The sequence below is a fragment of the Pararhodobacter aggregans genome (assembly GCF_003075525.1).
GTDB classification, from domain to species: Bacteria; Pseudomonadota; Alphaproteobacteria; order Rhodobacterales; family Rhodobacteraceae; genus Pararhodobacter; species Pararhodobacter aggregans.
The window spans coordinates 445,539-500,693 of sequence record NZ_QDDR01000002.1 but is presented as its reverse complement, the minus strand read 5'-3'; the positions used below and the strand labels follow the sequence as shown (position 1 = coordinate 500,693).

At 68.4% G+C, this 55,155-nt stretch carries 57 protein-coding genes (1 of these 57 cut by a window edge); 38 read left to right on the top strand and 19 right to left on the bottom strand.

Features of this window, described 5'->3' with window-relative positions:
- From DDE23_RS06510 to DDE23_RS06500, 3 genes are all read left to right on the top strand, one after another.
- Positions 1-2,269: the 3' portion of a molybdopterin-dependent oxidoreductase gene (locus DDE23_RS06510; RefSeq protein WP_107750842.1), read on the top strand. The gene continues 524 nt to the left of window position 1, outside the view; 2,269 of the gene's 2,793 nt are visible here — the last part of the coding sequence; its start codon lies off the left edge, out of view; it ends in the stop codon at positions 2,267-2,269.
- 63 nt (positions 2,270-2,332) lie between these two features.
- Entirely contained in the window at positions 2,333-3,082 is a 750-nt protein-coding gene (locus tag DDE23_RS06505; protein WP_107750413.1) for a 4Fe-4S dicluster domain-containing protein, read from the top strand.
- Entirely contained in the window at positions 3,082-3,954 is an 873-nt protein-coding gene (locus DDE23_RS06500; protein ID WP_107750414.1) for a dimethyl sulfoxide reductase anchor subunit family protein, read from the top strand. Before DDE23_RS06505 ends, DDE23_RS06500 begins: the two co-directional genes overlap by 1 nt.
- Before the next feature lie 181 nt (positions 3,955-4,135).
- Here DDE23_RS06500 and DDE23_RS06495 read toward each other — a convergent pair whose 3' ends face one another.
- The 6 genes from DDE23_RS06495 to DDE23_RS06470 form a co-directional block, all read right to left on the bottom strand.
- On the bottom strand, positions 4,136-4,645 hold the full coding sequence (locus DDE23_RS06495) for a holin family protein (protein ID WP_420330159.1): 510 nt from the start codon (positions 4,643-4,645) through the stop codon (positions 4,136-4,138).
- A complete protein-coding gene (locus DDE23_RS06490) occupies positions 4,636-5,247 on the bottom strand; it encodes a holin-associated N-acetylmuramidase (protein WP_107750415.1) in 612 nt (203 codons plus the stop codon). Before DDE23_RS06490 ends, DDE23_RS06495 begins: the two co-directional genes overlap by 10 nt.
- Before the next feature lie 77 nt (positions 5,248-5,324).
- Positions 5,325-5,816 (bottom strand): cytochrome c maturation protein CcmE, encoded by a 492-nt coding sequence (gene ccmE, locus DDE23_RS06485; RefSeq protein WP_107750844.1) that lies wholly within the window; start codon positions 5,814-5,816, stop codon positions 5,325-5,327.
- 81 nt (positions 5,817-5,897) lie between these two features.
- Complete coding sequence (locus DDE23_RS06480; protein WP_107750416.1) at positions 5,898-6,710, bottom strand: glutamate racemase; 813 nt, start codon at positions 6,708-6,710, stop codon at positions 5,898-5,900.
- A gap of 8 nt (positions 6,711-6,718) precedes the next feature.
- The gene (locus tag DDE23_RS06475) at positions 6,719-7,642 is read right to left on the bottom strand and encodes a lysophospholipid acyltransferase family protein (RefSeq protein WP_107750417.1); all 924 of its coding nucleotides are present in this window, start codon (positions 7,640-7,642) and stop codon (positions 6,719-6,721) included.
- A 62-nt stretch (positions 7,643-7,704) separates the two neighbouring features.
- Positions 7,705-11,118 (bottom strand): indolepyruvate ferredoxin oxidoreductase family protein, encoded by a 3,414-nt coding sequence (locus DDE23_RS06470; RefSeq protein ID WP_107750418.1) that lies wholly within the window; start codon positions 11,116-11,118, stop codon positions 7,705-7,707.
- Between the two features lie 168 nt (positions 11,119-11,286).
- On the opposite strand from DDE23_RS06470, the gene DDE23_RS06465 reads away from it, so the two are divergent.
- Positions 11,287-12,192 (top strand): LysR family transcriptional regulator, encoded by a 906-nt coding sequence (locus tag DDE23_RS06465; protein ID WP_107750845.1) that lies wholly within the window; start codon positions 11,287-11,289, stop codon positions 12,190-12,192.
- A gap of 104 nt (positions 12,193-12,296) precedes the next feature.
- Here DDE23_RS06465 and DDE23_RS06460 read toward each other — a convergent pair whose 3' ends face one another.
- Genes DDE23_RS06460 through DDE23_RS06450 form a run of 3 tightly spaced genes read right to left on the bottom strand, consistent with a single transcriptional unit; the run spans position 12,297 to position 14,343 of the window.
- Positions 12,297-13,610: an RNA polymerase sigma factor gene (locus DDE23_RS06460; RefSeq protein ID WP_107750419.1), complete on the bottom strand. Its 1,314-nt coding sequence runs from the start codon at positions 13,608-13,610 to the stop codon at positions 12,297-12,299.
- 1 nt (position 13,611) lies between these two features.
- Positions 13,612-13,980 (bottom strand): YciI family protein, encoded by a 369-nt coding sequence (locus tag DDE23_RS06455; protein WP_107750420.1) that lies wholly within the window; start codon positions 13,978-13,980, stop codon positions 13,612-13,614.
- 21 nt (positions 13,981-14,001) lie between these two features.
- Complete coding sequence (locus DDE23_RS06450) at positions 14,002-14,343, bottom strand: YciI family protein (protein ID WP_107750421.1); 342 nt, start codon at positions 14,341-14,343, stop codon at positions 14,002-14,004.
- 223 nt (positions 14,344-14,566) lie between these two features.
- On the opposite strand from DDE23_RS06450, the gene purL reads away from it, so the two are divergent.
- From purL to DDE23_RS06420, 7 genes are all read left to right on the top strand, one after another.
- On the top strand, positions 14,567-16,726 hold the full coding sequence (gene purL / locus DDE23_RS06445) for a phosphoribosylformylglycinamidine synthase subunit PurL (RefSeq protein WP_107750422.1): 2,160 nt from the start codon (positions 14,567-14,569) through the stop codon (positions 16,724-16,726).
- Between the two features lie 202 nt (positions 16,727-16,928).
- Positions 16,929-17,444: a hypothetical protein gene (locus DDE23_RS06440; RefSeq protein WP_107750423.1), complete on the top strand. Its 516-nt coding sequence runs from the start codon at positions 16,929-16,931 to the stop codon at positions 17,442-17,444.
- A 55-nt stretch (positions 17,445-17,499) separates the two neighbouring features.
- Positions 17,500-17,742 carry a BolA/IbaG family iron-sulfur metabolism protein gene (locus DDE23_RS06435; RefSeq protein WP_107750424.1) on the top strand — a complete coding sequence of 81 codons (243 nt, stop codon included), beginning with the start codon at positions 17,500-17,502 and terminating at the stop codon, positions 17,740-17,742.
- Positions 17,739-17,885, top strand: a complete 147-nt coding sequence (locus tag DDE23_RS25020; RefSeq protein WP_157957982.1) for a hypothetical protein — start codon at positions 17,739-17,741, stop codon at positions 17,883-17,885. Before DDE23_RS06435 ends, DDE23_RS25020 begins: the two co-directional genes overlap by 4 nt.
- Before the next feature lie 44 nt (positions 17,886-17,929).
- Complete coding sequence (gene grxD, locus DDE23_RS06430; RefSeq protein WP_107750425.1) at positions 17,930-18,292, top strand: Grx4 family monothiol glutaredoxin; 363 nt, start codon at positions 17,930-17,932, stop codon at positions 18,290-18,292.
- A 182-nt stretch (positions 18,293-18,474) separates the two neighbouring features.
- Positions 18,475-19,131 carry a hypothetical protein gene (locus tag DDE23_RS06425; protein ID WP_107750426.1) on the top strand — a complete coding sequence of 219 codons (657 nt, stop codon included), beginning with the start codon at positions 18,475-18,477 and terminating at the stop codon, positions 19,129-19,131.
- Between the two features lie 28 nt (positions 19,132-19,159).
- Positions 19,160-19,864 carry a hypothetical protein gene (locus tag DDE23_RS06420; RefSeq protein ID WP_107750427.1) on the top strand — a complete coding sequence of 235 codons (705 nt, stop codon included), beginning with the start codon at positions 19,160-19,162 and terminating at the stop codon, positions 19,862-19,864.
- Between the two features lie 4 nt (positions 19,865-19,868).
- On the opposite strand, the gene DDE23_RS06415 is transcribed toward DDE23_RS06420, so the two are convergent.
- Both DDE23_RS06415 and DDE23_RS06410 read right to left on the bottom strand, forming a co-directional pair.
- Complete coding sequence (locus tag DDE23_RS06415) at positions 19,869-20,240, bottom strand: cell division protein ZapA (RefSeq protein WP_107750428.1); 372 nt, start codon at positions 20,238-20,240, stop codon at positions 19,869-19,871.
- A gap of 13 nt (positions 20,241-20,253) precedes the next feature.
- Entirely contained in the window at positions 20,254-20,784 is a 531-nt protein-coding gene (locus DDE23_RS06410; RefSeq protein WP_107750429.1) for a hypothetical protein, read from the bottom strand.
- A gap of 196 nt (positions 20,785-20,980) precedes the next feature.
- Here DDE23_RS06410 and tkt point away from each other — a divergent pair, with 196 nt between their 5' ends.
- Together tkt and DDE23_RS06400 are read left to right on the top strand one after the other, a co-directional pair.
- On the top strand, positions 20,981-22,993 hold the full coding sequence (gene tkt / locus DDE23_RS06405) for a transketolase (RefSeq protein WP_107750430.1): 2,013 nt from the start codon (positions 20,981-20,983) through the stop codon (positions 22,991-22,993).
- Positions 22,994-23,160: 167 nt separating this feature from the next.
- The gene (locus DDE23_RS06400; protein WP_107750431.1) at positions 23,161-23,616 is read left to right on the top strand and encodes a GNAT family N-acetyltransferase; all 456 of its coding nucleotides are present in this window, start codon (positions 23,161-23,163) and stop codon (positions 23,614-23,616) included.
- Between the two features lie 47 nt (positions 23,617-23,663).
- Here the strand turns inward: DDE23_RS06400 and DDE23_RS06395 are convergent, their stop codons facing one another.
- Complete coding sequence (locus DDE23_RS06395) at positions 23,664-24,899, bottom strand: aminopeptidase (RefSeq protein ID WP_107750432.1); 1,236 nt, start codon at positions 24,897-24,899, stop codon at positions 23,664-23,666.
- A 105-nt stretch (positions 24,900-25,004) separates the two neighbouring features.
- On the opposite strand from DDE23_RS06395, the gene DDE23_RS06390 reads away from it, so the two are divergent.
- On the top strand, positions 25,005-25,886 hold the full coding sequence (locus tag DDE23_RS06390; RefSeq protein WP_107750433.1) for a TIGR01459 family HAD-type hydrolase: 882 nt from the start codon (positions 25,005-25,007) through the stop codon (positions 25,884-25,886).
- 67 nt (positions 25,887-25,953) lie between these two features.
- Positions 25,954-26,520, top strand: coding sequence for an NADPH-dependent FMN reductase (locus DDE23_RS06385; RefSeq protein WP_107750434.1), 567 nt, complete (start codon positions 25,954-25,956; stop codon positions 26,518-26,520).
- Here the strand turns inward: DDE23_RS06385 and DDE23_RS06380 are convergent.
- Positions 26,517-27,713 carry an MFS transporter gene (locus tag DDE23_RS06380; protein WP_157957981.1) on the bottom strand — a complete coding sequence of 399 codons (1,197 nt, stop codon included), beginning with the start codon at positions 27,711-27,713 and terminating at the stop codon, positions 26,517-26,519. The genes DDE23_RS06385 and DDE23_RS06380 overlap by 4 nt on opposite strands.
- 236 nt (positions 27,714-27,949) lie before the next feature.
- Here DDE23_RS06380 and DDE23_RS06375 point away from each other — a divergent pair, with 236 nt between their 5' ends.
- Genes DDE23_RS06375 through DDE23_RS06355 form a run of 5 tightly spaced genes read left to right on the top strand, consistent with a single transcriptional unit; the run spans position 27,950 to position 31,555 of the window.
- Positions 27,950-28,408: a MaoC family dehydratase gene (locus DDE23_RS06375; protein WP_107750436.1), complete on the top strand. Its 459-nt coding sequence runs from the start codon at positions 27,950-27,952 to the stop codon at positions 28,406-28,408.
- 36 nt (positions 28,409-28,444) lie between these two features.
- On the top strand, positions 28,445-29,371 hold the full coding sequence (locus DDE23_RS06370; RefSeq protein WP_107750437.1) for a bifunctional riboflavin kinase/FAD synthetase: 927 nt from the start codon (positions 28,445-28,447) through the stop codon (positions 29,369-29,371).
- Positions 29,372-29,421: 50 nt separating this feature from the next.
- Entirely contained in the window at positions 29,422-30,003 is a 582-nt protein-coding gene (locus tag DDE23_RS06365; protein ID WP_107750438.1) for a GNAT family N-acetyltransferase, read from the top strand.
- A 38-nt stretch (positions 30,004-30,041) separates the two neighbouring features.
- Entirely contained in the window at positions 30,042-30,503 is a 462-nt protein-coding gene (locus DDE23_RS06360) for a YcgN family cysteine cluster protein (RefSeq protein WP_107750439.1), read from the top strand.
- A complete protein-coding gene (locus tag DDE23_RS06355) occupies positions 30,503-31,555 on the top strand; it encodes a threonine aldolase family protein (RefSeq protein WP_107750440.1) in 1,053 nt (350 codons plus the stop codon). The genes DDE23_RS06360 and DDE23_RS06355 overlap by 1 nt, the downstream gene beginning before the upstream one ends.
- Here DDE23_RS06355 and DDE23_RS06350 read toward each other — a convergent pair.
- Complete coding sequence (locus DDE23_RS06350; protein WP_238149914.1) at positions 31,552-31,836, bottom strand: DUF1294 domain-containing protein; 285 nt, start codon at positions 31,834-31,836, stop codon at positions 31,552-31,554. The two genes, DDE23_RS06355 and DDE23_RS06350, sit on opposite strands and share 4 nt — an antisense overlap.
- Before the next feature lie 275 nt (positions 31,837-32,111).
- Between DDE23_RS06350 and gap (DDE23_RS06345) the strand changes: the two genes are divergently transcribed.
- The 5 genes from gap (DDE23_RS06345) to DDE23_RS06325 all read left to right on the top strand — a co-directional run bounded on the left by gap (DDE23_RS06345) (position 32,112) and on the right by DDE23_RS06325 (position 37,823).
- The gene (gene gap / locus DDE23_RS06345) at positions 32,112-33,113 is read left to right on the top strand and encodes a type I glyceraldehyde-3-phosphate dehydrogenase (protein WP_107750442.1); all 1,002 of its coding nucleotides are present in this window, start codon (positions 32,112-32,114) and stop codon (positions 33,111-33,113) included.
- Between the two features lie 187 nt (positions 33,114-33,300).
- Entirely contained in the window at positions 33,301-33,555 is a 255-nt protein-coding gene (locus DDE23_RS06340) for a PepSY domain-containing protein (protein WP_107750443.1), read from the top strand.
- A 3-nt stretch (positions 33,556-33,558) separates the two neighbouring features.
- Positions 33,559-34,104, top strand: a complete 546-nt coding sequence (locus DDE23_RS06335) for a cytochrome b/b6 domain-containing protein (RefSeq protein ID WP_107750444.1) — start codon at positions 33,559-33,561, stop codon at positions 34,102-34,104.
- 128 nt (positions 34,105-34,232) lie between these two features.
- A complete protein-coding gene (gap, locus tag DDE23_RS06330; RefSeq protein WP_107750445.1) occupies positions 34,233-35,237 on the top strand; it encodes a type I glyceraldehyde-3-phosphate dehydrogenase in 1,005 nt (334 codons plus the stop codon).
- Positions 35,238-35,318: 81 nt separating this feature from the next.
- Entirely contained in the window at positions 35,319-37,823 is a 2,505-nt protein-coding gene (locus DDE23_RS06325; protein ID WP_107750446.1) for a cation:proton antiporter, read from the top strand.
- Here DDE23_RS06325 and coaD read toward each other — a convergent pair.
- On the bottom strand, positions 37,820-38,326 hold the full coding sequence (gene coaD / locus DDE23_RS06320) for a pantetheine-phosphate adenylyltransferase (RefSeq protein WP_107750447.1): 507 nt from the start codon (positions 38,324-38,326) through the stop codon (positions 37,820-37,822). The two genes, DDE23_RS06325 and coaD, sit on opposite strands and share 4 nt — an antisense overlap.
- 190 nt (positions 38,327-38,516) lie before the next feature.
- On the opposite strand from coaD, the gene DDE23_RS06315 reads away from it, so the two are divergent.
- Positions 38,517-39,524, top strand: coding sequence for a hypothetical protein (locus DDE23_RS06315; protein WP_133239526.1), 1,008 nt, complete (start codon positions 38,517-38,519; stop codon positions 39,522-39,524).
- 4 nt (positions 39,525-39,528) lie between these two features.
- Here the strand turns inward: DDE23_RS06315 and DDE23_RS06310 are convergent, their stop codons facing one another.
- Positions 39,529-39,960: a CBS domain-containing protein gene (locus DDE23_RS06310; RefSeq protein WP_107750449.1), complete on the bottom strand. Its 432-nt coding sequence runs from the start codon at positions 39,958-39,960 to the stop codon at positions 39,529-39,531.
- A gap of 204 nt (positions 39,961-40,164) precedes the next feature.
- On the opposite strand from DDE23_RS06310, the gene DDE23_RS06305 reads away from it, so the two are divergent.
- The gene (locus tag DDE23_RS06305) at positions 40,165-40,800 is read left to right on the top strand and encodes a hypothetical protein (protein WP_133239525.1); all 636 of its coding nucleotides are present in this window, start codon (positions 40,165-40,167) and stop codon (positions 40,798-40,800) included.
- A 12-nt stretch (positions 40,801-40,812) separates the two neighbouring features.
- Complete coding sequence (locus DDE23_RS06300) at positions 40,813-41,481, top strand: hypothetical protein (protein WP_107750451.1); 669 nt, start codon at positions 40,813-40,815, stop codon at positions 41,479-41,481.
- Here the strand turns inward: DDE23_RS06300 and DDE23_RS06295 are convergent.
- Positions 41,463-42,365, bottom strand: coding sequence for a LysR family transcriptional regulator (locus tag DDE23_RS06295; protein WP_107750452.1), 903 nt, complete (start codon positions 42,363-42,365; stop codon positions 41,463-41,465). The genes DDE23_RS06300 and DDE23_RS06295 overlap by 19 nt on opposite strands.
- 97 nt (positions 42,366-42,462) lie before the next feature.
- Between DDE23_RS06295 and DDE23_RS06290 the strand changes: the two genes are divergently transcribed.
- From DDE23_RS06290 to DDE23_RS06250, 9 genes are all read left to right on the top strand, one after another.
- Positions 42,463-43,962, top strand: coding sequence for a CoA-acylating methylmalonate-semialdehyde dehydrogenase (locus DDE23_RS06290; RefSeq protein ID WP_107750453.1), 1,500 nt, complete (start codon positions 42,463-42,465; stop codon positions 43,960-43,962).
- Between the two features lie 170 nt (positions 43,963-44,132).
- Positions 44,133-44,465, top strand: coding sequence for a cupredoxin domain-containing protein (locus tag DDE23_RS06285; RefSeq protein WP_107750454.1), 333 nt, complete (start codon positions 44,133-44,135; stop codon positions 44,463-44,465).
- Between the two features lie 80 nt (positions 44,466-44,545).
- Entirely contained in the window at positions 44,546-44,968 is a 423-nt protein-coding gene (locus tag DDE23_RS06280; protein ID WP_107750455.1) for a hypothetical protein, read from the top strand.
- Positions 44,969-45,209: 241 nt separating this feature from the next.
- The gene (locus tag DDE23_RS06275; RefSeq protein ID WP_107750456.1) at positions 45,210-46,355 is read left to right on the top strand and encodes an acyl-CoA dehydrogenase family protein; all 1,146 of its coding nucleotides are present in this window, start codon (positions 45,210-45,212) and stop codon (positions 46,353-46,355) included.
- Complete coding sequence (locus DDE23_RS06270; RefSeq protein WP_107750457.1) at positions 46,355-47,377, top strand: enoyl-CoA hydratase/isomerase family protein; 1,023 nt, start codon at positions 46,355-46,357, stop codon at positions 47,375-47,377. Before DDE23_RS06275 ends, DDE23_RS06270 begins: the two co-directional genes overlap by 1 nt.
- A 12-nt stretch (positions 47,378-47,389) precedes the next feature.
- Positions 47,390-48,037 carry a glutathione S-transferase family protein gene (locus DDE23_RS06265; protein WP_107750458.1) on the top strand — a complete coding sequence of 216 codons (648 nt, stop codon included), beginning with the start codon at positions 47,390-47,392 and terminating at the stop codon, positions 48,035-48,037.
- Entirely contained in the window at positions 48,034-48,903 is an 870-nt protein-coding gene (gene mmsB / locus DDE23_RS06260; protein ID WP_107750459.1) for a 3-hydroxyisobutyrate dehydrogenase, read from the top strand. The genes DDE23_RS06265 and mmsB overlap by 4 nt, the downstream gene beginning before the upstream one ends.
- On the top strand, positions 48,903-49,547 hold the full coding sequence (locus DDE23_RS06255) for a Crp/Fnr family transcriptional regulator (protein WP_107750460.1): 645 nt from the start codon (positions 48,903-48,905) through the stop codon (positions 49,545-49,547). Before mmsB ends, DDE23_RS06255 begins: the two co-directional genes overlap by 1 nt.
- A 98-nt stretch (positions 49,548-49,645) precedes the next feature.
- On the top strand, positions 49,646-49,852 hold the full coding sequence (locus DDE23_RS06250) for a YgaP family membrane protein (RefSeq protein WP_107750461.1): 207 nt from the start codon (positions 49,646-49,648) through the stop codon (positions 49,850-49,852).
- A gap of 101 nt (positions 49,853-49,953) precedes the next feature.
- On the opposite strand, the gene DDE23_RS06245 is transcribed toward DDE23_RS06250, so the two are convergent.
- Both DDE23_RS06245 and DDE23_RS06240 read right to left on the bottom strand, forming a co-directional pair.
- A complete protein-coding gene (locus DDE23_RS06245; RefSeq protein WP_107750462.1) occupies positions 49,954-51,798 on the bottom strand; it encodes an ABCB family ABC transporter ATP-binding protein/permease in 1,845 nt (614 codons plus the stop codon).
- Between the two features lie 135 nt (positions 51,799-51,933).
- The gene (locus tag DDE23_RS06240; RefSeq protein ID WP_107750463.1) at positions 51,934-54,378 is read right to left on the bottom strand and encodes a LysM peptidoglycan-binding domain-containing protein; all 2,445 of its coding nucleotides are present in this window, start codon (positions 54,376-54,378) and stop codon (positions 51,934-51,936) included.
- Positions 54,379-54,485: 107 nt separating this feature from the next.
- Here DDE23_RS06240 and DDE23_RS06235 point away from each other — a divergent pair, with 107 nt between their 5' ends.
- A complete protein-coding gene (locus DDE23_RS06235) occupies positions 54,486-55,046 on the top strand; it encodes an LOG family protein (RefSeq protein ID WP_107750464.1) in 561 nt (186 codons plus the stop codon).
- The last annotated feature ends 109 nt before the right edge of the window (positions 55,047-55,155 follow it).

The following is a 55,155-nucleotide window of genomic DNA, read 5'->3' as shown; positions in this document are numbered from 1 at the left end:
GCTCTTCATGCTGTTCGGCGTGGCCGAGGATCACGATTCGAACCCGATCAAGATGGGCATCGGCAAGCTGAAGGCGCGGGGCGGCCGGATGATCGCCGTCAACCCGATCCGCACCGGCTATAACGCCGTGGCCGACGATTGGCTGGCGATCACGCCGGGGACCGACGGCCTGTTGATCCTCGCCCTGATCCATGAACTCTTCCGGCTGGGCAGGATCGACCTCGATTACCTCATGGCCTACACCAACGCGCCCTTCCTCGTGCAGGGCGCGGGCGAGGAGGCCGGGCTTTTCCTGCGCGACGCCAAGGGCACGCCCCTGGTGCTGGACCGCCGCACGGGCGAGCCCGCGCCCTGGGACGCGCCCGGCGTCCAGCCCGACCCTGCCGCCGACTGGCAGGGCCACAAGACCGTGTTGCGCCTCATGGCCGAACGCTACCTTTCGCCCGAGCATGCGCCGGATGCCGTGGCCGAGCGCTGCGGCATCCCCGCCCCCCGCATCCGCGCCGTCGCCGCCGAACTCGCCCGAGTCGCGTTTGAGGAGGAGATCACCCTCAACCAGCCCTGGACCGATTTCCGCGGCCAGCGGCACGAGGTGATGAAGGGCCGCCCCGTGACCTTCCACGCCATGCGCGGAATCTCGGCCCATTCCAACGGCTTCCAGACCTGCCGCGCGCTGCATGTGCTGCAGATCCTGCTGGGCTCGGTCGAGGTTCCCGGCGGCTACCGTTTCAAACCGCCCTACCCCAAGCCGGTCGAGGCCCATCCCCGCCCCCACGCCGGCGTCACCCCCGGCCAGCCCCTCGACGGGCCGCATCTGGGCTATCCGCTCGGCCCCGAACACCTGCTGCTGAACGAGGACGGCAGCGCCAGACGCATCGACAAGGCCTTCACCTGGGAGAACCCGCTCTCGGCCCACGGGCTGATGCACATGCTGATCTCGAACGCCCATGCGGGCGCCCCCTACCGGATCGACACGCTGTTCCTCTACATGGCCAACATGGCCTGGAACTCGTCGATGAACACGTCCGAGGCGATGCGGATGCTGACCGACACCGACGCCTCGGGCGCCTATGTCATCCCGCATATCATTTACGCCGACAGCTATTCCTCGGAAATGGTCGCCTTCGCCGATCTGGTGCTGCCAGACACGACCTATCTGGAGCGCCACGATTGCATCTCGCTGCTGGATCGCCCGATCGGCGAGCCGGATGCCATGAACGACGCGATCCGCTGGCCGGTGGTCGCGCCTGACCGGGACGTGCGCGGCTTCCAGTCGGTGCTCCTGGACCTCGGCGCCCGGATGCGCCTGCCCGGCATGGTGAAGGAAGACGGCACGCCCAGATACCGCGACTACGCCGATTACATGGTGAACCACGAACGCCGCCCCGGCGTCGGCCCGCTGGCCGGCTGGCGCGGGGAGGGCGAAGGCTCGGGCCGCGGCGCCCCCAACCCCGACCAGCTCGACCGCTATATCCGGAACGGCGGGTTCTACAGCGACCACCTGCCCCAGAACGCCCGCTTCTTCAAACCCTGGAACGCCGCCTATCAGGACTGGGCCGTCGCCCGCGGCCTTTACGACAAACCCGCGCCCTATCTCTTCGCGCTCTACAGCGAGCCGCTCGCCCGCTTCCAGCGCGCGGCCCGGGGCCTTGGCCCCCACCAGCCCCCCGACCATCTGCGCCCGCAACTGCAACACGCGATGGACCCGCTGCCCGTCTGGTATCCGCCCCTCGGCGACAGCCTCAGCGACCCCGCCGAGTACCCCCTCCACGCGCTCACCCAGCGCCCGGCGGCGATGTATCATTCCTGGGGCTCGCAGAACCCCTGGCTGAGGCAGATCCACGGCATGAACCCGCTCTATGTGCCGAAGAAACTCTGGGAGGAACACGGCTTTCAGGACGGCGACTGGGCCTTTCTCATCTCGCCCCAGGGCCGGATCCGCATCCCCGTCGCCCGCATGGACGCGCTGAACGAGCGTACCGTCTGGACCTGGAACGCCATCGGCAAACGCCGCGGCGCCTGGGCGCTCGATGAAAACGCCCCCGAGGCGGAAAAAGGCTTCCTTCTCAACCACCTGATCCCCGAACTTCTGCCCGATCCCGCAGGCCGCCGGCGCCCCAACGCCGACCCTGTCACCGGCCAGGCCGCCTGGTTCGACCTGCGCGTGCGCCTGGAAAAGGCCCCGCCCGGCGCCCCCTCCGAGCCCGCGCACGAGGCCCAGATCTCGCCCGTCCCCAAAGCCCCCAAGACCCTGGCAAGGCACAGCTGACATGCCCCTTCATTCTGCTCCAAATACGCCCTTGCCCGGCCGCTCCGCGCGGAACGCCCGCCCATGACCGCCCTGCCCCCGCCCTCCCTGAAGAAACTCGGCCTGGTCATCGACCTCGACACCTGCGTCGGCTGCCATGCCTGCGTCATCGCCTGCAAGGGCTGGAACACCGAGAATTACGGCGCCCCCCTCTCGGACCTCGACCCCTACGGCGCGGAACCCGAAGGCACCTTCCTCAACCGCGTCCACAGCTACGAGGTCACGCCCGAATCCGGCGCCCCGGTCACTGTGCATTTCCCCAAATCCTGCCTGCATTGCGAGGATGCGCCCTGCGTCCCCGTCTGCCCGACCGGCGCCAGCTACAAGCGGGCCGAGGACGGGATCGTGCTGGTCAACGAGGATGCCTGCATCGGCTGCGGCCTCTGCGCCTGGGCCTGCCCCTATGGCGCGCGCGAACTCGACGCGCTGGTGGGGGTGATGAAGAAATGCACCCTCTGCGTCGACCGGATCTATAACGAGGCGCTGCCCGAGCGCGACCGCGAACCCGCCTGCGTGCGGACCTGCCCCTCGGGCGCGCGGCATTTCGGCGATCTGGGCGACCCCGAAAGCGCGGTTTCGCGGCTGGTCGCGGAACGGGGCGGCATTGACCTGATGCCTGACCTCAAGGCGCGACCGGTCAACAAATACCTGCCCCCCCGCCCGCGCGACCGGCTGCAGGAGGCCCCGCCCGACCTCGCCCAGCTGTGCGAGCCCGGGACCGAAGGGCTGACCGGGTTCCTCGGCTGGGTCGACCGGACGCTATCGAGGTTCTGATGCATCCCGCGCCGTCCATCATCGCCTTTACCGCTCTCTCCGGCCTTGGCCTGGGGCTGCTGACCTATCTCGGCTTCGGCGCCGTGACGCCGCGGGGCTGGTCGGCCTTCCTCTGGTTCGGCCTTGGCTACGGGCTGACGCTGACCGGGCTCGCTGCCTCGGCCCTGCATCTGGGCCGTCCCGAACGGGCGCTCAGGGCCTTCAGCCAATGGCGCACCAGCTGGCTCTCGCGCGAGGCGGTGCTGGCGGCGCTGGCGTTGCTGGTGCTGGCGCCCCATGCCGCAGGGCTGGTGTTCTGGGGCCGGGCGGTGCCTTTGGCGGGGATGGCGGGCGCTGTGCTTTGCCTGGCCACGATCCTCGCCACCTCGATGATCTATGCCCAGCTTCGTACCGTACCGCGCTGGAATCACTGGACAACGCCCGCGGTTTTCCTGACCGCGGCGTTGGCCGGTGGCGCGATCCTGACCGCCCGGGTCGAGCTGGCCGAGCTGGCGCTGCCCTGGCTGGCGCTGACGCTGGCGCTGCACTGGATCCTCGGCGACCGACAATTCGCCCGGTCGGGCCAGAGCCCCGAAACCGCGACCGGCCTCGGCCCGCTCGGCCGGGTCCGCCAGCTGGAGCCGCCGCATACCGGCCCGAATTACCTGCTGCGCGAAATGGCCTATGTCGTCGGCCGCCGCCACCGGATGAAGCTGCGGGTCATCGCCATGATCCTCGCCTGCCTGATCCCGGCGCTGCTGCTGGGGCTCTGGCCCGGCTGGCCCGGGCTGATCCCGGCCGCGTTCAGCCATCTGGGCGGCATGCTGGCCGCGCGCTGGTTGTTCTTTGCCGAGGCCGAGCACGTGATGGGGCTTTACTACGGGCGCCGCTGAGCGGTTGCGCGCGGGTGAACCCGGGCGCCGAAGGAAGGGGGGCCGTCTGCCCCCCTCTGCCCTGCGGGCTGGTCCGGCCCTGCGCTTGCGCTCCGGGCGTTCGGGCCTGACGACGCGCCACGGGCGCCTCGTCCGGGCGGCCCTCACCCCCGAGGATATTTAGGGAACGAAGATGCAGGCCTCACTGGCCGCGGCGGCCTTCTTCCAGCCAGGCGTCCAGGGCCGGGTTGCGGGTGGCGGCGGGCGGGGCCTCGGGCAGCGGGGCGGCGACGGGTTCCGGCGGGCGCAGAGCGCGGCGGTAATGCGTCTCGCGCGCGCCGAAATAGAAGGCGACCACCGCGCCCAGCAGCCACCACAGCGGTTCGGGCACCGTGGCGAGCCCCTGCATGCGCAGCGAAAAGCCCGCGGGATCGACCATCGCATAGGCAAAGAGCGCGGGCGTCGCCAGCGCCAGCAGCGGCCGGGGCAGCCGGTTCAAGCCATTGACGAAACCGTCGAACCAGCCTTGCCGGGCCAGCTGGAATTCCGCCGCATAGGCCTGTTGCGCCGCGGTGAAGGCATCGTGCGAGAGTTCCATCTGCCGTGTGGCATTGGGGCGGAAGACCTCGGCCAGATCAGTGCCGACGCGGCCGATCTCGGCCGCACCGCCGCGCAGGAACAGGGCGCGGGCCAGTGTTGCGATCAGCCCCAAGCGGCGGTCCTTTCCCGGTGCTCGGCCTCGCTCAGGTGATAGCGGGGCGCGATGAATTCCTCGGCCCTGAGGATCCAGCCGCCCTTCCCGCCATCCCGCCGCCTTGCGTATTTGCGCGAGGCCGGGCGGCGGTCGCCCAGGGCGTAGTAATAATCCCGCCGCGCGATGCCGTAAGCATCGGCCAGATGGCCGGGCGCGGCCCGATAGGCGGCCTGCGCGGCGCGGATCGTCTGCGGCCCGATCACCCCGTCGACACTGAGGTCATGGCCCATCTCGCCCAGCAGCCGCTGGAGGATCCTTACCGCATTGCCGCCCGCGTTCACATACATGTCGAAGACCGAGGGTTGCAGCGCCTCGGGCAGCGCGGCGATGCCGGGGCGGCGGTAATAATGCTCAAGAAAGATCGCCACCGCCTGCGCCCGGGTCAGCGCCCGGACATCGGCCTCGCTCACCTGCCCGTCGCCGGTCAGGTCCAGCCCCAGCCGCCGCATCGTGCCGATGGTCACGCCGAAATTGGTCGCCCCGCCCGGGTCGTCGGGGTCGTTGACGAAGCCGCCCTCGCGGGCGACGATCTCTTCGGCAAGGCTTTGCACGTCGCGCATCGCGCCCTCCCATGCTGGAAAGCAGGCAGGATCGCGGGCCCGGGTTCAGATCCGGTAGCGGCGGCGTGCGTTGCGGCTCAGGTGCCCTGGGTCGGGTAAGTCTCGCCGTGGTATTCGCATTCCGGGCGGTTCGCCGCAGCATTGGGCGAGCCCTGGACGCCGACCGCATCGGCCACTTCGCGCGGCATATAGGTCTCGTCGTGCTTCGCCAGGATCTCGGTCGCGACGAAGACCCCGTCGACCAGCCGACCGGTCGCCACCGTGCCCTCATTCTCGCCGAAGAGGTCGGGCAGGATGCCGCGGTAGCTGACCGGCACGCTGGCGCAGAAATCGGTGACGGAGAAGGTGATCGATTCGCCCTGCCCGCGGCTGAGGGTGCCGACCTCGACCATACCGCCTAGACGAAAGATCTCGTTCGGCGCCGGAGGCTCGGCCATCACCTGGCTGGGCGAGCGGAAGAAGTTGATCCCGTCGCGCATCGCATAGCCGATAAGCGCGGTGCTGAGCGTGAGCGCCACCGCGGCCACGGCAATGATCTGCACGCGGCGGGTCTTTTTCAGGCTCTTCATGCCGGCCATGGGGATCCTCCGGGGTTTCGATGCCTCAGATAGGAAGGCGGGGCGCGGCTGGCAACGGGACCCGTTGCCGCATCAGGCGGCCTTGAAGGGGATCCGGCGGCGCAGGAATTGCGTGGCCTTGTGCCCCACCGCCACCGGGTCGCCGGTGGTCAGGAACAGCGTCTCGGTGCCGGTGCCGATCAGGTCGGGGTGGCGTTCGAGGTAATGCTCCAAGCTCGCCGCCACCAGTTCCGGCTGGGAATAGACCTGCACCCCGGGGCCGAGCGCGGCGCGGAAGGCCTCTTCCATCAGCGGGTAATGCGTGCAGCCCAGCACGGCGGCCTCGGGCTTCGGCATCCGGCGGTGCAGCGCCTCGACGTGGGAATGCACCAGCGCCTCGGCCAGAATCATGTCGCCCTGTTCGATGGCATCGACCACGCCGCCGCAGGGCTGGGCCTCGACATCCACGCCGATAGCGCGGAAGGCCAGTTCGCGCTGGAAGGCGCGGCTGGCGACGGTGGCGGGGGTGGCAAAGAGCGCGACATGCTTGATCGCCACCTCACGCGGGGGCGAATTGTCGCCCCATTGCCGTTCGGTCAGCGCCTCGATCAGCGGGACGAAGACACCGAGCACGCGCTTGCCCGGCGGGATCCAGCTTTCCTGCATCCGTTTCAGCGCCGCGGCCGAGGCGGTGTTGCAGGCCAGGATCACCAGATCGCAGCCCTCATCAAACAAGCGCTGCACCCCCTGCGTGGTCAGCCGGTAGATGTCGTCCGCGTCGCGCGTGCCATAGGGCGTGTTGGCGTTGTCGCCGAAATAGACGAAGGGCACCTCGGGCAGGCGTCGGACCAGCGCGTCCAGAACCGTGAGCCCGCCCAGCCCGGAATCGAACACGCCTACTGCCATTTCTGCCTCTATCGCCGATATTGCGCCTCGAATTCAAAGCCCAGGCGGGCCCAGTCCGAGGGGTTCGGCGACAAGTCATACGTGCTGCGGCGGAGGAAATCCATCACCTGATTGGCCCCCTGCCCGGCGCTCGCGAGCTTGTGCGGCGGGATCGGATCGCCGACCGCCAGCCGCACCGGCCCGTCGGTCCGGGCGGCGAATTCGCGGATCAGCAACGCCATGCGCAGCGTCGGATGCAGGTGGCTCGCCATCTGGAACAGGGGCGAGTTGGCGCCCTCGAACCACAAGGGCACCACCGTCGCGCCCGAGCGGGCGATCATCTTTGCGGTGAAGGCCCGCCACTGCGGGTCGCGCGGTTCGGCCAGCGGTGTGCGACCGGTGGCCACGGTCCCGCCCGGAAAGATGCCGACCGCGCCGCCCGCTTGCAGATAGCCGATCGCCTCGGCCCTGGTCGCGATGTTGCGCGCCTGCGCGGCGCGGCTGCCCGAGAAATCGACCGGCAGGATGGCGCGGCGCACATCATCGGCCCCGAGGAAGGCGTTATGCGCCACGATGCGGAAATCCCCGCCCCGCACGGCGCTGAGGATATGGCCCAGCACCAGCCCGTCGAGGATCCCGAACGGGTGGTTCGAAACCACGACCAGCGGACCGCGGGTGGGGATCGTGCCCAGCGAGCCGCGGATCACGTCGAGCCTGAGGCCGAAGCGCTCCATCATCACCCGCCAGAAATCGCGGCCCTGCGCGACCTCGGCCTCATAGCCTTCGGCCCGGCGCATGAGCGCGAGGCGCCCGGTGACATTCTCGACGCTGCGGATCAGCGCCTGCCCGGGTCGGGTCCGGGCCGACATCGCGTAGGTGATGTCGCGCGCCACGCCACGGGCAAGCGGGCGGCGGCGGTGGCGGACGGGGGTGTCGAGGATGGCGAGGGACATGGGGGACTCGGGCAAAGGATATGCCCGAGTCCTAGCGCCTGCTGGTGACAGAATGGCGACGGTTATTCCGCCGCCATCCGGGTGGGTGCGCCGCCCTGGGCGATGGCCGCCAGGATCTCCTCGCGCCGCTTGGCGGCCTTGGCCTCGTTCGCGTGCTTGACCGGGCCATAGCCGCGGATCGAGAGGGGCAGCATGGCCAGTTCCAGGATCAGATCGCGGGTCGCCGGGCTGAGATTCGGCAGAACCGCTTTCATGTCGCTTTCGAACTGCTTGATAAGGCTGCGTTCCATCTTCCGCTCGGCCGAATGGCCGAAGGGGTCGAAGGGCGTGCCGCGCAGGCCTTTCATCTTGGCCAGCAGCTTGAAGCCGGACATCATCCAGGGTCCGAATTCGCGCTTCTTCGGCCGGCCCGAGGGATCCTTCCCGCCGATCACCGGCGGCGCGAGGTGGAACTTCATCACGAAATCACCGTCGAAGGTTTCCCGCAGCTTGGCCTCGGTCGACAGATGCAGGCGCGCCACCTCGTATTCATCCTTGTAGGCCAGCAGCTTGTGATAGCCCTTCGCCACGGCCTCGCGCAGCCCCTTGTCCTCGACGCTGTCGACCAGCTTGCGGAAGCGCTTGGCCAGCCGCTTGCCTTGGTATTCGACCAGACGGGCCTCGCGGAAGGCGACAGGATCGACCGGCAAGCTGTTGATATCGCTGGGTGCGATCACCTTGGCCGCGTCCTGTGGATGAAGCACGGCCCAACGACCGATCTCGAAGGCGCGCAGATTGCCCTCGACCGCGGCCTTGTTCAGCACGATGGCCTCGCGGATCGACTCCAGGCTCAGCGGCACCAGCCCCTTCTGCCAGGCGCCACCCAGCACCATCATGTTGGAATAGATCGAATCCCCCAGCGCCACGCGCGCGAGTTCCGAGGCATCGAACATCGACAGCCGGTCGCGAAGCCGCGCTTCAAGAGCGACCTCCAGATTATTGATCGGCAAGCGGAATTCGGTGTCACGGGTGAAGGCGCCGGTGATGATCTCATGGCTGTTGACCACCGCGCCGGTGCGGCCCGTGGTCATCAGGCCGATGGTTTTCGCCCCCGCCGTCACCACCAGATCGCCACCGATCACCGCATCCGCCTCGCCGACGGCGACGCGGACGGCGCTGATATCCTCGGGCTTGTTGGCCAGCCGCAGATGGATGTGCACGGCGCCGCCCTTCTGGGCGAGGCCCGCCATCTCCATCATCCCGGCGCCCTTGCCGTCGATCTGCGCCGCCTGCGCCAGCACCGCGCCGACCGTCACCACGCCGGTCCCGCCGACGCCGGTGATGATCAGGTTATGCGTGCCCTCGATCGCCGGCAGCACCGGTTCCGGCAGGTCCGGCAGATCCAGCGCCCGGGTCGCGGATTTCTTGACCTTGGCCCCCTCGACCGTGACAAAAGACGGGCAGAAGCCCTTGAGACAGCTGAAATCCTTGTTGCAGGACGACTGGTCGATGGCCCGCTTGCGGCCCAGTTCCGTCTCGACCGGCACGATGGAGACGCAGTTCGACTGCACCCCGCAATCGCCGCAGCCCTCGCAGACTTCGGTGTTGATGAAGACGCGGCGGTCGGGATCGGGGAAGGTGCCGCGCTTGCGGCGACGGCGCTTCTCGGCGGCGCAGGTCTGGACGTAGATGATGGCGGAGACGCCCTTGGTCTCGGCCATTTTCTCCTGCACATTCATCAGGTTGGCGCGCTCGACCTTTTCGATCCCCGCCGGGAATTGCGAGAGATCCAGCTCTTCCTTCTCATCATAGACCACGACCACCGGCTTGACGCCCATCGCCGTGATCTCGCGCGCGATCTGATAGGCGGTGAGCCCGCCCTCGTTGCGCTGGCCGCCGGTCATGGCGACGGCATCGTTGAAGAGGATCTTGTAGGTGATGGTCGTCCCGGCCGCGAGCGCCGCGCGGATCGCCTGCACGCCGGAATGGTTATAGGTCCCGTCGCCCAGGTTCTGGAACACATGGCCGCGGTGCGAGAACAGGCTCTCGCCGATCCAGTTCGCACCCTCGCCGCCCATATGGGTGAAGCCGAGCGTCTCGCGGTCCATCCATTGCACCATGTAATGGCAGCCGATCCCGGCATAGGCGCGGCTGCCGTCGGGCAGCCTGGTCGAGGAATTATGCGGGCAGCCCGAGCAGAACCACGGCGTCCGCTGGGCGATATCGGTGGCGTTGTCGGCCCGGCGGGCTTCACCCAACCTCTCAAGACCGGCGCGCAACCCCTCGGTATCGCAGCCTTCTTCCAGAAAGATGCCGCCCAGCTTCTCGGCGATCATCACCGGGTCCAGCGCGTAGCGGGTCGGGAACAGCTCTTCCGAATGCATCCCCCCGGCGCCGCCCTTGTACCAGCCATAGACCCGGCGGCCGCGGCGGTCGTCGAAGATCGCCTCCTTGATCTGCACCTCGATCAGCTTGCGCTTTTCCTCGACGCAGATGATGAGGTCGAGGTCATCGGCCCATTCATGGAAGCTGGTCATGTCCAGCGGCCAGGTCTGCCCGACCTTGTAGGTGGTGATGCCGAGCCGCTCGCAGGCTGCCTCGTCCAGGCCCAGCAGCCCCATGGCATGCACGAGGTCCAGCCAGTTCTTGCCCGCCGCGACCAGGCCGATCTTCGCGCCCGGCTGGCCCCAGATCCGCTTGTCCATGCGGTTGGCGCGGCTGAAAGCCTCGGCCGCGAAGCGTTTGTAGTCGATCATCCGCGCTTCCTGCGCCACCGGCGTATCCTGCAGGCGGATGTTCAGGCCGCCCGCAGGCATCTGGAAATCGGGGCGTACGAAGGACATCCGGTGCGGATTGCCGTCGACGACCGCTGTGGCCTCGACGGTATCCTTCATCGTCTTCAGACCGACCCAGAGGCCGGAAAAGCGGCTGAGTTCATAGGCGTAATGGCCGTAATCGAGGATTTCCTGCACGCCCGCGGGCGAGACGATCGGCATATAGGCATCGACCATCGCCCAGTCCGACTGATGCAGCACGGTCGAACTTTCACCGGTGTGATCGTCGCCCATCGCCATGATGACGCCGCCGTTCTTCGACGTGCCGGCCATGTTGGCGTGTTTCATCGGGTCGCCCGAGCGGTCGATCCCCGGCCCCTTGCCGTACCACAGGCAGAAGACGCCGTCGTACTTGCCCTCGCCCCTCAGTTCCGCCTGCTGGGCACCCCAGATGGCGGTGGCGGCGAGGTCCTCGTTCAACCCCTCCTGAAAGGTGACCTGCGCGGCATCGAGGAAGGGTCTGGCGCGGATCATCTGCTGGTCGACGGCACCCAGCGGCGAGCCGCGATAGCCCGTCACATAACCCGCCGTCTTCAGCCCCGCCGCCCGGTCCCGCGCCTGCTGTGCCAGCATCAGACGCACCAGCGCCTGCGTGCCGTTCAGCAGAACCGGGGATTTATCCAGGTCGAAACGGTCGTTCAGAGACACCGTCTGCTTACCCATCGTGCACCTCCCATGCCGATCGCCACTCGGGTGGCGTTAGCGCCAGTATAGGTCAAAAATGCTGACCTTAAAACCCGTTTCCACGGATTCTTGTCTTTTCGGGTAGACAACGTTGCCATAGAAACGATTGGCAATGAAACAGCGGCGGATAATGACCGAAATTTTATGATGGACTGGGACAAGCTCCGAATCTTTCACGCGGTGGCCGATGCCGGCAGCCTGACCCATGCCGGTGACACGCTGGGCCTGAGCCAATCGGCTGTCAGCCGCCAGATCCGGGGGCTGGAGGAAAGCCTCAGCACGATTCTGTTCCACCGCCACGCGCGGGGGCTGATTCTGACCGAACAGGGGGAATTGCTGTTCGACGCGACCCGGGCCATGACCAAGCGGCTGGAAACCGCCGCTGCCCGGATCCGCGACAGCGAGGAAGAGGTCTATGGCGAGCTGAGGGTCACCACCACCACCGCCTTCGGCACGCTGTGGCTGGCCCCGCGCCTGCCCACGCTCTACGCCAAATACCCGGAACTGAAGATCGACCTCATGCTGGAAGAGCGCGTGCTCGACCTGCCGATGCGTGAGGCCGATGTGGCGATAAGGATGAAGGAGCCGAGCCAGGCCGACCTGATCCGCAAGCGCCTGATGGGCGTCCGGATGCGGCTCTACGCCTCGACCGAATACCTGCGCCAGAACGGCACGCCGACCTCGCTGATCGAGATGAAGGATCACCGCCTGGTCTGCCAGAGCGCCAATGCCCATCAAGTGGCGGCGGGCGGCGCGCTGGTGCGCGAGCTGATGACGCAGCAGATCCGCTCGACCTTTACCGTCAACAACTACTTCGGCGTGTTGCAGGCGGTGGTGAACCATCTGGGCGTCGGTGTGCTGCCCGACTACCTGACCGAGGATTTCTCGCAACTGGTGCGGGTGCTGCCCGATGTGGAAAGCGCCGAGGTTCCCGTATTCCTCGCCTACCCGGAAGAATTGCGTCATTCCAAGCGGGTATCGGCTTTCCGCGACTTCGTGCTGGAGGGTGTGATCGCCTATCGCCGCCAGCGGACCATGCCGAGCAGCGAATAGCTCGCCCACCGGTTGCGTTGACCTAGGGTGAGGCATGCATGCAACGCATCACGGCTATGATGCACATGCAGCGAGGAAATTGTTGAACGCATGTAGCGATTCGATTATCTGGGTTCGTGAGATACAGGAGTTCCTTCTGTATCTTTACCTCCCTGTTGGACTTGGGCCGAGCTTTGCTCGGCCTTCTTTTTTGGGTCGGCGGCGGTCTGCACCGCTGCCAGCCGCGTCCTGAGGAAAGCCCGTTCCGCCGCATTCCCTGACCGGGCGATGGCCTCGCCATAGGCTTCGGCCGCAGCGGCGCCCTGCCCCGCCCGGAGCCTGAGCTCGGCCAGGGCGGCGTGGAACGGCTGATAGCTATGCAAATCCACGCGCAGCGCCTCGACCAGGGCCAGGGCCGCCGCCGTCTCGCCCGTTTCGGCCAGCGCCACCGCCCGGTTGAGGCGCACGACCGGCGTCGGCTCGAATCGCAGGAGGCTGTCGTAGAGCAGAAAGATCTGGCGGCGGTCGATCTCGGGCGCGGCATGAAGCGCGGCGATGGCGGCCTTGATCTGGAACGGCCCCGGCGCGCAGAGCGCCATGGCCCGGTCGACCAGCGCCTCGCCCTCGGCGATCCCGGCCCGGTCCCAGAGCCGCCGGTCCTGCCGGTCCAGCGCCACCAGCGCACCGTCCGGCCCCAGCCGCGCCGCGCGCCGCGCATCGGTCATCAGCATCAGCGCCAGAAGGCCCAGAACCTCGGGCTCGTCCGGGCGGAGCTGGTCGAGCATGCGGGCGAGATAGATCGCCTCGGCCGAGAGGTCGACGCGCAGGGGCGCCGCGCCCGCCGTGACGGCATAGCCCTCGTTGAAGATGAGATAGAGCACCGCCAGCACCGAGCCGAGCCGCGCCGCCCAATCCCCCGGCCCCGGCACGGCAAAGGGGATCCCGGCCTCGCGGATCTTGGCCTTGGCGCGGCTCAGGCGCTGGCCCATGGCGGGCTCCGTATCGAGGAAGGCGCGGGCGATCTCGGCCGTGGTCAGGCCGCCCAGGGTGCGCAGGGTCAGCGCGACGCGGGTCTTGGCCTCCAGCGCCGGATGGCTGCAGGTAAAGATGAGGCGCAGGCGTTCGTCGGGGATCTCGGGCGCCGGTTCCTCGCGGGCGGCGGCGTCGGCTTCGGCTAGCAGCCGCAGATCGGGGGCGCGCGCCGCCAGACGCGCGGCGCGGCGCCAGCGGTCGATCACCTTGCGCCGGGCGGCGGTCAGCAGCCAGGCACCGGGGCGGTCGGGCACGCCCGCCCTGCCCCAATGCACCAGCGCCGATTCCATTGCCTCGCTCAGCGCCTCTTCCGCCAGGTCGAGGTCGCGCAGCTCGGCCATCAGCGCCGCCAGGATGCGGCCCCTCTCGTGGCGGTGGATCGCCTCAAGGATCGGGGCCGCGCCCATCTCAGCCACCGGGCAGCAAGGGGGCGGTGTCCATGATCGGCCGGATCTCGACCGTGCCATAAAGCGCGGCGGGGATTTCGGCCGCATAGCGCATCGCGGTTTCCAGATCGGGCACGTCGATCAGGTAGAAACCGCCCAGCTGCTCCTTGGTTTCGGCGAAGGGGCCGTCCATCGTCTCAACCCTGCCGCCCCGCTTGCGCAGCGAGGTTGCGCTGCCCGTATCCTCGAGCGCCTCGCCGGACCAGTCGATGCCGTCGCGCTCGAGCAGGGCGTTGAAGCCGTCATACTCCTGCATCATCCGGTCGAACTCGGGCGAGCCGGGCTGCGGTTCGGGCAGATCGCCGCCGTAGAGAAGAAGAAGATATTTCATCGGGTTATTCCTTCCGTTCCGTCAGGCGTTGAAGATCATGAGTGGCCGGACTTCAACCGCGCCGATGCGCGCGCCGGGGATCTGCGCCGCCCAATGCAGCGCCTGATCGAGATCGGCGCAATCGAGGAGATAATAGCCGCCCAGCTGTTCCTTTGTCTCGGCGAAGGGGCCGTCCATCGTCTGGGCCTCGCCGCCGCGCATCCGCACCACCGTCGCCGTCGCGGGCGCCTGCAAGGCATCGCCCCCGGCCAGCACCCCGGCCGCCCCGGCCCGGCGGTTGAAGTCAATATAGGCCTCGTTCATCGAGCCGCCCGATTGCGGAGCCTCGGCGGGATCGTAATAGATGAGGGCGATATACTTCATGGTCGTCTCCTGAACCGATGTGAGTGTCGCCGCCCCGGGCCGAACCGGCAAGCCCCGGCCCCGCCCGCAAGCAGCTGACACCGGAACGACGCCCGGGCGGCGCCGATTTCGACATTCCCCGCCGACCTGGCGCAGAATTTTTTCGCACCGCCCGCACGCGGCCTTTCCTCCGGCCCCCCGGCGTTCTAAAGACGCCGCAACCGCGAAAGCCCCGGGGGATAGGATGCAGGAACCTGAGATCACCGCCGACCTGATCGCCGCGCATGGTCTGAAGCCGGACGAATACCAGCGCATCCTGGAGATCATCGGCCGCGAGCCGACGTTTACCGAGCTGGGGATCTTCTCGGCGATGTGGAACGAGCATTGCTCGTACAAATCCTCGAAGCGCTGGCTGCGGACCCTGCCGACCAAGGGGCCGCAGGTCATCTGCGGGCCGGGCGAGAACGCGGGCGTGGTCGATATCGGCGACGGTCAGGCGCTGATCTTCAAGATGGAGAGCCACAACCACCCGTCCTATATCGAGCCCCATCAGGGCGCGGCGACGGGCGTGGGCGGCATCCTGCGCGACGTGTTCACCATGGGCGCGCGGCCCATCGCGGCGATGAACGCACTGTCGTTCGGCCTGCCGTCGCATCCCAAGACCGCCCATATCGTCAAGGGCGTGGTCGAGGGGATCGGCAGCTACGGCAATTGCTTCGGCGTGCCGAACGTGGGCGGCGAGGTCCGTTTCCATGCTTCCTATAACGGCAACTGCCTCGTGAACGCCTTCGCGGCGGGCCTCGCGGATGCCGACAAGATCTTCTATTCGGCCGCCTCGGGCGTCGGGATGCCGGTGGTGTATCTGGGCGCCAAGACCGGCCGCGATGGCGTCGGCGGCGCGACCATGGCGTCCGCCGAATTCGACGACACCATCGAGGAAAAGCGCCCCACCGTTCAGGTCGGCGACCCCTTCACCGAGAAGCGCCTCTTGGAGGCCTGTCTGGAACTGATGCAGACCGGCGCCGTCATCTCGATCCAGGACATGGGCGCCGCGGGTCTGACCTGCTCGGCGGTCGAGATGGGCGACAAGGGTGGCCTCGGGATCAAGCTGATCCTCGACCAGGTGCCGCAGCGGGAAACCGCGATGACGGCCTATGAGATGATGCTCTCGGAAAGCCAGGAGCGCATGCTCATGGTGCTGCACCCCGAGAAAGAGGCCGAGGCCCGCGCCGTCTTCGTCAAATGGGACCTCGATTTCGCCATCGTCGGCGAGACGATCCCGGAAGACCGCTTCCTGATCGTCCACGGCAACGAGGTGAAAGCCGACCTGCCGCTGTCGAAACTGTCGTCCGAGGCGCCGGAATATGACCGGCCCTGGGTGCCGACGCCCGAAGCCGAGGCCATGGCGCCGGTCGCCCAGATCGACCCGATCGACGGGCTGAAGGCGCTGATTTCCAGCCCCAACTACGCCCACAAGGGCTGGGTCTGGGAGCAATACGACCATATGGTCATGGGCGATACGGTCCGCGTGCCGGGTCTGGGCGCGGGCGTGGTCCGCGTGCATGGCACCGGCAAGGCCGTCGCCTTCACCTCGGACGTGACGCCGCGCTACGTCAAGGCGAACCCGGTCGAGGGCGGCAAGCAGGCGGTGGCGGAAGCCTATCGCAACCTGACCGCCGTGGGCGCGAGGCCCCTCGCCACCACCGACAACCTGAATTTCGGCAACCCTGAAAAGCCCGAGATCATGGGCCAGTTCGTCGGCGCCATCCAAGGCATCGGCGAGGCTTGTGCGGCGCTCGACATGCCGATCGTCTCGGGCAACGTGTCGCTTTACAACGAGACCGACGGCAAGGGCATCCTGCCGACGCCGACCATCGGCGCGGTGGGCCTGCTGGACAGCCTCGACGATCTGATCGCGGGCCAGCCCTCGGCCGGGGATTTCGCGCTGGTGATCGGCACGACCGCCGGCCATCTGGGCCAATCGGCGATCCTGGCCGAGGTCTTCAACCGCGAGGACGGCGACGCGCCCGCGGTCGATCTGGCCGCCGAACGGGCCAATGGCGAGTTCCTGCGGGCGAACCGCACCCTCATCAAGGCGGCGACCGACCTCTCGGACGGCGGGCTCGCGCTCGCCGCCTTCGAGATGGCCGAGGGCGCGGGGCTGGGCGTGACGCTGGAAACCGCCGAAACCGGGCTCCTCTTCGGCGAGGATCAGGCGCGCTATCTGGTGGCCTGCGGCTTCGATCAGGCCGAGGCGCTGATGGTCGCGGCCCGCGCGGCAGGGGTGACGGTCGCGACGGTCGGCAAGTTCGGCGGCGAAAGCGTGAGCTTCGGCGGTGCCTCGGCGCCGCTGGCGGAGCTGTCGGCGCTTTATCGCGGCGCCTTCGCGGCGGCGATCGGGTAAAGGCGGGGGGCAAGGTCCGGCCGCGCCACGGGCGCGGCGTTCGCGGCGAGAGGCGCGCCACTGGCGCGTTTCCGAGACGCCGCTCACCCCCGCACCCCCTGCCCAAAGGGGGGCACGCCCCCCTTTGGAAACCCCCTGCGTATTTCCGGCAGAATGAAGGGGCGGGGTTGCGCACCGGCCCCGGGCTTGGCACATCGGGGCCATGCATCCCCTGCCCGCCCTCAAAGCCGATTGTGCCGCCTGCGCCGCGCTCTGCTGCATGGCGCTGCCCTTCGACAAGGGCGAGGCCTTTGCCCTGGACAAGCCGGCGCTGCACCCCTGCCCCCACCTGTCGGGTCATGGCTGCACCATCCATGACCGGCTGCAGCCTTCGGGCTTCCGGGGCTGTGTGCTCTACGATTGCCTCGGCGCCGGACAGCGCGTGGTGCAGGAGGTTTTCGCCGGTGCCGACTGGCAGCAGGACGCGACGCTGCGCGCACCGATGGCCGAGGCGCTGGGGATCCTCAGGCGCATCCATGCCGGGCTGGAGCTGCTGGGCGCGGCCGAATCGCTGGCCCTGCCCGAGGCGCTGGCGGCGGAACGGCAGGCGCTGATCGCGCTTCATCACCCCGAGGCTCCCTGGTCGCCTGAAAGCCTGCGCGGCTTTGCCGTCTCGGGCGCCGAGACGCGGCTCAGGGCCTTCCTTGCCGCGCTCAGACCGCATGTCGCAGCGCCCTGACCCTTGCGCCGGGGGGGCGCGGGTTTTACATCTTGGGCAACGCAAGGAGACCCGCATGGCCATTTCGGCAACCGAACTCGAAACCCTGCTGCGCGAGTCCTTCCCGGCCGCGAAGATCACCATCACCGACCTCGCCGGGGACGGAAACCATTACGCGGCCGAGGTGATCGACCCGAGCTTCAAGGGCAAGAACCGGGTGCAGCAGCAGCGCGATGTTTACGCGGCGCTGAAAGGCAAGATGGATGGCGCCCAGGGCGAGCTGCACGCGCTGGCCCTGACCACGAAGGCCCCCGAATGAAGGGCCTGCTGGCTGCGCTGGGCGCCCTGATCGGCGCCGTTGTCGCCCCGGGTCCGGCGCCGGTGCCGATCCCCGTGCGCGCAAGCGGGCTTGACCCGCGGCGCCCGCCGCACCAGATCCCCCGCAACCGCGACTCCCATTGACCCATTCCCGGCCCGCCCAGGGCGCGAGACAAGGACCCAGACCCATGAGCGACGTGAAGACCTCCATCGACCAGCTGGTCAAAGCCAATGACGTGGTGCTGTTCATGAAGGGCACCAAGACCATGCCGCAATGTGGCTTCTCCAGCCGCGTTGCCGGGGTCCTGAACTTCATGGGCGTCGAGTATCAGGACGTGAACGTGCTGGCCGATGCCGATATCCGGCAGGGCATCAAGGAATATTCGGACTGGCCGACCATCCCGCAGCTCTATGTGAAGGGTGAATTCGTCGGCGGCTGCGACATCGTGACCGAGATGACGCTCTCGGGCGAGCTGGACCAGCTGTTCGCCGCCAAGGGCGTGGGTTTCGACAAGGACGCCGCCGACAAGATCCGCGAAGCCAACGCCTGAGGGCTTTGTCGCCGCAAGATCGGGGGCCGGTGCCGGGTGCACCGGCCCTTTTGCATGGGGGCGCCCTCCGTTTGGCCAAGCCTCAGGCTTTTTCTGCGCCGAACCGCGACTTTCTTGCCCTGCCGGATGAACCCTTTGCCGCCTCGCGCGACCTATGGGCAAGAAAGCAACGGGTTTCCTTCATGTCGGTCGTCCTTGTCACCCAGATCCTCGCCCTCGCGCTCGGCGCGCTGCTGGCCCTCGCGCTGCTGCGCCGCCTGCGCGATACCCAGGCCCGCCGCGCCGCCGCCTTCGAGGATTTCGCCGAAGGACGCGGGCTGACACTCTACCGGATCCCGGGCACCGAGGCACTCTATCGCCTGACCGACGCGGCCGGCACCCTGATGACGGTCGAGGCCGCGCCCCGCACCACCCGCAACGGCACGAAGATGCCCGGCACCGTCAGCCTGACCCTGCCCGCGCCCCGCCTGTCGCGCGGCTTCGTGGCGCTGGTCGTCCCCGGTGCCGACCGGCCGGGGACGCGGCTGGATCAGGCGCTGCGCGGGGTGGCGAGAGGCAGCGAGACGCCCGAGATCCGGCATCTGGACGATGCGCTGGCCTTCCTGTCCGAGGTTCCCGCGGGCGAAAGCCCCGATCTGTCGGCCCTGCTTGAGACCCTGCGTGACCCCGCCCTGAGGCCCGATCCCGGAGGCCGGGCGATGCTCGCCCTCAACGCGGAAGGATTGCACCTGCGGCTGGGCCGGACGATAAAGGACCCGGGCGCGCTGGCGCCGATCCTCGACACCCTGCGCAGGCTGCAGCACCGGCTCGACGCCGGACCGCGGCGGCAGGCGGCCTGATCCCCTCAACGCCAGGACGGATGCTCCCATGACCTCAGAGATTGTCGCACTCCTTGCCGTCGTGGTGCTGGTCGGCGGCATGCTGGCGCTGATCGTCGTCAGCCATCGCACCGAAAAGCGGCGCCGGGCCGAGTATGTCGCGCTGGCCGAACGGCGGGGCTGGGAGCATGTCTTCGAGCGCTCGCGCGGCAACCGCCCGGCCGAGCTGCATTTTCTTGATCCCGCCAGCGGCATCGAGCTGGTCGTGACGCGCAAGCTGACCCGCAAGTCGGGCTCGGGATCGACCACCAAGGGCGGCTCGACCGTCGCCTCGCTGCGCGAGCCGCGGCTGCAGGGCGGGCTGGCGGTCTATACCCCGCCCCTCGACCCCAAGCTGGCGCAGGCGGCCAGCAGCATGCTGGGGGTCTTCGACAATTCCGTCGCGCGCTTCTTCATCGGCCGGTTGCTGGGCGAGGAAGTCGGCGATCATCTGGGGCAGCTGGTCGAGCAACCCGTGCCGCAGGGCCTGCCGCTGTCGATCCTGGCGACGGTCGATCCCGCGCCCTTCATCGAGGCCGCGCCGATTGCCCGGGCGCTCAATGCCAGCGGCGACGAAAAGGCCATGGTGATGGTGAGCACCCAGGGCACGCGGCTGCGGCTGGGGCGTCCCCTGAACGAGGCCGCGGATATCGAGCGCCTGTTCGATACGGCCCAGGCGCTGGCGGCCGATCTTGGCGCCGCGGCGCGCCCCTGACCCCTCAGCGGCTTTCGAACTGATCGGCCAGGGTTTCCGCCCGCTCGGCCAGCGCGTTCATCCGTTCCAGCGTACCGGGCGGCAGACCCGCCACCCCGGCGGCGGGCGTGGCGCGCAGGCGGTCGATCTCGGCCTGCATCTCGCCCAACTGCTGCTCCAGCTGGCGCACGCGATCCTCGGCGCCCGCGGTCTTGTCGGCCAGCATCAGCCCCGCCATCAGCAGCATGCGCGATTCCGGCAGGCGGCCGATCTGCCCGATGAGCGCGGTGGCCTCGACATCCAGCATGGCGGCGGCGGCGCGCAGGTATTGCTCCTCGCCCGGCTGATAGGCCACGTCGAAGGACTTGCCGCCAATGGTGATCGTCTCGTTGGGCATAAGCCCCTCCCTGTCAGCGCGACTCGGCCGCGATCAGCGGCTTCAACTCGGCGAGGATTTCTTCCATCTCGGCCATCTCGGCCCGGCGTTCGGCCTGAAGCGCCTCCAGCTCGGCCGAGATCGACTTGTTGATGAGCGTGGCGTCGGGGAAACCCTCGATCTGCGCCTCGCGCAGCGCGCCGTTCGACTCGATCAGCTTGGAATTGGCCTTTTTCAGCCGCAGCATCTCCAGCGATTGCAGGTCGAGCTGTTCGGTCAGCCGGGCCAGACGGCGTTCCAGCTGGCCGATCGTCGTCTCCTGCCGCTGCTTGACCTGATGCACCCGCTCCGAGAGCTGGGCATTGGCGGCGCGCTCTTTCTCCAGCGCGTCGCGCAGGCTGGCGATGGTGGCGGCCTGTTCGGGATCGGGCGCATGATCGCGCTGCCCGCCCAGCCCGAAGAGCGGAGCCTTGGCCGCGGCCCGTGCCGGTCCCTTGTCCAACTGCCGCGCAATCCGTTCGAGAGCCGACGACAGCCGGCGTTCGACGGGGGCCAGATCGCTCATTCGCTTCTCCTCGATAGTGCCCGGGATCGGGGACGCGAATCACGCGCCCGGCCGCCGCGGGTCGTTTTGTCCCCAGAATAGGGGGAAAATCCCGCCATTCCAACCGATCCCCGCCGCAGCCCCCGGCCAGCGCGCTTGATCTCGGTCCCAAGCCTGCTATGAGGCGCGCTAACACCCCGTCGAAAGGACCGCTGCCTTGGATTACGCCTCGCTTCGTACCCAGCACCCCGACCATTGGCGCCTGGCCACCGCCATCCGCGTTCTCGCCATGGATGCGGTCGCCGCCGCCAAGTCCGGGCATTCCGGCATGCCGATGGGGATGGCCGATGTCGCGACCGTGCTGTTCAAGAACCATCTGAAATTCGACGCCTCGGCCCCCGATTGGGCCGACCGCGACCGCTTCATCCTGTCGGCGGGCCATGGCTCGATGCTGATCTACGCGCTGCTGCACCTGACCGGCTACGCGGACATGACGCTGGCGCAGATCAAGAACTTCCGCCAATGGGGCGCCATCACCGCCGGTCACCCGGAATACGGTCATGCCAAGGGCGTCGAGACGACGACCGGCCCGCTGGGTCAGGGCATCGCCAATTCCATCGGCTTCGCCATGGCCGAGGAGCATCTGCGCGCCCGCTGGGGTGCCAAGATCCAGAACCATTACACCTATGTCATCGCCGGCGACGGCTGCCTGATGGAGGGCGTGAGCCAGGAGGCCATCGGCCTTGCCGGGCGGCACAAGCTGTCGAAGCTGATTGTCCTGTGGGACGACAACGGCATCACCATCGACGGCAAGGTGTCGCTGTCGGACGTGACCGACCAGAAGGCGCGGTTTGCGGCTTCGGGCTGGGATGTGTTCGAATGTGACGGGCATGATCCCGTGGCCATCGACCGCGCCATCACCGCCGCCAAGGCCTCGGCCCGCCCGGCTTTGGTCGCCTGCAAGACGCATATCGCCGTGGGTTCCTCCGCGCAGGACACCTCGAAGGGTCACGGCGCGCTGACCGACGCCAAGCTCATCGCCGACACCCGCGCCGTCTATGGCTGGGAGCATGGCGCCTTCGAGATCCCGGCCGACATCAAGGCCGAATGGGAAGCCATCGGCAGCCGTGGCGCCACTGAGCGCGCCGAATGGGAAGCCCGCATCGCCGCGCTGGCCCCGGCCAAGCGCGCCGAATTCGAGCGGATCTTTGCCCGTGGCCTGCCCAAGCGCCTGGGCGCCGCGATCCGCGCCGTCAAGAAAGCCGCCATCGAGGCGCCGAAGGCCATGGCCTCGCGCTCGGCCTCCGAGATCGTGCTGAAGGCGGTCAACCCGATCGTCACCGACACGATGGGCGGCTCGGCCGACCTCACCGGCTCGAACAACACCAAGACCGAGGATCTGGGCGTCTTCGACGTGGACAGCCGCAAGGGCCGCTACGTCTATTGGGGCATCCGCGAGCATGGCATGGCCGCGGCGATGAACGGCATGGCGCTGCATGGCGGCGTGCGGCCCTATTCGGGCACCTTCATGGCCTTCACCGATTACGCCCGCCCCTCGATGCGCCTGTCGGCGCTGATGGGGATCCCGGTGGTCTATGTCATGACCCATGATTCCATCGGTCTGGGCGAGGATGGCCCGACCCACCAGCCGGTCGAGCATCTGGCGATCAGCCGCGCCACGCCCAACACGCTGGTGTTCCGCCCGGCCGATCTGGTGGAAACCGCCGAGGCCTGGGAAGTGGCGCTGGAACAGACCGCCACGCCCTCGGTCATCTCGCTCTCGCGCCAGAACCTCGCCCCGGCCCGCAGCCAGAACACGGCGAAGAACCTGGTGGCCCAGGGCGGCTATGTCCTGGCCGAGGCCGAGGGCAAGCGCCAGGCGATCCTGATCGCCACCGGGTCCGAGGTCGAGATCGCGCTGAAGGCCCGCGACCTGCTGCAAGCCGACGGGATCGGCACGCGCGTGGTGTCGATGCCCTGCATGGAGCTGTTTGCCCAGCAGGACGAGGCCTATCGCAAGCGCGTCCTGCCCGCGGGTCCGGTGCGCGTCGGCATCGAGGCGGCGGTGCGCGCCGGCGGCTGGGACCGCTGGCTGCTGGGCGAGCGGGCGCGGAAATCCGATTTCGTCGGCATGACCTCGTTCGGCGCCTCGGCTCCGGCCGAACGGCTCTATCAGGAATTCGGCATCACCGCCGAGGCGACCGTGGCCAAGGTCAAGGCGCTGCTCTGAGGAAGACGTGTCGCCCGGCCTTGCGGCCGGGCGTTCCCCCGCGGGCCCGGCCCGCCCCGGACAAGGAGAGTTATGCGCAGAGGTTGAAAGTCGAGCCGCCCGGCGGTTCCATCCACGGCATCCCCCACCGGGAGCGCCGTCTTTTTCCTTTTCTCTGTGGATGACTCATGACGACCCCATCCTTTCATATCCGGGCCCATGACCCGGCTTCCGATCCCACCTGCCTCTCGGCCCTGTGGTATGCCGCCTCGCTGCGGGCGCATGCCTTTCTCGGGCAGGAGAAGCTTCTCGAACACAAGGCGCTGATCGAGACACGCTATCTGCCGATGGCCGAAACCTGGGTGGCCGAGGCGCCCGACGGCACGCCGCTGGGCTTCATCAGCCTGCTGGAGGGCTACATCGGCGGGCTTTTCGTCGCACCCGGGGCGCAGGGCCGGGGCATCGGCCGGGCCCTGCTGGATCTGGCCCGCAGGCGGCGCAGCGCGCTGGAACTCGAGGTCTATGTCGAGAACGAGCACGCGCTGCGCGTCTATCTCGCCTATGGCTTCCGGGAAATCTCGCGCCGCGAGGTCGATGACGAGGGGCTGCCCCACGCCAATCTCCACCTGCGGCTCGAAGCCTGACCCGCTTGTGGCGTAGGATGGGCAATATTGCCCATCCTACCGGATCCTCACACCCAGGCGCCCTTGCGCATCACCGGCACCCGCTCGCCGGATTGGCTCAGCCCGTCGATGTCGATCCTGTCCGAGCCGATCATCCAGTCGATATGGATGGCGCTGCTGTTGCCGCCGCGGCGCGCAACCTCGTCATTGTCCATCGTCTCGCCGCCCTGGAAGCAGGTCGAATAGCATTGCCCCAGCGCGATATGGCTCGCGGCATTCTCGTCAAACAGCGTGTTGTAGAACAGCATCCCCGATTGCGAGATGGGCGAGGCATGGGGCACCAGCGCCACCTCGCCCAGCCGCCGCGCGCCCTCGTCGGTGTCGAGCACCTTCTGCAACACGCCCTCGCCCTTCGAGGCATGGGCCTCGACGATCCTTCCGTCCTCGAACCGCACGCGGATCTCCTCGATCAGCGTGCCTTGATGCGACAGCGGCTTGGTGGCCGAGACATGGCCCGAGACCCGCAGCTTGTGCGGCGTGGTGAAGACCTCCTCGGTCGGGATGTTGGGATTGCAGAGGATCCCGCTCAGCGTCTCGGTCGCGCCCGCCACCCATTTATGGCCATCCGCCAGCCCCACCGACAGATCGGTCCCCGGCCCGGTGAAATGCAGGGAGGCGAAGTTCTGCCCGTCGAGCCAGGCGGCGCGGCGGCCGAGTTCTTCGTTATGCGCCTCCCACCTTGCCACGGCATCGTCGTCGTCAACCCGCGAGGCGGCGAAGATCGCCTCGGCCAGCTTGCGCTGCGCGTCGTGTTCGGACAGGTCCGGCGAGACCAGCCGCGCCCAGGCGGCATCCGGCCAGGCGACGATGGTCCAGTTGGTGGCGAACCGGGTGATCCGGTCGCGGGCGCCGGAATAGGCCATCGACATGGCGCGATTGGCCCGGCCCACCTTGTCGGGGTCCTCACCCGACAGCAGCATCGGATCGCCCCCGGCGATCGCCAGCCGCGCCGCGCCCTTGTCATAGGCCGCGGCCATCCCGTCATAGAGCCAGCCTGCCGCCGCGTCGAAAGACTCGTCGCGCGCATGGCGATAGCGGGCCAGCGTCACCGCATCGTCCGACAGGATCGGCGTGACCAGCCCGGCGCCCGCCTTGTAGGCGTGTTCGGCGATCCGCCGCACCAGCGGCAGGGCCGAGACCGGCGCCGTCATCACCAGATCCTGCCCCGGTTGCAGGTTCAGCCCCACCTTGACGGCGACCTGCGCCAGCCGGTCCAGTTTGACGGGATCTATCGGGTCTTGCATCGCGTTTCCTTCGGATACGGGGCGTTGCCCCCTTGCGCCCGGAAGGATAAACCCCCTCTGCCTGCCGTCAACGCCCCCAAGACTTCAACGCTCCCGGAGGAACCCTTGACCCGGATCATCGCCTCGCTCGCCGAGATTTCCGCCCCCTATGACGTGCTCTATTGCGACCTCTGGGGGTGCCTGCATAACGGCAAGGCCCTGTTCCCGCAGGCGGTTTCCGCGTTGCAGGCGTTCCGCAGGAAGGGCGGCGCCGTGGTCCTTCTGACCAACGCGCCGCGCACCAGGCATGCGGTGAAGCGCAGGCTCGACCAGATGGGCCTGCCGGAAGACGCCTATGACGCGATCGCCGCCTCGGGCGATGCGACGCAGGTGGCGATGCTGCAGGGCGCGGCGGGGCGCAAGCTCTGGCACCTCGGGCCGGGCAAGGACGAGGATCTGTTCAGCCTGATCCCCGACTGGCTGCAGGACCAGCCGCCCATCGAGCGCGTCAGTCTGGACGAGGCCGAGGGCATCATCTGCACCGGCCCTTTCGACGAGTTCAACGAAACCCCCGAGGATTACCGCGGCCGGTTCCTGTCGGCCAAGGTGCGGGGGCTGAAGATGCTCTGCGCCAACCCCGATCTGGTGGTGGATTTCGGCGAGACCCGAATTTACTGCGCGGGCGCGCTGGCCGAGCTTTACGCCGAAATGGGCGGCGAGGTCCTGCAGTTCGGCAAGCCCTATCCGCCGGTCTACGACACCGCCCGCAGCGCGCTGGCCGACAAGGGCATCAGCGTCGACAATGACGCGGTGCTGGCCATCGGCGACGGATTCCGCACCGACATCAGGGGCGCCCAGGCCGAGGGGATCGACGCGCTCTTCATCACCGGCGGGCTGGAAGCGGCGCGGTTCGGCGCCGATTCCGAGGCGCCGGATGCAGCGCTCCTCGACGCCTGGCTCGCGGAAATCGGGCTTTCGCCCCGCTACAGCATGGGCCGGTTGCGCTGAGCCCTTGCTGTGACCCGGCCCGGCATTACCTCGTGACCCAATCACCCGCCACAGAAACGGAACGCCCATGACCCTGACCCTCGCCATCATCACCGGCTCCACCCGTCCCGGCCGCAAGGGCCCCGCCGTCGCCCAATGGGTGGCCGAGGTCGCCCGCGGCCAGTCCGGCCTCAAGGTGACCGCGATCGACCTCGCCGATATGGAGCTGCCGCTTCTGGACGAGCCCAAGCACCCGGCGATGAAGGATTACCAGCACGAGCACACCAAACGCTGGAGCAAGGCCATCGAGGCCGCCGACGCCTTCGTCTTTGTCACCCCGGAATACGATTTCTTCGCCCCGGCCGCGCTGGTCAACGCCATCCAGTGCCTGAGCCAGGAATGGAAATACAAGGCGGCGGGCGTCGTCTCCTATGGCGGGATCTCGGGCGGGCTGCGCTCGTCGCAGGTGCTGCGGGGCCTTCTGGGCAACATGGGCGTGATGGCCGTGCCGCAATCGGTGCCGCTGCCGATGTTCGCCAACCACATCGACGACAAGGGCGTCTTCACCGGCAACGAGAAGATGGTCGAAGGCCTGACCCTGATGCTGGACGAGACCGCCAAATGGGCCAAGGCCCTGAAGACGATCCGCGCCTAAGGGCCTGACGGGGCGGGCTGGCGGCCCAGCATCAGCCCCCCCAGCGCGGTCAGCACGCAGAAGGCCAGCATCGGCACCAGCGCCCAGACCCAGTTGCCGCCGCCGATGGCGACGGCAGCCGCGACCAGCGGCGCGCCGATGAACTGCCCCAGCGCCGAGCCCTGCATCAGCATGCCGTTGCCGGCGCTGACATGGCGGATCGAGGGCGCGAAGCGCGGCACGCTGGTAAACAGCGCCGGCGGCACCAGCCCGCCCCAGAAGGAAAACACCAGACACAGCGCCAGCCTGACACCGACCGGCGGGCCGGGCAGGAAGATCCCCAGCGTGCACAGCGCCATGATGCCCGTGCCGGTCAGGATCATCGGCCCCGGCCGGAAGCCCCGCCGCACCAGCGCGCCGCCGAACAGGCAGCCCGGCACGTTGATGAGCACCACCAGCGCCGTCATCAACGCGGCGAAGGCGAGGTCAGCGCCGACACTCTCGGTCAGGAAGGTCGGCAGCCAGGCCATCAGCGTCACCCATTGGAAGGCATAGGCGAAAAAGACCAGCGCCACCCATTGCAGCCCCCGCACGCCCATCGCCTCGCGCGCCAGCGTCAGGAACGGTGTCTGCGAGGGCGGCGGCAGCTCCAGCCGCCGCATCTGCCGCAGCACGGCCCAGGCCACCAGCGGCACCAGCGCGGCGATGATCCACCACAGGCCCCGCCAGCCGACCGACTGCAGCGCCACCGGCGCCAGCAGCATCGTCGCCGCCATGCCGGTCGGGTGGTAGATGCTCCAGATCCCCAGCACCATGCCCTGATCGCGCGGCGCCGAGGCCGCAACCATCGCATAGGGCAAGGCCACGGTGATGGCGACGAAGCCGACACCCTCGACCAGGCGGCTGGCCATCAGGACGGCGATATCGGGCGCCAGCGCGCCAAGCGCCGAGCCCGCCATGATCGAGGCAAAGCCGAAGCCCACCATCCGCGCCCGGCCGATCCGCTCGGCCAGACCGCCGACCAGCACGGCGATGCTCATCCCCAGCACGTTGAAGACCGAAAGGACGAAGCCACCGGCGACCAGACCGAAGCCCAGCTCCTCGCGGATCAGCGGCAGGGCGGGCGGCAGCTTGCCGACCTGGGCCGAAGCCATGGCACCGGCCAGCGTGATCAGGGCCACGGCGGCCCAGGCGGTTCGTTCTCGGCGCTGCATGGAAATCTCCTCGGCGCCTTGGCTAGCCGCTCGGCGCGGGGATTTCCACACGTGTTGCGTGTTGTCGCGGAAATTACCCCGGGGCCGGGCAAATGGACAAGCAATTAAGTTGCGACTTTTTGGCAATGATTGAACATTAATTACCCAAGCATCTTGCCGCACCGCGCCGGACGGGCTATGTTGCATTGCAGCGAAACCATGAGTCTCCCATGGGAAATCAGCCCGGAAAAAGCGCCATGCTCGACATCCGCCCGAACGACAACCTGCCCCGCGGCACGATCTGCATCGAGGATCTCGAGGTCGGTCTCATGCGCCATCTGCGCAAGGAAATCACCGACCGCGACATCGAGCTGTTCGCCGAGGTCTCGACCGACCGCAACCCGGTGCATCTGGACGACGAATATGCCCGCGACACGATCTTCGAGGGGCGCATCGCCCACGGGATGCTGACCGCGGGCCTGATCTCGGCGGTGATCGGCGAGCAGCTGCCGGGTCATGGCACGATCTATCTGGGCCAGAGCCTCAAGTTCCTGGCCCCGGTGCGTCCGGGCGATGTGGTCACGGCCGAGGTCTCGGTGCGCGAGATCGATTACGCCAAGCGCCGCGTCACCCTTGATTGTCGGTGCCTTGTGGGCAATACCACCGTCCTGAAGGGCGAAGCGCTGGTTCTGGCGCCCAGCCGCAAGTTCGACTGACGTGTCGCGCCCGGCGCGACCGGGCCGCGGGGCAGAATGCAGATCATCACCACCTGGACCGACATCGACCCGGCGCTGAAGGGCGCCTCGGTGGCGATGGGCAATTTCGACGGCGTCCATCGCGGCCATCAGGCGGTGATCGACGCGGCGCGCCGCCCGGACGTGCCGCTGGGCGTCATCACCTTCGAGCCGCATCCCCGGCAGGTCTTTGCCCCCGACGCGCCCCCGTTCCGGCTGATGAACGCCGAGGCGCGGCAGAACCGGCTGGCGAAGCTGGGCGTCTCGCGGCTTTACGAACTGCCTTTCACCCGCGATCTGGCCGGGCTCACGCCCGAGGATTTCACGCGCGAGGTTCTGGTCGAGGGGCTGGGCATCACCCATGTCGTGGTCGGCGCCGATTTCCAGTTCGGCAAGGGCCGCGCCGGAACCGCCGCGGTGCTGCAGGAACTGGGCCGCCGCTTCGGCTTTGACGTGACGAACCAGCCGCTGGTCGGCGGCGAGGACGGCGCGATCTCGTCGACCGCGATCCGCACCGCGCTGGCCGAGGGCCGGGTGCAGGACGCGGCCGACATGCTGGGCCATTACCACCGCATCGACGGCGAGGTCCTGCACGGCGAAAAGCGCGGCCGGGCGCTGGGCTATCCCACGGCGAACATGGCGGTCGAGGGGCTGCACCTGCCCCGCCTCGGCGTCTATGCCGTCAAGGTCGAGGTTCTGGGCGGCCCGCATCGGGGCTTCTATGACGGGGTGGCCAGCCTTGGCGTCAGGCCGATGTTCGGCGAGAACAAGCCGAATTTCGAGGTGCATCTCTTTGATTTCGCAGGCGACCTTTACGGGCAACACCTGTCGGTCGCTTTGGTCGAATATCTGCGGCCCGAGGCCAAATTCGACGGGCTGCAGGCGCTGATCGAGCAGATGGACGCCGACAGCGAGCGGGCGCGGGCGATCCTCGCCCGGGGTTGACAGCGCGGGCGTCAGGCAGAACACTTGCGGAACATCCGCGAGGAAACACCATGCCCGACGCCCTGATCCTCCGCCCGCTGACCCCCGAATACCGGGACGATTTCCTGACTGTCATGGGGCCGAGCGGCGCCTGCTACGGCTGTTGGTGCACCTATTTCCGCCTGCCGCCCAAGACCCGCGCGGCAATGAGCGGGGATCAGAAGCGCGACCTCATGCTGGGCAAGATCGCCGAGGGGCCGCCCCCCGGGCTGCTGCTCTATCTCGACGGCGAGCCGCAGGGCTGGATGCAGATCGGCCCGCGCGCCGAGGTGCCGCAGTGGAACAATCCCCGCCGCTCTTCGACCCCTCTGCCCGATGCGCCCGCCGACGACCCCGCCGTCTGGGCCATCACCTGCTTCTTCCTGCGCCCGAAGGCGCGCGGCCGGGGCCTCAGTCAGGTGATGGTCGAGGCCGGGATCGACCACGCCCGGGCACAGGGCGCAAGGGTGCTGGAGGCAAGCCCGATGGATCAGGCCAAGCAGTCGAAATCCGTCGGCCTCTTCGTCGGCTCGACCGCGGTCTTCGAAAGGGCCGGCTTCGCGACCGTCGCCCGCCAGAAACCCAACCGGCCGCTCATGCGCTTCACGCTCTGACCCCTTTCCTTTCGCGCGTGAAACGCTAGGGTCGCGCCATGGCCAAGACCCCCACTCTCAGGCCGCGTTTCTGGGAACGCGTGCCGCTGAACAAGATGACCCCCGCCGAATGGGAAGCGCTCTGCGACGGCTGCGGCAAATGCTGCCTCAACAAGCTGGAGGATGCGGATACCGGCGAGGTCTGGTTCACCCGCATCGCCTGCCGCCTCTTCGACGACGCGACCTGCCAATGCGCGAACTACGCGGTCCGCAAGAGCATCGTGCCCGAATGCGTGGTGCTGACGCCGGACACGCTGGCCGACATTTCCTACTGGATGCCGAAATCCTGCGCTTACCGGCGGCTGAACGAGGGGCGCGGGCTGGCCGACTGGCACCCGCTCGTCTCGGGCAGTGCGGCGACGGTGCATGAGGGCGGCCATTCGGTGCAGGGCCAGACCCTCGGCGAGTTCGAGATCCCCGAGGAAGACTGGGAAGACTACATCATCGACGAGGAAATCTGATGTTTTTCGCCTCTGACAACACCTCCGGCATCCCTGCCCCGGTCCTCGCCGCGCTGACGCAGGCCAGTGAGGGCTATGCGCTGGGTTATGGCGCCGACACGCTGATGGACAGCGTCCGGGCCAAGATCCGCCGGATCTTCGAGGCGCCCGAGGCCGCGGTCTATCTGGTCGCCACCGGCACCGCCGCCAATTCGCTGGCCATCGCCACCTATGTGCAGCCCTGGAGCCAGATCTATTGCCACCGCCACGCCCATATCGAGGAGGACGAGTGCAACGCGCCCGAATTCTTCGCGGGCGGCGCCAAGCTCACGCTGCTGGAAGGCGCCGACGCCAAGATCGACGCCGAGGCCTTCGCGCAGGTGCTGGCGGCGATGCACAGCGGCGTGCACCACCCGCAGCCGGGCCTTCTGTCGCTGACCAACCTCACCGAACGCGGCGCACGCTACACGGTGGCCGAGATTGCCCGGCTGGCGGGCATGGCCAAGGCCAAGGGTCTGGCCGTGCATCTCGACGGCGCGCGCTTCACCAATGCGCTGGTGGCCGAGGGCTGCACCCCCGCCGAGATGACCTGGAAGGCTGGCGTCGATGTCGTGTCCTTCGGCGGCACCAAGAACGGCCTGATGGGGGTCGAGGCGGTGATCTTCTTCGATCCGGCGAAGGCCTGGGAATTCGAACTCAGGCGCAAGCGCGGCGGGCATCTTTTCTCCAAGCACCGCTATCTCAGCGCGCAGATGGACGCCTATCTGACGGATGACCTGTGGCTCGATCTGGCCGGCAAGGCCAATGCCGCGGCCGAGCGTCTGCAAGCGGGGCTGATCGCGGCGGGCGTGCGGCTGGTGCATCCGCGGGGCGGCAACATCCTGTTTGCGGAATTCCCGCTGGCGGCGCATCAGGCGCTCAGGGCCGCGGGTGCGGTCTATTACGACTGGCCCGCGCCGCCCCCCGACGGCGCCGGTCCCGCGCATCCGCAGCAATGCAGGCTCGTGACCTCGTGGTCGACGAGTGCGGCGCAGATCGACCAGTTCCTGTCGCTGCTGAAAGCCGCGCTCTAACGGGCCATGTAGGAAAGGGCAAAGACCGCCGCCAGCGCCACGATCTGCACGGCGATGATGCCGTTGAGCTGCTGGCGGAAGGGTTCCTTGCGGATCTTGTGGCGCAGCGCCATCTGCGCCACTTTCGCGCCGATCGAGCCGCCGAGGAAGGCCAGCGCCAGCAGCCGGTCCTCGGAGATCCGGCGCCGCCCCTCGATCGCCGCCGCCTTGTCACGGGCGAAGGCGAGATAGGCCGCGGCGTTCAGGACGAACAGATAGAGAATGGCCAGTGCCAGAAACACCACATGCCCCGGTGGTTGACTCGTGGCGCCCTCTTAGGTTCTGGCGCGGGGCAATGCAATGCCGGTCCGGGCGGTGTTTGACACCAAGCCGAGGCCGCGGCGTTAACGCAAACAGGGGCGGGAAACCCCCGGTTTGCGCTAACGCCTTGCGAAATATCGCTTTTCGCCCTTTCTCTGCCATCTTCGAACCGGTATACCCTGCGCATGCTTCGGCCCGGCCGGCGGCGCCCTCCCCTTCGCCCCGACGCCCATCCGACCCCTGACGGAGACACACCATGACCATCACCATCGGTATCAACGGTTTCGGGCGCATTGGCCGCTGCACGCTGGCCCATATCGCGGAAAGCGCCCGCAACGATGTCGAGGTCGTCGCCATCAATGCGACCGGCCCGATCGAGACCAACGCGCACCTCTTGAAATACGATTCGGTCCATGGCCGCTTCCCCGGCACCGTCCGGGTCGAAGGCAACCAGCTGGACCTGGGCCGCGGCCCGATCCGCGTCATGTCGACCTACAACCCCGAGGAACTGGACTGGCAGGGCGTGGACGTGGTGCTGGAATGCACCGGCAAGTTCAACGACCGCAACAAGGCCGCCGTGCATCTGGGCCGGGGCGCCAAGCGCGTGCTGGTCTCGGCGCCCGCCAAGAACGCCGACAAGACCATCGTCTATGGCGTGAACCACCGCGCGCTGACCGCCGAGCATCTGGTCGTCTCGAACGGGTCGTGCACCACCAACTGCCTGGCGCCGCTGGCCAAGGTCCTGAACGACGCCATCGGCATCGAATCGGGCATCATGACCACGATCCACAGCTACACCGGCGACCAGCCGACGCTGGACCGCCGCCACAAGGACCTCTACCGCGCCCGCGCCGCCGCCATGGCGATGATCCCCACCTCGACCGGGGCCGCCAAGGCGCTGGGCGAAGTGCTGCCGGAACTGGCCGGGCGCCTCGACGGCACCGCGATCCGCGTCCCCACGCCGAACGTCTCGGCCGTGGACCTGACCTTCGTCGCCGGCAAGGACGTGACCGTGGCCGACGTGAACGAGATCATGCGCGAGGCCGCCGCCGGTGCCATGGGCCATGTGCTGGCCTATGACCCCGAGCCCAAGGTCTCCATCGACTTCAACCACACCACGCATTCCTCGATCTTCGCCCCCGACCAGACCAAGGTCGTCGGCAAGCGCACGGTGCGGGTGCTGGCCTGGTATGACAACGAATGGGGCTTCTCGTGCCGCATGGCCGATGTGGCCGGCGCCATGGGCCGCCTGATCTGATCTGCCAGACATTCGGGTTCGTTCCGAGTGCCAGGGCCCGTCTTCGGACGGGCCCTTTTTCGTCTCCACCCCGGGGTTGAGGCGACCGGGATCCGCCCCGGGACCAATGGCGGCGCCCCGGCGGAGGGGGCAGATCGGGGCCAGCCTGGGGCATGTCGCCCCGACCCTCACCGATCAAGGATCCCTCATGTCCCGCACCAGCCTCACCCTCGCCGCCGCCCTTGCAACGATGCTCGCCCTGCCGGCGCTGGCCGAAACCGAAGCCGCCCCCAGCGCCGAGGTCCAGGCGCAGATCACCAGCCTGCTGACCGCGCAGGGCTACGAGGTGCGCCGCGTCGCCGTGGAAGACGGGCTTTACGAGGCCTATGCCGTCAAGGACGGCCATGTCTACGAGATCTACCTCAACGAGGCGCTGCAGATCCTGCGCAGCAACGAGGGCTGAGCCATGCGCCGCTACCATGTCTGGGACCCGTTCCTGCGGCTCTTTCACTGGTCGCTGGTCACGCTCTTTGCTCTGAATGCGCTGATCCTCGACCCTGAAAGCCGGCTGCATCGCTGGGTTGGCTACGCGGTAGCGGCGCTGATCGGCCTCAGGATCGTCTGGGGACTGATCGGCCCGGCCCGCGCCCGCTTCGCCGATTTCCTGCCCACGCCCTTCGCGGTGGCCGAACAGATCGGCGACATCCGCGCCCATCGCCGCCGGGCCCATCTGGGCCATACGCCGCTGGGCGCACTGATGATCGTCAACATCCTGCTGACCGTGATCGCCATCGCCGTCACCGGCTACATGCAGACGACCCTCGCCTATTGGGGCGTGGGCTGGGTCAAGGAGCTGCACGAGGCGCTGGTCACCTGGGCCGAACTCTCGGTCGCGGCGCATGTCGCCGCCGTCATCTGGGAAAGCCGGCGCATCGGGATCAACCTGGCGCGGGCCATGATCACCGGCGACAAGCCGGTGCCCGAGGGGGTCGAAGTGCTCGACCTCCACTGACCGCCTGGCTCTGCCGACCCCACCGGCAGAGCCGTTTTCCGCCGCCGACGGTTGACTTTTCCGGCGAAACGTGGTGTTAGCGCAAACAATGCGCCCCGGATGCAGCCTCCCCGGGGCCCGGAGCTTTCATGACCACCACACTTGCCATCAATGGCTTCGGCCGCATCGGCCGCCTTGTCCTGCGCGCGCTGATGGACCAGAAGCGCTCGGACCTTCAGGTCGTCGCCATCAACGACCTCGGCCCGGTGGAGACCAACGCGCATCTGATGCGCTTCGATTCCGTCCATGGCCGCTATGACGGCGAGGTGACGACCGGCGATGACTGGATGGATGTCGGCGGCGGCCGCATCCAGGTCACCGCCATCCGCAACCCGGCCGAGCTGCCCTGGCAGCATGTCGATGTGGTGCTGGAATGCACCGGCATCTTCACCGATGCCGAAAAGGCCCGCGTGCATCTGGAGAATGGCGCGACGCGGGTGCTGGTCTCGGCCCCCTCGAAAGGGGCCGATGCGACCGTGGTCTATGGCGTGAACCACAAGGTCCTGCGCCCCGAGCACAAGATCATTTCCAACGCCTCCTGCACCACCAATTGCCTGAGCCCGGTGGCCAAGGTGCTGAACGACGCGATCGGCATCAACAAGGGTTTCATGACCACGATCCACAGCTACACCGGCGATCAGCCGACGCTGGACACGCTGCACAAGGATCTCTACCGCGCCCGGGCCGCGGCGCTCAGCATGATCCCCACCTCGACCGGCGCCGCCAAGGCGGTAGGGCTGGTGCTGCCCGAACTCGACGGCAAGCTCGACGGCGTGGCGATCCGGGTGCCCACGCCCAATGTCTCGGCCGTGGATCTGGTGATCGAGGCCGGGCGCGCCACCTCGAAGGACGAGGTGAACGCGGCCCTCACGGCCGCCGCGGCCGAGGGCCCCCTGAAGGGCATCCTGGGCGTCACCGCGCTGCCCAATGTCTCGGTCGATTTCAACCATGACCGGCGCTCGTCCATCGTCGCCCTCGACCAGACCAAGGTCATGGACGGGACGATGGTGCGGGTGCTGGCCTGGTATGACAACGAATGGGGCTTTTCCAACCGGATGCTCGATACCGCGGCAGAGATCGGCAAACTCGGCTAAAGCGCGAATTGTTTCAGTCCATTTCCGAAAGTTGAGCCCGCGGCCCTGTGCGCCCGCGGGTTTTCCTTTTATCTTAAGAACATGGACATTGTTGCAATCGTTGCCATAACCGCCGGGCTCTTCGCCGTCATCGGGCTTTCCGAGCCCCTTGCCGAGCGGTTGCGGTTGCCTGCCACCGTGATCCTCGCCCTTCTCGGCATCGCCATCGGCGTCGCCTCGGCCTGGCTCATCGCCTCGCGCGAGACCGAGATGCTGACCGCGGCGGCGACGCTGATCCAGAACCTGCCGATCCGGTCGAACTTCTTCCTCTATGTCTTCCTGCCGACGCTGATCTTCCAGGTCTCGCTGACCATCGACCTGCGCCGGATGCTGGACGATTGGGTGCCGATCCTGTTGCTGGCGGTGGTCGCGGTGGTGATATCGACGCTGGCCGTGGGCTGGGCGTTGTATCCGGTGGCGGATCTGCCGCTGATGGCCTGCCTGATGATCGGCGCCATCGTCTCGACCACCGACCCCTCGGCCGTGGTCGGCATCTTCCGCGCCACGCCCGCGCCGCTGAGGCTGGCCCGCATCGTCGAGGGCGAGAGCCTGCTGAACGACGCGGCTGCCATCGCGCTCTTTTCGCTGTTCTTCGCCTTCGTGGCCTTCGGCATCCCCAACCCGCAGCTGTCCGATGTGGTGGTGCAATTCCCCTGGCTGATGATCGGCGGCAGCCTGATCGGCTGGTTCGCCGGGCGTCTGGCGGTCGAGGCCCTGGCCCGGCTGGACCAGCACCCGCTGGGGCAGGTCTCGATGTCGGTCGCCCTGCCCTATCTCACCTATATCCTGGCCGAAGTCGGGCTTGGCGCCTCGGGCGTGGTGGCGGTCGTGGCGGCGGGGCTGGCGCTGAACTTCCACGCGCCCGGCAAGATCTCGCCCGAGAACAAGGCCAAGCTCAACGATACCTGGGACCTGCTGGGCTATTGGGCCGGGGCGCTGATCTTCGTGCTGGCCGCGATCCTGATCCCGCGGCTTCTGGCCGATGTCCGGCCCTGGGACCTGTTCCTGGTCGGCGTCACCGTGGTCGCGGCGCTGGCGGCACGGGCGCTGATCCTCTTCGGGCTGATGCCGCTGCTGACCCGGCTGAAGGTCTCGCCCCGGGTCGAACGGCGGCAGCGGGCGGCGATCCTCTGGGGTGGCCTGCGGGGCGCGGTGACGCTGGCGCTGGCGCTGGTCGTGACCGAGAGTTTCCGCATCCCCGTCGACATCAAGCGCCAGGTCGGCATCGTCGCCACCGGTTTCACCCTGTTCACGCTGATCGTGCAGGGCACCTCGCTCCGCTGGGTGATCCACCGGCTGGGCCTCGACCGGCTGTCGCCCCTCGATTCGGCGCTGGCCGCGCAGGTCGTCGCCGTGGCACTGCAGACGGTGCGCGAGACGGTCTCGGACACCGCCCGCGACTTCGGCCTGGCGCGTGAGACGGTCAGGGACGAGGCCAAGCGCTTCGCCGAACGGGTGGACGAAGCCGTCGCCGCCGCCGATCAGGGCGCCGAGATCCCCGACCGTGACCGCATCACGCTGGGCCTTGTGGCGCTGGCCGGGCGCGAACGCGATCTGATCCTCGAAGCCTTTCGCGACGGGATGCTGCCCGCCCGGCTTGCCACGCAGATGGTCGCCGACGCCGACCGCCTGATCGAAGGCACGCGGACCGGCGGCCGCCTCGCCTATCTCAGCACCGCGCGCAAGGCGCACCGCTCGAACCTGCGCCACCGCACGGCGGTCTTCCTGCACAACCGGCTCCGCCTCTCGGGCGCGCTGGGTCGCCAGACCGCCGACCGCTTCGAATACCTGGTGGCGCTGGCGCCGATCCTGCGCGACCTGCACAGCTTCATCGACACCCGCATCCGCCGCATCCACGGCAAGCGGGTCGGCGACCTGCTGCACGACCTGCTGGAACGCCGGACCGAGGAAGCCGACCGGGCGCTCGACGGGTTGCGCCTGCAATTCCCCGGCTATGCCGAAGAGCTGGAGCGCCGCCTGATCCGCCAGATCGCCCTCTCGCAGGAGGAACGCGAATACGCGGCGCTGGTCGATGACGGGCTGATCGGGCCGGAATTGCGCCATGCGCTGACCGTCGGCATCTCCCGCCGCCGGGGCGAGCTGGCGCGGCGGCCGGAACTGGATCTCGCCATCCAGCGCATGGCGCTGGTCGCGGCCTTTCCGCTTTTCGCCGACATGCCGGTCGACCGCCGCAAGCTGCTGATGCGCGAAATGCGGACGGTCTATGTCGCGCCCGGCACCGTGCTCTTGAAGAAGGACGAGGCGCCTCGGCAGGTCTGGTTCATCGCCTCGGGCGCGGTCGAACAGGTGCGCGGGCCGCAGATCCTGCGGCTGGGTCCGGGCGAGATGTTCGGCCATCTGGCGCTGCTGAAACGCAATTTCCGCCGCGGCCAGACCACGGCCATCGCCCATTGCACGCTGCTCACGCTAGACGAGGCACGCTTCCTGCAGATGCTGAAAACCGACGAGTCGCTGCGGCAGGCGGTGCTCGCCAGCGCCGAGAAACGCGGCATGCCGCTGGATCCCGGGGCGCTGGCGGCGCTTTAGCGTTCCAGCGCCGGGCCGAAACGCCCGCGCAGCGCGGTATTGACCGGCGCGGGCACGAATTTGGTGACATCGCCGCCCAGCCGGGCGATTTCCTTCACCAGTTTCGAGGCGATGGCCTGCCGCCGGGCATCGGCCATCAGGAACACCGTCTCGATCTTGTCGTCGAGCGCCCGGTTCATGCCGACCATCTGGAATTCGTATTCGAAATCCGCCACGGCGCGCAGGCCGCGAATGATGACGCCCGCGTTCACGTCGCGGGCGCAATCGATCAGCAGATTCTCGAAGGGATGGACGACGATCTCGACCCCGGTGCGCTCGCTCAGCGCCGCCGTCTCGCCCTCGACCATCGCCACCCGTTCATCCAGCGAGAAAAGCGGCCCCTTGTCGCGGTTGATCGCCACGCCGATCACCAGCCGGTCGACCAGCGCGCAGGCGCGGTTGATGATGTCCATATGTCCCAGCGTCAGCGGATCGAAGGTGCCTGGATAAAGCCCGATGCGCATCGCGTCCCCCTTGCGGATGTCATTGCGCCGCAACGCAACAATATTGCGTGAAAAGATGCAAGGGCGCAGCGGCGGGAAAGTGTTGCGGCGCAGCATGACGCGGCCCTAGGATCTGGGGGCATTGAACCCGCTATCCCACTCGCACGACCCAATATTTTGTTCCCTTGCCCTTCCGATCAAGGATTTCCGCATGACCCGTACTGACCGAGTGCAGACAATCGGCCTGTCGCTGCTGATCGTCGGTTTCGCCGCTGCCAACACGCTGTTCGACATCGCCGCCGAGGCCGAGGGGCCGTGGCGCATGCTGGGCCTTTCCGGGGTGTTGCTCGTCGGGCTGGTCGGCATGTGGAGCCTGCGCGCACCCGCTGCGGCCTTGGGCATTCTGCTCGCCTCGGCGCTGGTCGGGGTGGCGATCCTCTATTTCCGCATCGACCGGCTGGCGTTCGAACTGCTGGCCGGGCAGTTGATCTGGCCGCTGGCGCTGTGGATGGTGACCTGGGCTCTCGTGCGGCTGGTGATGCCCCGCATCGAACCCGGCCGGCCCTGGGTGGCGCTTCTGCTGGGCGGGCTGCTCCTTGTCATGCATCTGGGCGTGGCGCTGAAGGTCTTCACCCCGGCCAACGAGTTCTTCCAGCTGCACCGCGTCGAACCGGTGCGCGATCTGGAAACGCTGGTGGCGATGAACCGCAACCGCCGCGAAGGTCACCCGGTGGTCGCACTGATCGAGGGCCGGATCGGTTCGGACCTGGCGGATGACCTGTTCATCCGCGAGTTCAACTGCCGCGAGCGCGGCCGCTCGCTGGGCTACACGCGGCCGGTGCGGGGAAATTCCCGGCTCTATATCGAGCTTGCCGATGGTCAGCGCCTGCGCTCGACCGGCGCCGCCTACAACTACCGCGCGCTGGACTGGCCGCAAACCGGCGATGGCACCGATTGCGGGCTGAGAAATGGCGATCCGGTCATCCTCTGGGCCGAGATCGCCGCCGGCGTCGAAGGCCCCGTCGAGGATCGCGAAACCCGCATCATGGCGTATGGCGATCTGGCGGCCTTCCGCGAGGGCTATGCCGCCCGCGCCGAATTCGCGGCGCGCATGGTGGGCGGCGTGGCCTTCCTGCTGGCCCTTACCGGGCTGGTGCCGCTGATCGCCGGGATCCGCACCTGGCTCCGGTTGCGGCGGCGGGGCGCCCCCGCCGCCTGAGGGCTCAATTGCCCATGATCATCCCGGTCAGCGCGTCCCGCTCCATCTGCAGTTCCGAGAGGCGCGCGGCCACCACATCGCCGATCGAGATGAAGCCGACCATGACATTGTCCTCCATCACCGGCATGTGGCGGAAGCGGCGGGTGGTCATCGTCTCCAGCACGGAATCGGTGGTGTCGCCCGGCGCGCAGCCATAGATCGCGCGGGTCATCACCGAATCCACCTTCTGGTCCAGGCAGGCCGGACCGGCGCGGCCCAGTTCGCGCACGATGTCGCGTTCGGAAATGATGCCCTTGACCTTCTTGCCATCGCTCGAGACCACCACCGCCCCGATCCGGCGGGTCGACAGCAGTTCGACCACCTCGCGCAGCGTTGCACCGGGGGTGATGGTGATGACGCCGCTGTCCTTCGATTTCAGGATTTGACTGACGAGCATGGGGGCCTCTCCCGTTGCCTTCTATGTCCTTGAAATCGGACACTTGCGACCGGAGTCTGTCAAGGGTTGATTTCAATTGGAAAGGCTTTCGCGGCCGGGGCCCCGCCCATTGCCCGCCTCGGGGGCGCGGCGCGGCCTATGGTCTTGATCTTCGCCCGGACGCATGAAACCGTGATCCCGACAGCCCCCGCCGCGAGGATCCCGATGCGCACCCTGCCTGCCCTGACCCTTGCCCTGGCGCTTGTTTCACCGCTGGCGGCCATGGGCCAAAGCCCGATCCAGGCGCGCCTGCCGGTCTATGGCCAGGTGGTGAGCTTCCCCCTCACCCTGGCCGCCGCCCCGGTCTTTCAGGTCGAAACGCCGGAGGGGTTTTTCCTGATGGAATGGGTGCCCGAGGGCGACAGCGCCGAGGAATGGACGCAGATGCAGACCCTGACCGGCCATCAGGGCGTGGGTCAAGGCCTCGATGCCGACGGCGCCGCCCGGGTGGGCGAGTCGATCGCCGTGCATTTCCTCAACGGCTATCGCGGCGCCTGCCAGGCCGAGGTCGCGGCCCTGCCCCTGCCCCTGACGCTGGATCAGGGCAGCCGGGCCAGTTTCGCGGCCTATCTGGGCTGCCCGCGGGTCACCGGCACCGAGCATTCCGAGGAAATGGTCATCCTGGTCATGGTCGGGGCCGAGGACAGCTACACCCTGCAATGGGCCGAACGCGGCCCGGCCCGCGCCGCCTTCGATGCCGAAGCCTTCGACCGCTGGCGCCCGCGGATCGAGAGTCTGTCGCAGGCCCGCCTCTGCCTCCCCGCCCCGGGCGAGGGCGAACCCTACCCGTCCTGCGACTGAACGGTGAGCGGCATGGTGCGCGGCGACTATCGGCAGATCCTGGCGGTGTTGGTTGTGCTGGCTTGTGCCGTCACGGCGGAGGCGCAGAGCCGACCGCTTAAGGACGTAATCTTCGTCGTGCACCAGACGATCCAGGGCCACGACGTCTCGTTCCCCTATCCCTTCGGGCCGCAGCTCCCCGCGGCACCGGATTTTCAGGGCGAGACCGGGCCTGGCCGGTTCCTTGCCCAGTGGGTCCCGCAAGACGAGAGTGTCACGGACTGGACGCAGATCATCGCCCTGGCATCGACCACCGCCCTGCCCCGCGCCGGCGAAGACCCGGCAGCTTTCGTGGTCGATCTTCTGCGTCCCTTCGCGATCGAGTTCGCCGAGCGCTGCGCGCAGAACCCGTCGATCGTCGCGGACGTTGACCAGCGGGGCGTCCATGGCTACCGCGCCATGATCGGCTTCCGGTTCGGCTGTGGCAGGCTGCACGGGCAGCCGCGGAGCGAGGATGCGATGATCCAGTATTTCATCACCGATCACGCGACCTATTCACTGCACTGGGCCGAGCGCGGCCCTACCCATGACCCGGGCGCCGTCGACACCGCCCGGTGGCGGCAGCGCGGCGGTCTGATGTTCTCGCTGCAGGTCTGTCCAAGGTTGGGGGTGGACGGCACGCCTCATTCCCCCTGCGACTGACGTTCCAACCGCGCCACCTCGGCCCTGAGCCCCGCGACCAGCACCTCGGCGAAGCGCTCGATGCGCGGCACGCGGCGGTCGTCGGCGTGGCGGATCAGGTGGAAGGCGCGGGTGAGGCCGAAGTCCCGCGTCAGCACCCGCCGCACCCCCGGCGCCGCGGGCAGCGCGAAATCATGCACCACGCCGACCCCCGCCCCCTGCCGGATCAGGTTCAGCTGGACGGAAACGGAATTCGAGGCGACGGGCGGCTGTTCCACCCCCAGATCGGCCAGATAATCCAGCTCGCGGTCGAAGATCATGTCGGGGATATAGCCGATCACCCGATGCGCGGGCAGATCGGCCAGCGACGTGAGCGGCGGCGCGCTGCCCAGATAGGCATCGGACGCCGCCAGCGACAGCCGATAATCGGTGATCTTGGTGGCGATGACCCGGCCCTGTTCCGGCTTCGAGACCGCGATCACCATATCCGCCTCGCGCCGGGTCAGGCTGAAGACGCGGGGCAAGGCCACGATCTGCACCTCCAGCCCCGGGTTCGCGGCCACGATCCGCGCCACCACCTGCGGCAGCAGGTAATTCGCCGCCCCGTCCGGCGCGCCGATGCGGACCTGCCCGCTGATCCCCTCGGCCGGGCCGGCCAGCGCCTCGGCCGCGCGGGCCATCTGCGCCTCGATCGCCTCGGCCGGGGCGACCAGCCGCGCCCCCTCGTCGGTCAGGACATAGCCCTGCGGCGAGCGGGTGAAGAGCCGCGCGCCGAATGCCTCCTCCAGCCGCGCCACGCGGCGGCCCACCGTCGCCGCGTCGAGTTTCAGCACCCGCCCGGCCCGCGACAGGCTCTCGCCCCGCGCCACGGCCAGAAACACCTTCAGATCGTCCCAGTCGGCCATGTTCCCTTTGCAATCCTGCAAAACGCCTTTTGAGGAACTGCCCCTGTTCAGGTCATTTCTGCAAGAGTAATCTGCCCCGAACTGACAGGAGGATCCCATGAAGGAAATCGGCCACTGGATCGACGGCAAGCTCGTCGCCGGAAACTCGGGGCGTTTCGCCAATGTCTTCAACCCGGCGACGGGCGAGGTTCAGGCCAAGGTCGCGCTCGCCTCGACCGAGGAACTCGATGCCGCCATCGCCTCGGCCGCCAAGGCGCAGGTCGCCTGGGGCGCCACCAACCCGCAGCGCCGCGCGCGGGTCATGATGGCGCTGGTCGGCCTGATCAACCGCGACATGGACAAGCTGGCCGAGGCGCTGTCGTCCGAACACGGCAAGACCTTCCCCGACGCCAAGGGCGACGTGCAGCGCGGGCTGGAAGTGATCGAATTCTGCATCGGCGCACCGCAGATGCTGAAGGGCGAATTCACCGATTCGGCCGGTCCGGGCATCGACATGTATTCCATGCGCCAGCCCCTGGGCGTGGTCGCGGGCATCACCCCCTTCAACTTCCCCGCCATGATCCCGCTGTGGAAGATGGGCCCGGCGCTGTCCTCGGGCAATGCGATGATCCTCAAGCCCTCCGAGCGTGACCCCTCGGTGCCGCTGATGCTCGCCGCGCTCTGCAAGGAAGCGGGCCTGCCCGACGGCGTGCTGCAGGTGGTCAACGGCGACAAGGAGGCCGTCGACGGCATCCTCAACTCGCCGGTCGTCCAGGCGGTGGGCTTCGTCGGCTCGACCCCGATCGCGCAATACATCTACGAACGGGCCGCCGCGACCGGCAAGCGGGCGCAATGCTTCGGCGGCGCCAAGAACCACATGATCATCATGCCCGACGCGGACATGGATCAGGCGGCCGATGCGCTGGTCGGCGCGGGCTTCGGCGCGGCGGGCGAACGCTGCATGGCGATCTCGGTCGCGGTGCCGGTGGGCGAAGGCACGGCGGAAGCCCTGCGCGAGCGTCTGATCCCCAAGATCGAGAAGCTGAAAATCGGCCCCTGGACCGCGGGCGATGACGTGGATTTCGGCCCGGTCGTCACCGCCGCCGCCAAGGCCAATATCCTGCGGCTGGTGGAAACCGGCGTCCAGCAGGGCGCGGAACTGGTGGTCGACGGGCGCGACTTCCGGCTGCAGGGCTACGAGGACGGCTTCTTCGTCGGCGCGCATCTGTTTGACCACGTCACCCCCGACATGGACATCTACAAGACCGAGATCTTCGGCCCGGTCCTGTCGATGGTCCGCGCCCAGGATTACGAGGAGGCGATCAACCTCGCCATCAGCCACGAATACGGCAACGGCACGGCGATCTTCACCCGCGACGGCGACACGGCGCGCGATTTTGCCAACCGGATCAACATCGGCATGGTCGGCATCAACGTGCCGATCCCGGTGCCGCTGGCCTATCACACCTTCGGTGGCTGGAAGAAATCGGGCTTCGGCGATCTGAACCAGCACGGGCCGGACGGCTTCCGCTTCTACACGCGCACGAAGACCATCACCGCGCGCTGGCCCTCGGGCATCAAGGAGGGCGCCGCCCTGAACTTCAAGGCGATGGACTGAACGGAAGGGGCCCTGCGGGGCCCCTTTCCTGTTCCGCCACCGATCAAATTTCTTGCCTGAACCCGCCGCGCGGCTTTAGCGTTTCAAGGGCTCTGTTCCCGCGGGAACAGGGCCAGTCGGCCCCTTTACTGCATTCTGTTCATTCCGACACTGCAACCCGAGAGGCTTTCATGACCGATATTTCCCGCCGCGCCTTCCTCATCACCGCCGCTGCCGTCCCGGCGTCCCTCGCCGCCCTGCCCGCCGCCGCCGCGACGCAGGACGTCACCATCCAGGGCATGGCCTTTGCCCCCCAGACCATCACCATCGCCGCCGGCGACACGGTGCGCTGGACCAATCAGGACGGGGCGCCGCATACCGCGACCTTCCAGGCCGCCGGGATGGATACCGGGCGGCTGAGCCGCGGCGGCACCGGCGAATTGACCTTCGCGCAACCGGGCACCTATGATTACGTCTGCGCCATCCACCCCTCGATGCGCGGCCGCGTCGTCGTCACCGGCTGAACCGGGAGCTCGCGGGCCACAGAGCGCTGGAACGGCCCGGAAATCCGGCTAGGATGTCCCCTCGCAATGCCGGAGGCCCCTTGCCCGCGAGTTTCACCATCCTGCCCGAGCGTGGCCTGGTCTACGTGCATTACTCGGGCTTCGTCACCATCGGTGACACCCGTGACGCCATCGCCGATTACCTGCGCCACCCCGCCAGTCGCCCGGGGCAGATGCAGCTGGTCGACCTGTCGGATGTCACCGGGTTCGAGGACGACATCGTCGAACTGATAAAGCTGCAGGCCGGAAAGGCCGACCTGTTCCGCCCGGCGGACGGCATCCAGACGCTGCTGGTCTATTACGCCCCCCATGACGAGGGTTTCGCCATGGCCAAGCTGATCTTGCGGTCCTGGCAGGGCGTGACCTCGGTCATGGCGACGATCCAGCGGCACGAGGCCGAGGCGCTCGATATCCTCGGCCAGCCCGAGCGGCGCATGCACGACCTGCTGTCGGCGGCGGGCTGAGGACCGGCGCCGGACAGCCGCGCGCGCGCCCATCAGCCCGAAAACCGCGGCCCCGGCGGGGCGTGCGGCAGCGAGGGCTCGCGGAACCTCGGCACCTCCGGGCGGGCTCTTTCCGGTCAGCCGCGCGACGCCGCGTCACGGTTCAACCGCCCTTGCGGCCCTGGGGCGCGGCTGAAACATTGCTGCAACAACCGGGAGCTAAAAACCCGTTCAATTCCAATGCGCCACGGGGGGAGCAGGCATGGATTTCGCCTTGAGCGAGGAACAGGGCGCCATTTTCGACATGGCCTATGAATTCGGGCAGGAGCATATCGCCCCCTTCGCCCGGCAATGGGAAGCCGAGGGCACGATCCCGCGCGACCTCTGGCACAAGGTGGGCGAGCTGGGCTTCGGCGGGCTCTATGTCGGCGAGGCCTCGGGCGGCACCGGGCTGGGGCGACTGGACGCCACGCTGGTGTTCGAGGCGCTCAGCATGGCCTGCCCGGCGGTGGCCAGTTTCCTCTCGATCCACAACATGTGCGCGGCAATGCTGGACAAGTTCGGCTCCGAGGACCTGAAGGCCCGGATCCTCGCCCCGGCCGTGACCATGGAGACGCTGCTCAGCTATTGCCTGACCGAACCCGGCGCGGGCTCGGACGCCGCCTCGCTCAAGACCCGGGCCGAGAAATCGAACGCGGGCTACCGGCTGAACGGGACCAAGGCCTTCATCTCGGGCGGGGGCTATTCCGACGCCTATGTCGTGATGTGCCGGACAGGCGGCGAAGGGCCGAAGGGGATTTCCACGCTGGTGGTGGAAAGTGGCAGCGACGGCCTCAGCTTCGGCGGGCTCGAGGACAAGATGGGCTGGCGCGCGCAGCCCACGCGGCAGGTGCAGTTCGACGATTGCCTCGTGCCGCATGAAAACCTTGTCGGCACCGAAGGCGACGGCTTCAAATACGCGATGATCGGGCTCGATGGCGGGCGGCTGAACATTTCGGCCTGTTCGCTGGGCGGCGCGCAGGCGGCGCTCGACCAGACGCTGACCTACATGGGCGAGCGTCGGGCCTTCGGCAAGACCATCGACCAGTTCCAGGCCCTGCAATTCCGCCTCGCCGATCTGGAGATCGAGTTGCAGGCGGCCCGCACCTTCCTCAGGCAGGCAGCGTGGAAGCTGGACCAGAAGGCCCCCGACGCCACCAAATTCTGCGCCATGGCCAAGAAATTCGTGACCGAGGCCGGCAGCCATGTCGCCGACCAATGCCTGCAATTGCATGGCGGCTACGGGTATCTGGCGGACTACGGGATCGAGAAGATCGTCCGCGACCTGCGGGTGCACCAGATCCTTGAGGGCACCAACGAGATCATGCGCCTGATTACCGCCCGCGCGCTGCTGGCCGAGAGGGGCTGATGGAACCCGACCTCCTGATCCGCACCGAAGGCCGCGCCGGTCGGCTGACCCTGAACCGCCCCAAGGCGCTGAACGCGCTGACCCATGAGATCTGCCTTGAGACCACCGCGGCGCTGGAACGCTGGCGCGACGATCCCACGGTCTCGCTGGTCATTCTGGACGGCGCGGGCGAGCGGGCCTTCTGCTCGGGCGGCGACATCGCCCAGGTGACAGCCGCGGGCAAACAGGGCGATTACGCCATGGGCCGCGACTTCTGGCGCGACGAATACCGCATGAACCGGCTGCTCGCGACCTATCCCAAGCCCATCGTCAGCTTCCTGCACGGCTTCGTCATGGGCGGCGGCGTGGGTTACGGCTGCCATATCCCGCACCGGGTGGTGGGCGAGACGACGCAGATGGCCATGCCTGAATGCGGCATCGGCATGATACCCGACGTGGGCGGCACGTATCTTCTGGGCCGGGCGCCCGGGCAGCTGGGCCTCTATCTGGCGCTGACCGCCGCACGCATGGGCCCGGGCGACGCGATCCACGCCGGGTTCGCCAACCGCTTCCTGCCCGAGGCGGAATGGGACGCGACCAAGGCCGCGCTCTGCGAGACCGGCGATCTGGACGCCCTGCCCGTCCGCCACACGCCCGAAAGCCCGATGGCGGCCGAGCAATCGCGCATCGACCGGCTGTTCGGCCAGCCGACGATGCCCGCGATCATCGCCGCGCTGGAGGGCGACGACAGCCCCCTCGCCCGATCGGCGCTGAAGGCCATCCGCCGCAACTCGCCCCTGTCGATGGCCTGCACGCTGGCCATGCTGCGCCCGGCGCCGCTGACGCTGGAAGAGGCGTTGAAACAGGAATACCGCTGGACCTGGCGCTCGATGGAGCACGGCGATTTCATCGAAGGGGTGCGGGCGCAGATCCTTGACAAGGACCGCAACCCGACGTGGAAGCACCCCGCACCCGGGGCCGTGACAGAGGCCGAGGTCGCTGCCATGCTGGCGCCGCTCGGGGCGGACGAGCTGACCTTCTGAAGGGGCGCGGCGATGATACTCTGGGGCCTGATGGATTCGCCCTTCGTGCGCCGGGTGGCGGTGGCGCTGCATCATCACGGCTGCGCCTATCAGCGCCGCCCGCTCTCGGTGTTTCGCGATTTCGAGACGATGCGCGCGACCAATCCGCTGGGTCAGGCGCCGGTGCTGACCCTGCCCTCGGGTGCGGTGCTGACCGACAGCCGCGCCATCCTCGAATGGCTGGACGCAACGCATCCCGCGACCTCGCTCACGCCCGCGGGCGACGCCATGCTGCCGGTCCTCCAGGTCGAGGCCGTGGCGCTGTCGCTGGCCGACAAGGCGGTGCTGCTGATGGGCGAACTGATCCGCCGCCCCGTGGCGCTGCGCGACCCCGAAGCCATCGCCCGGTTGCAGACCCAGATCACCGGCGCCCTTGACTGGCTGGAGGACCGCGCCGCCACCGCGCCCCTGTTCGAACGCCTGACCCGCGCCGATCTGGCGCTGGGCTGCGCCACCCGATACCTCGCCGAGAAACAGCCGCGGCGGCTGGGCGAGCGACCGGCCCTGATGCGTCATTCGCGCTGGTGCGAGGCGCAGCCGCCCTTCGCCGCCGCCCCCTATTCCGCCGCCGAGGCCATGGCCACCGGCTGGCGTCCCGAACCTGAGGAGGAAAAATCATGAACATCGCCTTTATCGGCCTCGGCAACATGGGCGCGCCGATGGCCGCCAATCTGAGCGCGGCGGGCCACACCGTCACCGGCTTCGACACGATGGCCAAACCCGAGGGCCTGAGCATGGCCGCCAGCGCGGCCGAGGCCGCCCGGGGCGCCGATGTGGTCATCACCATGCTGCCCAATGGCGCCATCCTGCGCGCCGTCGCCGATCAGGTCATCCCGGCGATGAAACCGGGCGCGGTGCTCTGCGATTGCTCGACGGTCGATGTCGACAGCGCCAAGGCGGTGGCCGGACAGGCCGAAACCGCCGGTCTGGGCGCGCTGGACGCCCCGGTTTCGGGCGGGATCGGCGGCGCGGCGGCGGGGACGCTCACCTTCATGGTCGGCGGCTCGGACGCTTCCTTCGCCACGGTCAAACCCCTTTTCGACATCATGGGCCAGAAGGCGGTGCATTGCGGCGCGGCGGGCGCCGGACAGGCCGCCAAGATCTGCAACAACATGATCCTCGGCGTCACCATGATCGCCACCTGCGAGGCTTTCGCACTGGCCGACAAGCTGGGCCTCGACCGGCAGAAGATGTTCGATGTGGTGAGCACCTCCTCTGGCTACAGCTGGACGATGAACGCCTATACCCCGGCCCCCGGCGTCGGCGCCAAATCCCCCGCCGACAACGGCTACAAGCCGGGGTTCGCGGCGGAGCTGATGCTGAAGGACCTGCGCCTCAGCCAGCAGGCGGCGGACAGCGCCGATGCCGACACGCCGATGGGCCAGCTCGCCGCCGCCCTCTACGAGCAATTCGTGGAACGCGAGGACGGGCGCGGCATGGATTTCTCGGCCATGCTGCCTCGTTTCGAGAAACGCGGGCGCGGCTGATGGGCTGGGCCGCAGCCAGCCTCCCCGGCCTCGCCCCCGAGGAGGCGGCGCGGCTTGACGCCCTGCCGGTGACGACCCTGCCGCGCGGCGCCCGGGTCTTTGGCCCGGGCGAGGCGCCGCAGGGCTTCGCCATGGTCCTGTCGGGTCGTATCGAGGTCTCGCTGACCGGCCCCTCGGGACGCGAGATCCTGCTCTATGCCGTCGAACCCGGGCAAAGCTGTATCCAGACCACGCTGGGCCTTCTGGGCGACGAGCCCTATTCGGGCGAAGCGCTCTGCGTCAGCGACACGCGGATCGTGGTGATCCCGGCCACCCTGTTCCACGCGCTGATGGCACGGTCCGAGGCCTTCCGCGGCTTCGTCTTCCGGGCGCTGGCCAGCCGCATGAACGACATGACCGCGCTTTTGGAACGGGTCGCCTTCACCCGGGTCGAGGCCCGGCTGGCGGCGGCGCTTCTGGACCTCGGCCGCAGCGGCGCGGTCGAGGCCACGCATGCCGAACTCGCCGCCCGCATCGGCTCGGCCCGCGAGGTGGTCTCGCGCCGGCTGGAGGCGATGGCGAAACGCGGCCTCGTCGCCACCGACCGCGGCCGGGTCGAGCTGCGCGACCCTCCGGCGCTGAAACGTCTGGCCGAGGCGCAATGACGCAGGCCCGCCGCCCCGCGCGCGTGACCACGTCACAGACCGACTCGCGAAGGCCGCGCTAGACATCCTCCTGACCGCGAACAGCAAAGGAGACCGCCATGTTCACGCGCAACGAAGGGTCAATCGACCGCATCCTCCGGGTCATCGTCGGACTGGCACTGTTGGCCGGGTATTTCGTCTTCCCCGAGGCCGCCTATCGCTGGGCCTTCCTTCTGGGGGTGATCCCGCTGGTGACCGGGCTTGTCGGCACCTGCCCGCTCTATTCGATCTTCGGCCTCTCGACCTGCCCGGTGAAGCGCCCCTGACGCAACGCCCGTAACCGGGCGCCCGGAGGGACCCCAAGGGGTCCCGACACGCCGCGCGAAGGCTCCCCTTGCGGGGGCCTGAGCGCGGCGTCTGCCTGTCACTATTGCGCCGCTTCCGCCTGCCCCTCGGAGGCCTGCTGATGCGCCCACATCTCGGCATAGCGCCCGCCCCGCGCCATCAGCACGGCATGCGGGCCCTCCTCGACCACCACGCCCTCTTCCAGCACCACGATCCGGTCGGCATCGACCACCGTGGACAGGCGGTGCGCGATGGTGATGACCGTCCGCCCGCTGCCCGCCGCCGCCAGCGCCTCCTGAATGCCGCGCTCGGTATGGGTATCCAGCGCCGAGGTCGCCTCGTCCAGCAGCAGGATCGCCGGGTCCTTCAGCAGCGTCCGGGCAATGCCGACCCGCTGTTTCTCACCGCCCGACAGCTTCAGCCCCCGTTCGCCGACCTGGGTCTGGTAGCCCTCGGGCAGCATGCTGATGAAATCGTGGATCCGGGCGGCGCGGGCTGCCGCTTCGACTTCCTCGCGCGTGGCGTCGTCCTTGCCATAGGCGATGTTGTAATAGATCGTGTCGTTGAAGAGCACGGTATCCTGCGGCACCACGCCGATCGCTGCATGCAGACTGTCCAGTGTCACGTCGCGGATATCCTGACCGTCGATGGTCAGCCGCCCGCCGCTCACATCGTAAAAGCGGAACAAGAGCCGCCCGATGGTCGATTTCCCGCTGCCCGAGCGCCCGACCAGCGCGATCTTCTGCCCCGCCGGCACATCGACGGTGATCCCCTTCAGGATCTCGCGTTCCGGGTCATAGGCGAAGCGCACCGCGTCCAGCCGCACATGCCCGCCTGACAGTCGCAGCGGCACCGCGCCCGGCTTCTCGGTCACGTCGGGCGCCTGACCCAGCAGGCCGAACATCTCGCCCATATCGACCAGCGCCTGCCGGATCTCGCGATAGACCGTGCCGAGGAAGTTCAAGGGCATGGTGATCTGGATCATGTAGGCGTTGACCATGACGAAATCGCCGACCGTCAGCTGGCCGTTCTGCACGCCGACCGCCGCCATGACCATGACCACCACAAGGCCGGTGGTGATGAGCGCGGTCTGGCCGAAATTCAGCACCGCCAGCGAATATTGCGTCTTCAGCGCCGCCGCCTCATAGCCCGCCATCGCCCCGTCATAGCGCCGCGCCTCGCGCTCTTCGGCGTTGAAATACTTGACGGTTTCGAAGTTCAGCAGGCTGTCGATGGCCTTCTGGTTGGCGTCGGTGTCCTGCTGGTTCATCACCCGGCGGATCTTCACCCGCCATTCGGTCACGGCAAAGGTGAACCAGACATAAAGCGCGATGGTGACGACGATCACCGCCAGATACCAGACGTCGAAGAGGACCAGCATGACGACCGCGATCATCAGCAGTTCCAAGACCAGCGGCCCGATCGAGAACAGCAGGAACCGCAGCAGGAAATCGACGCCCTTGACGCCGCGCTCGATGATCCGGCTCAGGCCGCCGGTCTTGCGCGTCAGGTGATACCGCAGGCTCAGCGCGTGGATATGGGTGAAGGTCTCCAGCGCCAGTTGCCGGAGCGCCCGCTGCCCGACGGCGGCAAAGAAAGCGTCGCGCAATTGCTGGAAGCCGTTGTTCATCAGCCGCGCCAGGCCATAGGCGATGGTCAGCCCGACCGCGCCGATGCCGACCAGCCAGCCCGCGTCCAGAGGCGTCGGCGCCAGCGCATCGACCGCGCCCTTGTAAAGCATGGGCGAGCCCACGGCGATCAGCTTCGAGATGAGCAGCGCCACCATGGCCAGCACGACGCGGGTCCGCAGCCCCTTCTGACCCGGAGGCCAGAGATAGGGCGCCACCTTGGCGATGGTAGCCCAGCCCGAGGCGCGGGGTTGGTCGGGGTCGGCGGGCAAGGCGGAATTCGAGGGGCGATAGCGCATGGGGCTCCGGGCTGGCAGGCGGATGGGGCGGCAGGGGGCAGAGGTAATGCCCCCGTCCGCTGAAAACCAGCCGGATCAGGGGCTTTCCTGCCGCATCGGGTGCCGCACATGTCCCGGGGGCTGTGGCGGGGGCGCCTAGTTCTCGGGCAGGGTGAAGACCTGCCCCGGGTAGATCAGGTCGGGATTGCGGATCTGGCTGCGGTTGGCGCGGTAGATGATGACATAGCGCTCGCCCGCCCCGTAGCGCTCGCGCGAGATATGCCAGAGCGTATGGCCCGGCTGCACGGTGATCAGCGCGACCCGGGGCGCGCTGCTGCTGGTGGGGGCCGCCTCGAAAGCGCTGCCCGAGACCGGCGCCGATGCCGCCGCCTCGGCGGTCTGGGTGCTGGCGCTTGCCCCGGCGGCCGCGCTCTGACCCGTCGCCGTGCTGGCGCTTGCCCCGCCCGTGTTCCCCGCCGCCGGGACGGTGCCGGGCGCGGTCACCGGAACCCTCGCACCGGCCGCGCCCTCACCCGCGACCGGGGCGCTGGCCGAGCCGCTTTCGGCATTCCCTGTCGCCTCGGCCGTCCCGGAGGTCTCGGCCCGAGCCGCCCCGCCAGCACTCACGGAGGCGCCGCTGTCGCCATTGCCGGTTCCCCCGGCGGTGTCGGAGGCGCTCGCCAATGTTCCTTCGTCCGGGCCTTCGCTGGCGGTTGCCCCGGCCGCATCGGCACCATTGCCGGTGCCCGCGACAGAGGCCGAGCCGCTTGCCAGCGTCCCGTCATTCGCCTCGCCGCTCGCCGACGCCACCGACCCGCCCTCCCCGTTTCGGGTTCCCTCGGCGGTGCCGGAGGCCTCCGCCAGCGGCGTCGCGCTCCCCGAGGCGCCGCTCGCTGGGGCTGTATTGTCGCCGTTGCCGGTCCCCTCGCCGTTGCCCGAGGCACCCGCCAGCGTCCCGCTCACCGCCCCGGCGCCTGCGGGCACCGCTGCCCCGCCCTCCCCGTTGCCTGTCCCCTCGGCGGTGCCGGAGGCGCCCGCCAGCGGCGTCGCGCTCGCCGAGGCGCCGCTCGCTGTGGCTGTATTGTTGCCGTTGCCGGTCCCCTCGACGGTGCCCGAGGCGCCCGCCAGCGTCCCGCTATCCGCCCCGGCGTCTGGGGGTATCGCTGCCCCGCCGTCGCCGTTGCCAGTTCCCCCGGCGGTCCCCGTCGCGCCTGCCAGATCCGTCGCGCTGGTCCCGGTCTCGCTGGCGCCCGCCGCGGGCGCCGCGGTTTCCGGGGCTGCCGCGATCGGCGGGCCGTCGCTGGGCGGCGTCACCGCCTCCGTTGCGGCGCTGGTGGTCGCAGCCTCCGGTCCCGCCGGTTCCGGTGCGGGCGTCGCCGCGTCAATCGCCGAGGGTTCCGGGGTCGCTGCGGCGGCACTTTCAGCCGCGTCGCCCCCGGCGGCCCGGGCCCGCGCCGCGGCGATCACCTCGGGCGCCTCGCGCTGGAAGGGGGTCTCGAAGCGCGATTCCACGCCGCCCTCAGGGGTCAGCTGATCGACGCGCAGCGTGTAGATGCCCGGGGCGATGGCGGGCAGATCCAGCCGCCAATCGCCCCGCTCCGCCTGCGCCACGGCAATCGGCCGGTTGTCGAGATAGATGCGCAAAGTCGCCGTCGGCGCGCTTCCGGCGGCGCGGCCCGAGATCTGCACCTCGCCCGCCTCGGAATAGCTGATCGAATCGATGACCACATTGTCCATGACGCTCGGCCCCTGGTCGAGCACCTCCACCTCGCCGTCACCACGCAACAGGAAGGCGGTCGGCAGGTCGGGCACTTCGGCCGAGGCCAGGTCAGCGGCCCCCGTCTCAGCGCCGGGGGCTTCGGCCGCGACCGGCGCCGCCTCTGGCGCCGCGGACGCGACCGCTCCGGCAGCTTGCGCCCCGGGCATCCCCGCCGGGCCTTCGGACGAGGGTTCTGCCGCCGCCGTCTCGGCGGGCGCGTCGCCCTCGGTCGCCACCGGCTGTTCCGCGACCTCCTGACCCGGCACCTCGGGCGATGCCTCGGCCAATGCCGCGACGGTCTCCGGTGCTTCCGGTGCCTCCAGCGCCGCCACCTGCTCGGGGCGCGGGGTCAGGACGACGGTATCCTCACCCATCGTCACGAGGCCCGCCGCATCGGCCATTTCCAGCGTCATGACCTGCACATCGACGCTCGACCCCAGCGAGAACATCGCCACGAACTGGCCCGAACCATCGGCCGCCGCCTCGGCCACCATCGTTCCGTCAACCCTGAGCGTCACCGCCGAACCGGGCGCCGCCGAGCCCGCAACCAGGGCCTCGCCATCGCGGGCCACGCGGACCACGTCGAAACGCGGCGGCGTGGGTTGTTCCTGTGCGGCCTGCTCCTGGACCGGCGGCGGCTCGACCGGCGCGGCGGCCGGAGGCTGGGGCGTGTTGGCGGCGAGGGGCGGGACGGCGGGTGCCTGATCCGACCCCGGGGGCGCGCCGGATCCGGCGGCGGGCAGCCCCCCGTCCCCCTGCATCCCGGCTGCGAGCCAGACCGCAACGGCCGCCGCCGCGGCCATCGTGCCGCCCCCCAGGATCCAGACCAGGTTTCGCGCCATCTTGCCTAATTCTCCCCGTGGGCCTCTGCCCTTGTTCCCTTGTACCAACGCCCGTATCTATGGGCAAAACAATATTCATCCCCCAAGGTCTTGCGAAAGGACCCTCCATGTCGGCCTTCCCCCCCTCGGTCTGCGTCTTCTGTGGCTCGCGTCCCGGCAGCGATCCGGCCATGGTCGGGCTGGCCCGCGATACCGGGCAGATGCTGGCCCGGCGCGGCTGGCGGCTGGTCTATGGCGCGGGCGACATCGGCTTGATGGGCGAGACGGCACGGGCCACGCAGGCGGCGGGCGGGCGCACCTTCGGCGTGATCCCGACGCATCTGATGCAGGGCGAGGTGGCGCGCGCGGGGCTTGACGCGCTGGTCATCACCGAGACGATGCACGAGCGCAAGAAGGTCATGTTCGCCAATTCCCACGCCATCGTGGTGCTGCCGGGCGGCGCGGGCACGCTGGACGAATTCTTCGAGGTGGTGACCTGGGCGCAGATCGGGCTCCACCGCAAACCCATCGTGCTGGTCGATCAGAACGGCTTCTGGCAGCCGCTGCTGGCCTTGATCGAGCATGTGATCGCCCAGGGCTTCGCGCCGGCCTTCCTGCGCGATCTGGTCACCGTGGTGCCGGATGTGGCGATGCTGGAAGTGGCGCTGGCGGCGCATCTGCCGGGCTGAGGCGGCGGCGGGCAGGAAGCCGGGGGCCAGCCCCCGGACCCCCGGGATATTTGAGGCGCAAAGAAGGGGCCGGCGTTTCGCGAGAGGGCCGGGACCGGCGCCCGTCAGG

Bases quoted from the DNA above. Each gene is read 5' to 3' on its own strand.
- DDE23_RS06505 (WP_107750413.1), top strand. From the start codon at position 2,333: ATGACCGCCCTGCCCCCGCCCTCCCTGAAGAAACTCGGCCTGGTCATC.
- DDE23_RS06500 (WP_107750414.1), top strand. From the start codon at position 3,082: ATGCATCCCGCGCCGTCCATCATCGCCTTTACCGCTCTCTCCGGCCTT.
- DDE23_RS06490 (WP_107750415.1), bottom strand. From the start codon at position 5,247: ATGCGCGACGTGCAAAGCCTTGCCGAAGAGATCGTCGCCCGCGAGGGC.
- ccmE (WP_107750844.1), bottom strand. From the start codon at position 5,816: ATGAAGAGCCTGAAAAAGACCCGCCGCGTGCAGATCATTGCCGTGGCC.
- DDE23_RS06480 (WP_107750416.1), bottom strand. From the start codon at position 6,710: ATGGCAGTAGGCGTGTTCGATTCCGGGCTGGGCGGGCTCACGGTTCTG.
- DDE23_RS06475 (WP_107750417.1), bottom strand. From the start codon at position 7,642: ATGTCCCTCGCCATCCTCGACACCCCCGTCCGCCACCGCCGCCGCCCG.
- DDE23_RS06470 (WP_107750418.1), bottom strand. From the start codon at position 11,118: ATGGGTAAGCAGACGGTGTCTCTGAACGACCGTTTCGACCTGGATAAA.
- DDE23_RS06465 (WP_107750845.1), top strand. From the start codon at position 11,287: ATGGACTGGGACAAGCTCCGAATCTTTCACGCGGTGGCCGATGCCGGC.
- DDE23_RS06460 (WP_107750419.1), bottom strand. From the start codon at position 13,610: ATGGGCGCGGCCCCGATCCTTGAGGCGATCCACCGCCACGAGAGGGGC.
- DDE23_RS06455 (WP_107750420.1), bottom strand. From the start codon at position 13,980: ATGAAATATCTTCTTCTTCTCTACGGCGGCGATCTGCCCGAACCGCAG.
- DDE23_RS06450 (WP_107750421.1), bottom strand. From the start codon at position 14,343: ATGAAGTATATCGCCCTCATCTATTACGATCCCGCCGAGGCTCCGCAA.
- purL (WP_107750422.1), top strand. From the start codon at position 14,567: ATGCAGGAACCTGAGATCACCGCCGACCTGATCGCCGCGCATGGTCTG.
- DDE23_RS06440 (WP_107750423.1), top strand. From the start codon at position 16,929: ATGCATCCCCTGCCCGCCCTCAAAGCCGATTGTGCCGCCTGCGCCGCG.
- DDE23_RS06435 (WP_107750424.1), top strand. From the start codon at position 17,500: ATGGCCATTTCGGCAACCGAACTCGAAACCCTGCTGCGCGAGTCCTTC.
- DDE23_RS25020 (WP_157957982.1), top strand. From the start codon at position 17,739: ATGAAGGGCCTGCTGGCTGCGCTGGGCGCCCTGATCGGCGCCGTTGTC.
- grxD (WP_107750425.1), top strand. From the start codon at position 17,930: ATGAGCGACGTGAAGACCTCCATCGACCAGCTGGTCAAAGCCAATGAC.
- DDE23_RS06425 (WP_107750426.1), top strand. From the start codon at position 18,475: ATGTCGGTCGTCCTTGTCACCCAGATCCTCGCCCTCGCGCTCGGCGCG.
- DDE23_RS06420 (WP_107750427.1), top strand. From the start codon at position 19,160: ATGACCTCAGAGATTGTCGCACTCCTTGCCGTCGTGGTGCTGGTCGGC.
- DDE23_RS06415 (WP_107750428.1), bottom strand. From the start codon at position 20,240: ATGCCCAACGAGACGATCACCATTGGCGGCAAGTCCTTCGACGTGGCC.
- DDE23_RS06410 (WP_107750429.1), bottom strand. From the start codon at position 20,784: ATGAGCGATCTGGCCCCCGTCGAACGCCGGCTGTCGTCGGCTCTCGAA.
- DDE23_RS06400 (WP_107750431.1), top strand. From the start codon at position 23,161: ATGACGACCCCATCCTTTCATATCCGGGCCCATGACCCGGCTTCCGAT.
- DDE23_RS06395 (WP_107750432.1), bottom strand. From the start codon at position 24,899: ATGCAAGACCCGATAGATCCCGTCAAACTGGACCGGCTGGCGCAGGTC.
- DDE23_RS06385 (WP_107750434.1), top strand. From the start codon at position 25,954: ATGACCCTGACCCTCGCCATCATCACCGGCTCCACCCGTCCCGGCCGC.
- DDE23_RS06380 (WP_157957981.1), bottom strand. From the start codon at position 27,713: ATGCAGCGCCGAGAACGAACCGCCTGGGCCGCCGTGGCCCTGATCACG.
- DDE23_RS06375 (WP_107750436.1), top strand. From the start codon at position 27,950: ATGCTCGACATCCGCCCGAACGACAACCTGCCCCGCGGCACGATCTGC.
- DDE23_RS06370 (WP_107750437.1), top strand. From the start codon at position 28,445: ATGCAGATCATCACCACCTGGACCGACATCGACCCGGCGCTGAAGGGC.
- DDE23_RS06365 (WP_107750438.1), top strand. From the start codon at position 29,422: ATGCCCGACGCCCTGATCCTCCGCCCGCTGACCCCCGAATACCGGGAC.
- DDE23_RS06360 (WP_107750439.1), top strand. From the start codon at position 30,042: ATGGCCAAGACCCCCACTCTCAGGCCGCGTTTCTGGGAACGCGTGCCG.
- DDE23_RS06355 (WP_107750440.1), top strand. From the start codon at position 30,503: ATGTTTTTCGCCTCTGACAACACCTCCGGCATCCCTGCCCCGGTCCTC.
- gap (WP_107750442.1), top strand. From the start codon at position 32,112: ATGACCATCACCATCGGTATCAACGGTTTCGGGCGCATTGGCCGCTGC.
- DDE23_RS06340 (WP_107750443.1), top strand. From the start codon at position 33,301: ATGTCCCGCACCAGCCTCACCCTCGCCGCCGCCCTTGCAACGATGCTC.
- DDE23_RS06335 (WP_107750444.1), top strand. From the start codon at position 33,559: ATGCGCCGCTACCATGTCTGGGACCCGTTCCTGCGGCTCTTTCACTGG.
- gap (WP_107750445.1), top strand. From the start codon at position 34,233: ATGACCACCACACTTGCCATCAATGGCTTCGGCCGCATCGGCCGCCTT.
- DDE23_RS06325 (WP_107750446.1), top strand. From the start codon at position 35,319: ATGGACATTGTTGCAATCGTTGCCATAACCGCCGGGCTCTTCGCCGTC.
- coaD (WP_107750447.1), bottom strand. From the start codon at position 38,326: ATGCGCATCGGGCTTTATCCAGGCACCTTCGATCCGCTGACGCTGGGA.
- DDE23_RS06315 (WP_133239526.1), top strand. From the start codon at position 38,517: ATGACCCGTACTGACCGAGTGCAGACAATCGGCCTGTCGCTGCTGATC.
- DDE23_RS06310 (WP_107750449.1), bottom strand. From the start codon at position 39,960: ATGCTCGTCAGTCAAATCCTGAAATCGAAGGACAGCGGCGTCATCACC.
- DDE23_RS06305 (WP_133239525.1), top strand. From the start codon at position 40,165: ATGCGCACCCTGCCTGCCCTGACCCTTGCCCTGGCGCTTGTTTCACCG.
- DDE23_RS06300 (WP_107750451.1), top strand. From the start codon at position 40,813: ATGGTGCGCGGCGACTATCGGCAGATCCTGGCGGTGTTGGTTGTGCTG.
- DDE23_RS06295 (WP_107750452.1), bottom strand. From the start codon at position 42,365: ATGGCCGACTGGGACGATCTGAAGGTGTTTCTGGCCGTGGCGCGGGGC.
- DDE23_RS06290 (WP_107750453.1), top strand. From the start codon at position 42,463: ATGAAGGAAATCGGCCACTGGATCGACGGCAAGCTCGTCGCCGGAAAC.
- DDE23_RS06285 (WP_107750454.1), top strand. From the start codon at position 44,133: ATGACCGATATTTCCCGCCGCGCCTTCCTCATCACCGCCGCTGCCGTC.
- DDE23_RS06275 (WP_107750456.1), top strand. From the start codon at position 45,210: ATGGATTTCGCCTTGAGCGAGGAACAGGGCGCCATTTTCGACATGGCC.
- DDE23_RS06270 (WP_107750457.1), top strand. From the start codon at position 46,355: ATGGAACCCGACCTCCTGATCCGCACCGAAGGCCGCGCCGGTCGGCTG.
- DDE23_RS06265 (WP_107750458.1), top strand. From the start codon at position 47,390: ATGATACTCTGGGGCCTGATGGATTCGCCCTTCGTGCGCCGGGTGGCG.
- mmsB (WP_107750459.1), top strand. From the start codon at position 48,034: ATGAACATCGCCTTTATCGGCCTCGGCAACATGGGCGCGCCGATGGCC.
- DDE23_RS06255 (WP_107750460.1), top strand. From the start codon at position 48,903: ATGGGCTGGGCCGCAGCCAGCCTCCCCGGCCTCGCCCCCGAGGAGGCG.
- DDE23_RS06250 (WP_107750461.1), top strand. From the start codon at position 49,646: ATGTTCACGCGCAACGAAGGGTCAATCGACCGCATCCTCCGGGTCATC.
- DDE23_RS06245 (WP_107750462.1), bottom strand. From the start codon at position 51,798: ATGCGCTATCGCCCCTCGAATTCCGCCTTGCCCGCCGACCCCGACCAA.
- DDE23_RS06240 (WP_107750463.1), bottom strand. From the start codon at position 54,378: ATGGCGCGAAACCTGGTCTGGATCCTGGGGGGCGGCACGATGGCCGCG.
- DDE23_RS06235 (WP_107750464.1), top strand. From the start codon at position 54,486: ATGTCGGCCTTCCCCCCCTCGGTCTGCGTCTTCTGTGGCTCGCGTCCC.